The 57,671-nt window shown below is 70.1% G+C and carries 44 protein-coding genes and 1 tRNA gene (1 of these 45 running past the window's edge); 19 read left to right on the top strand and 26 right to left on the bottom strand.

Annotation, left to right across the window (positions count from 1 at the left end; translation table 11 throughout):
• Nucleotides 1–613, top strand: partial view of an AraC family ligand binding domain-containing protein gene (locus AC3WSN_RS18330; RefSeq protein WP_492539866.1) — the 3' portion only. It extends 185 nt beyond the left edge of the window; only the last 613 of its 798 coding nucleotides appear in the window; its start codon lies off the left edge, out of view; it ends in the stop codon at nucleotides 611–613.
• A gap of 180 nt (nucleotides 614–793) precedes the next feature.
• Entirely contained in the window at nucleotides 794–1,405 is a 612-nt protein-coding gene (locus AC3WSN_RS18325; RefSeq protein WP_492539864.1) for an NIPSNAP family protein, read from the top strand.
• Nucleotides 1,406–1,414: 9 nt separating this feature from the next.
• Here AC3WSN_RS18325 and AC3WSN_RS18320 read toward each other — a convergent pair whose 3' ends face one another.
• From AC3WSN_RS18320 to AC3WSN_RS18280, 9 genes are all read right to left on the bottom strand, one after another.
• Entirely contained in the window at nucleotides 1,415–2,521 is a 1,107-nt protein-coding gene (locus tag AC3WSN_RS18320; RefSeq protein WP_238196776.1) for a microcin C ABC transporter permease YejB, read from the bottom strand.
• Between the two features lie 4 nt (nucleotides 2,522–2,525).
• Complete coding sequence (locus AC3WSN_RS18315) at nucleotides 2,526–4,388, bottom strand: extracellular solute-binding protein (protein WP_492539862.1); 1,863 nt, start codon at nucleotides 4,386–4,388, stop codon at nucleotides 2,526–2,528.
• Nucleotides 4,385–6,298, bottom strand: coding sequence for an extracellular solute-binding protein (locus AC3WSN_RS18310; RefSeq protein ID WP_492539860.1), 1,914 nt, complete (start codon nucleotides 6,296–6,298; stop codon nucleotides 4,385–4,387). The genes AC3WSN_RS18315 and AC3WSN_RS18310 overlap by 4 nt, the downstream gene beginning before the upstream one ends.
• Before the next feature lie 144 nt (nucleotides 6,299–6,442).
• Nucleotides 6,443–8,527 (bottom strand): hypothetical protein, encoded by a 2,085-nt coding sequence (locus tag AC3WSN_RS18305; protein ID WP_492539858.1) that lies wholly within the window; start codon nucleotides 8,525–8,527, stop codon nucleotides 6,443–6,445.
• Nucleotides 8,528–8,741: 214 nt separating this feature from the next.
• A complete protein-coding gene (locus AC3WSN_RS18300; protein ID WP_492539856.1) occupies nucleotides 8,742–11,561 on the bottom strand; it encodes a DUF4159 domain-containing protein in 2,820 nt (939 codons plus the stop codon).
• A gap of 7 nt (nucleotides 11,562–11,568) precedes the next feature.
• The gene (locus AC3WSN_RS18295; RefSeq protein ID WP_492539854.1) at nucleotides 11,569–12,480 is read right to left on the bottom strand and encodes a DUF58 domain-containing protein; all 912 of its coding nucleotides are present in this window, start codon (nucleotides 12,478–12,480) and stop codon (nucleotides 11,569–11,571) included.
• 2 nt (nucleotides 12,481–12,482) lie between these two features.
• Nucleotides 12,483–13,487 carry an AAA family ATPase gene (locus tag AC3WSN_RS18290; protein WP_238196857.1) on the bottom strand — a complete coding sequence of 335 codons (1,005 nt, stop codon included), beginning with the start codon at nucleotides 13,485–13,487 and terminating at the stop codon, nucleotides 12,483–12,485.
• A gap of 255 nt (nucleotides 13,488–13,742) precedes the next feature.
• Nucleotides 13,743–14,495 carry a type I methionyl aminopeptidase gene (gene map / locus AC3WSN_RS18285; RefSeq protein ID WP_492539852.1) on the bottom strand — a complete coding sequence of 251 codons (753 nt, stop codon included), beginning with the start codon at nucleotides 14,493–14,495 and terminating at the stop codon, nucleotides 13,743–13,745.
• Between the two features lie 191 nt (nucleotides 14,496–14,686).
• Nucleotides 14,687–15,235 (bottom strand): formaldehyde-activating enzyme, encoded by a 549-nt coding sequence (locus AC3WSN_RS18280; protein WP_111473287.1) that lies wholly within the window; start codon nucleotides 15,233–15,235, stop codon nucleotides 14,687–14,689.
• A 388-nt stretch (nucleotides 15,236–15,623) separates the two neighbouring features.
• On the opposite strand from AC3WSN_RS18280, the gene AC3WSN_RS18275 reads away from it, so the two are divergent.
• From AC3WSN_RS18275 to AC3WSN_RS18265, 3 genes are all read left to right on the top strand, one after another.
• A complete protein-coding gene (locus AC3WSN_RS18275) occupies nucleotides 15,624–18,749 on the top strand; it encodes a rhamnan synthesis F family protein (protein ID WP_492539850.1) in 3,126 nt (1,041 codons plus the stop codon).
• Between the two features lie 38 nt (nucleotides 18,750–18,787).
• On the top strand, nucleotides 18,788–20,350 hold the full coding sequence (locus AC3WSN_RS18270; protein ID WP_492539848.1) for a glycosyltransferase family 2 protein: 1,563 nt from the start codon (nucleotides 18,788–18,790) through the stop codon (nucleotides 20,348–20,350).
• Nucleotides 20,351–20,577: 227 nt separating this feature from the next.
• A complete protein-coding gene (locus AC3WSN_RS18265; protein ID WP_373622806.1) occupies nucleotides 20,578–21,087 on the top strand; it encodes a cupin domain-containing protein in 510 nt (169 codons plus the stop codon).
• A 60-nt stretch (nucleotides 21,088–21,147) separates the two neighbouring features.
• Here the strand turns inward: AC3WSN_RS18265 and AC3WSN_RS18260 are convergent, their stop codons facing one another.
• Nucleotides 21,148–22,413 carry an FAD-dependent monooxygenase gene (locus AC3WSN_RS18260; RefSeq protein WP_492539845.1) on the bottom strand — a complete coding sequence of 422 codons (1,266 nt, stop codon included), beginning with the start codon at nucleotides 22,411–22,413 and terminating at the stop codon, nucleotides 21,148–21,150.
• 101 nt (nucleotides 22,414–22,514) lie between these two features.
• Here AC3WSN_RS18260 and tesB point away from each other — a divergent pair, with 101 nt between their 5' ends.
• From tesB to AC3WSN_RS18245, 3 genes are all read left to right on the top strand, one after another.
• Nucleotides 22,515–23,414, top strand: a complete 900-nt coding sequence (tesB, locus tag AC3WSN_RS18255) for an acyl-CoA thioesterase II (RefSeq protein ID WP_492539843.1) — start codon at nucleotides 22,515–22,517, stop codon at nucleotides 23,412–23,414.
• Nucleotides 23,415–23,714: 300 nt separating this feature from the next.
• Nucleotides 23,715–24,053 carry a P-II family nitrogen regulator gene (locus AC3WSN_RS18250; protein ID WP_010683623.1) on the top strand — a complete coding sequence of 113 codons (339 nt, stop codon included), beginning with the start codon at nucleotides 23,715–23,717 and terminating at the stop codon, nucleotides 24,051–24,053.
• Nucleotides 24,054–24,148: 95 nt separating this feature from the next.
• Nucleotides 24,149–25,648 carry an ammonium transporter gene (locus tag AC3WSN_RS18245; RefSeq protein ID WP_091778367.1) on the top strand — a complete coding sequence of 500 codons (1,500 nt, stop codon included), beginning with the start codon at nucleotides 24,149–24,151 and terminating at the stop codon, nucleotides 25,646–25,648.
• A 148-nt stretch (nucleotides 25,649–25,796) separates the two neighbouring features.
• Here AC3WSN_RS18245 and AC3WSN_RS18240 read toward each other — a convergent pair whose 3' ends face one another.
• Nucleotides 25,797–26,966 carry a phosphoserine transaminase gene (locus AC3WSN_RS18240; protein ID WP_492539840.1) on the bottom strand — a complete coding sequence of 390 codons (1,170 nt, stop codon included), beginning with the start codon at nucleotides 26,964–26,966 and terminating at the stop codon, nucleotides 25,797–25,799.
• 214 nt (nucleotides 26,967–27,180) lie between these two features.
• On the opposite strand from AC3WSN_RS18240, the gene AC3WSN_RS18235 reads away from it, so the two are divergent.
• The gene (locus tag AC3WSN_RS18235) at nucleotides 27,181–27,360 is read left to right on the top strand and encodes a hypothetical protein (RefSeq protein WP_192707907.1); all 180 of its coding nucleotides are present in this window, start codon (nucleotides 27,181–27,183) and stop codon (nucleotides 27,358–27,360) included.
• Here AC3WSN_RS18235 and trmD read toward each other — a convergent pair whose 3' ends face one another.
• Nucleotides 27,361–28,077, bottom strand: a complete 717-nt coding sequence (gene trmD / locus AC3WSN_RS18230) for a tRNA (guanosine(37)-N1)-methyltransferase TrmD (protein ID WP_492539838.1) — start codon at nucleotides 28,075–28,077, stop codon at nucleotides 27,361–27,363. It lies immediately after the preceding gene.
• A 75-nt stretch (nucleotides 28,078–28,152) separates the two neighbouring features.
• Between trmD and AC3WSN_RS18225 the strand changes: the two genes are divergently transcribed.
• The gene (locus AC3WSN_RS18225; RefSeq protein ID WP_492543150.1) at nucleotides 28,153–28,884 is read left to right on the top strand and encodes a class I SAM-dependent methyltransferase; all 732 of its coding nucleotides are present in this window, start codon (nucleotides 28,153–28,155) and stop codon (nucleotides 28,882–28,884) included.
• A 126-nt stretch (nucleotides 28,885–29,010) separates the two neighbouring features.
• Here the strand turns inward: AC3WSN_RS18225 and AC3WSN_RS18220 are convergent, their stop codons facing one another.
• Nucleotides 29,011–30,537, bottom strand: a complete 1,527-nt coding sequence (locus tag AC3WSN_RS18220) for a Do family serine endopeptidase (RefSeq protein WP_492539836.1) — start codon at nucleotides 30,535–30,537, stop codon at nucleotides 29,011–29,013.
• A gap of 285 nt (nucleotides 30,538–30,822) precedes the next feature.
• On the opposite strand from AC3WSN_RS18220, the gene AC3WSN_RS18215 reads away from it, so the two are divergent.
• Nucleotides 30,823–31,188, top strand: coding sequence for a hypothetical protein (locus AC3WSN_RS18215; RefSeq protein ID WP_492539834.1), 366 nt, complete (start codon nucleotides 30,823–30,825; stop codon nucleotides 31,186–31,188).
• A gap of 3 nt (nucleotides 31,189–31,191) precedes the next feature.
• On the opposite strand, the gene AC3WSN_RS18210 is transcribed toward AC3WSN_RS18215, so the two are convergent.
• The 5 genes from AC3WSN_RS18210 to AC3WSN_RS18190 form a co-directional block, all read right to left on the bottom strand.
• Entirely contained in the window at nucleotides 31,192–33,909 is a 2,718-nt protein-coding gene (locus AC3WSN_RS18210; protein WP_492539832.1) for a valine--tRNA ligase, read from the bottom strand.
• A 331-nt stretch (nucleotides 33,910–34,240) separates the two neighbouring features.
• A complete protein-coding gene (locus AC3WSN_RS18205) occupies nucleotides 34,241–34,822 on the bottom strand; it encodes a PopZ family protein (RefSeq protein ID WP_492539830.1) in 582 nt (193 codons plus the stop codon).
• Between the two features lie 122 nt (nucleotides 34,823–34,944).
• Nucleotides 34,945–36,567, bottom strand: a complete 1,623-nt coding sequence (locus AC3WSN_RS18200; RefSeq protein ID WP_192707912.1) for a TolC family outer membrane protein — start codon at nucleotides 36,565–36,567, stop codon at nucleotides 34,945–34,947.
• Between the two features lie 415 nt (nucleotides 36,568–36,982).
• On the bottom strand, nucleotides 36,983–37,789 hold the full coding sequence (locus AC3WSN_RS18195; RefSeq protein ID WP_492539827.1) for a collagen-like protein: 807 nt from the start codon (nucleotides 37,787–37,789) through the stop codon (nucleotides 36,983–36,985).
• Nucleotides 37,790–38,073: 284 nt separating this feature from the next.
• A complete protein-coding gene (locus AC3WSN_RS18190) occupies nucleotides 38,074–40,026 on the bottom strand; it encodes a putative bifunctional diguanylate cyclase/phosphodiesterase (protein WP_492539825.1) in 1,953 nt (650 codons plus the stop codon).
• Between the two features lie 268 nt (nucleotides 40,027–40,294).
• Between AC3WSN_RS18190 and AC3WSN_RS18185 the strand changes: the two genes are divergently transcribed.
• Both AC3WSN_RS18185 and AC3WSN_RS18180 read left to right on the top strand, forming a co-directional pair.
• Complete coding sequence (locus AC3WSN_RS18185; protein WP_492539823.1) at nucleotides 40,295–41,362, top strand: spore photoproduct lyase family protein; 1,068 nt, start codon at nucleotides 40,295–40,297, stop codon at nucleotides 41,360–41,362.
• A 50-nt stretch (nucleotides 41,363–41,412) separates the two neighbouring features.
• Complete coding sequence (locus AC3WSN_RS18180; protein WP_192707915.1) at nucleotides 41,413–41,871, top strand: nucleoside deaminase; 459 nt, start codon at nucleotides 41,413–41,415, stop codon at nucleotides 41,869–41,871.
• 4 nt (nucleotides 41,872–41,875) lie between these two features.
• Here the strand turns inward: AC3WSN_RS18180 and AC3WSN_RS18175 are convergent, their stop codons facing one another.
• From AC3WSN_RS18175 to AC3WSN_RS18140, 8 genes are all read right to left on the bottom strand, one after another.
• On the bottom strand, nucleotides 41,876–42,199 hold the full coding sequence (locus AC3WSN_RS18175) for an ETC complex I subunit (RefSeq protein ID WP_492539821.1): 324 nt from the start codon (nucleotides 42,197–42,199) through the stop codon (nucleotides 41,876–41,878).
• A 13-nt stretch (nucleotides 42,200–42,212) separates the two neighbouring features.
• Nucleotides 42,213–42,289 (bottom strand) — tRNA-Pro (locus tag AC3WSN_RS18170).
• Between the two features lie 74 nt (nucleotides 42,290–42,363).
• Nucleotides 42,364–42,663, bottom strand: coding sequence for a hypothetical protein (locus AC3WSN_RS18165; RefSeq protein ID WP_492539819.1), 300 nt, complete (start codon nucleotides 42,661–42,663; stop codon nucleotides 42,364–42,366).
• A gap of 4 nt (nucleotides 42,664–42,667) precedes the next feature.
• Entirely contained in the window at nucleotides 42,668–43,999 is a 1,332-nt protein-coding gene (locus AC3WSN_RS18160; RefSeq protein WP_492539817.1) for a UDP-glucose dehydrogenase family protein, read from the bottom strand.
• A gap of 63 nt (nucleotides 44,000–44,062) precedes the next feature.
• Nucleotides 44,063–45,334: an O-antigen ligase family protein gene (locus AC3WSN_RS18155; RefSeq protein ID WP_492539815.1), complete on the bottom strand. Its 1,272-nt coding sequence runs from the start codon at nucleotides 45,332–45,334 to the stop codon at nucleotides 44,063–44,065.
• Nucleotides 45,331–46,809 (bottom strand): polysaccharide biosynthesis/export family protein, encoded by a 1,479-nt coding sequence (locus tag AC3WSN_RS18150; RefSeq protein ID WP_492539813.1) that lies wholly within the window; start codon nucleotides 46,807–46,809, stop codon nucleotides 45,331–45,333. Before AC3WSN_RS18150 ends, AC3WSN_RS18155 begins: the two co-directional genes overlap by 4 nt.
• A 59-nt stretch (nucleotides 46,810–46,868) precedes the next feature.
• Entirely contained in the window at nucleotides 46,869–48,044 is a 1,176-nt protein-coding gene (locus AC3WSN_RS18145; protein WP_492539811.1) for an acyltransferase family protein, read from the bottom strand.
• Nucleotides 48,041–50,428: a Wzz/FepE/Etk N-terminal domain-containing protein gene (locus tag AC3WSN_RS18140; protein ID WP_492539809.1), complete on the bottom strand. Its 2,388-nt coding sequence runs from the start codon at nucleotides 50,426–50,428 to the stop codon at nucleotides 48,041–48,043. Before AC3WSN_RS18140 ends, AC3WSN_RS18145 begins: the two co-directional genes overlap by 4 nt.
• Before the next feature lie 237 nt (nucleotides 50,429–50,665).
• On the opposite strand from AC3WSN_RS18140, the gene AC3WSN_RS18135 reads away from it, so the two are divergent.
• The 6 genes from AC3WSN_RS18135 to AC3WSN_RS18110 all read left to right on the top strand — a co-directional run bounded on the left by AC3WSN_RS18135 (nucleotide 50,666) and on the right by AC3WSN_RS18110 (nucleotide 57,581).
• Nucleotides 50,666–52,180, top strand: coding sequence for a UbiA family prenyltransferase (locus AC3WSN_RS18135; RefSeq protein ID WP_209578364.1), 1,515 nt, complete (start codon nucleotides 50,666–50,668; stop codon nucleotides 52,178–52,180).
• Nucleotides 52,181–52,235: 55 nt separating this feature from the next.
• The gene (locus AC3WSN_RS18130) at nucleotides 52,236–53,558 is read left to right on the top strand and encodes an FAD-binding protein (RefSeq protein WP_492539807.1); all 1,323 of its coding nucleotides are present in this window, start codon (nucleotides 52,236–52,238) and stop codon (nucleotides 53,556–53,558) included.
• Nucleotides 53,559–53,625: 67 nt separating this feature from the next.
• Nucleotides 53,626–54,369: an SDR family oxidoreductase gene (locus AC3WSN_RS18125; RefSeq protein WP_192707925.1), complete on the top strand. Its 744-nt coding sequence runs from the start codon at nucleotides 53,626–53,628 to the stop codon at nucleotides 54,367–54,369.
• A complete protein-coding gene (locus AC3WSN_RS18120; RefSeq protein WP_492539805.1) occupies nucleotides 54,369–55,724 on the top strand; it encodes a hypothetical protein in 1,356 nt (451 codons plus the stop codon). Before AC3WSN_RS18125 ends, AC3WSN_RS18120 begins: the two co-directional genes overlap by 1 nt.
• Nucleotides 55,721–57,043, top strand: coding sequence for an acyltransferase family protein (locus AC3WSN_RS18115; protein ID WP_492539803.1), 1,323 nt, complete (start codon nucleotides 55,721–55,723; stop codon nucleotides 57,041–57,043). The genes AC3WSN_RS18120 and AC3WSN_RS18115 overlap by 4 nt, the downstream gene beginning before the upstream one ends.
• 97 nt (nucleotides 57,044–57,140) lie before the next feature.
• Nucleotides 57,141–57,581 (top strand): GtrA family protein, encoded by a 441-nt coding sequence (locus AC3WSN_RS18110; RefSeq protein WP_492539801.1) that lies wholly within the window; start codon nucleotides 57,141–57,143, stop codon nucleotides 57,579–57,581.
• The last annotated feature ends 90 nt before the right edge of the window (nucleotides 57,582–57,671 follow it).

Here is a 57,671-nt window from a genome sequence, read left to right as displayed (position 1 = left end):
GATGGCGTCGGCCGAGGACGGCACCTGGGTCGTGCCCGAGGGGCATGCCCTGTGGATCCCGCCGCGCCTGCCGCACGCGGTGGCGACCCACGGCGCGGTTGCGATGTGCTCGGCCTATCTCGATCCGGCCGCCGTCACGGGCTTTCCGGCAGGCTGCCGGGTGATCGCGGTCTCGCCGCTCCTGGCCGCGGCGCTGACGGCCCTGGCGGCGGAGCCGGTGCTGTACGAGGAGGACGGGCGCGGCGGCCATCTCGCCGCCCTGGTGCTCGACGAGATCGGCCGGGCGCCCGCGACGCCGCTCGTCCTGCCGCTGCCCCGCGATCCGCGCCTGCGCCGGGTCTGTTTCGGGCTGATCGAGGATCCGGCCTCGGAGGCGGATCTCGACGCCTGGGCGGACCGCGCTGGGGCGAGCCGGCGCACGCTGACCCGCGGCTTCCGGGCGGAGACGGGCCTGAGCTTCGGCGACTGGCGTGCGCGCGCCCGGGTGATCCGCGCCCTGGCGCTGGAGGCCGAGGGGCGCTCGCCCCGGGCCGTGGCGGCGGCGGTGGGCTACCGGAGCGCCCAGGCGCTGCGCCTGACTGTGGCGCGGGTTCTGGATGGGCCCGGCACGTGATGTGACCTCACTTCGTCCGTCAGATGTTACGATCTTGGCCGTCGAAGCCCCGGCGCTGTCTTTGCGAGCGAAGCGAAGCAATCCAGGGCGGCGCCACGTCTCCCGATATCGCGCCGCCCTGGGTGACGTCGCGTCGCGCGCCGTGACGGAGCGGGCGCCCATAGAAGGCGGAATCAGTCCATGCTCTACGAACTCGCGACCCTGTCCTGTCCGCTTCTCGCCGCCGGAGCTGTCTGCGAACGGGCGCGGGCCTGGGTCGCCGAGGCGGAGGCCGGGACGCTGCTCGGCTGCTGGCGGACCGAGATCGGCACCCTCGGGCAGGTTCTCGTCCTGCGCGGCTTCGACACGCCCGAGGCGATGACGGCGGAGCGGCGGCGCGCCCTGATGAGCGCGGCGCCGTTCAACGCCGGCGATCTGCTCACGGCGCTGACCCTAGACAGCTACGCGCCGTTCCCGTTCCTGCCGCCGCTGCGGACCGGATCGCGCGGCGGCGTCTACGAGGTTCGCACCTACCGGCTGAAGCCCGGCGGCTTGGCGCCGACGCTGGCGGCCTGGGAGGCGGCGATCGCGCCGGCCCGGACCTATACCGAACACCTCGTCACCAACCTCTACGCCCTCGACGGCCCTCCGCGGATCACGCACATCTGGGCCTTCTCCAGCCTTGAGGAGCGCGCGACCCTGCGCGCGGCCGCCTACGCCTCCGGCGTCTGGCCGCCCAAGGGCGGGCCGGACCAGATCGCGGAGGCGACCTCGACCATCGCGCTGCCGGATCCGGGCTCGCCGCTGTCGTGATCTCCGGCCTCAGGTCGCCCGCGCCGAGAAGTCGATCCGCGGGTCGATCCAGACGTAGATCAGGTCGGAGAGCAGGTTCACCGCGAGCCCGAGCAGCGAGAAGATGTAGAGGGTAGCGAACACCACCGGGTAATCCCGCCCGACGATCGCCCGGAACGACAGTTCCCCGAGGCCGTCGAGGGAGAAGATCGTCTCGATCAGCAGAGAACCGGTGAAGAAGGCCGAGATGAAGGCCCCGGGAAAGCCCGCGATCACGATCAGCATGGCGTTGCGGAAGACGTGGCCGTAGAGCACGCGCCGCTCGGACAGGCCCTTCATCCGAGCGGTCAGCACGTACTGCTTGCGGATCTCGTCGAGGAACGAGTTCTTGGTGAGCAGGGTCGAGGTCGCGAAGGCGCCGATGACGAGCGCGGTCAGCGGCAGCACCATGTGCCACGCGTAGTCGGTGACCTTGTGCCAGGTGGAGAATCCCTCCCAGCCCTCGCTGGTCAGGCCGCGCAACGGGAACCACTGGTAGAACGAGCCGCCGGCGAACAGGATGATCAGCATCAGCCCGAACATGAAGCCCGGAATCGCGTAGCCGATGATCACCACGAAGGAGGTCCAGCGGTCGAAGCGCTCGCCGTCCTTCACGGCCTTGCGGATGCCGAGCGGGATCGAGATCGCGTAGGACAGGAGCGTCATCCACAGGCCCAGCGAGATCGAGACCGGCAGGCGCTCCTTGATCAGCTGGATGACGGTGACGTCGCGGAAGTAGCTGCGGCCGAAATCGAAGCGGACGTAGTCCCAGAGCATCTTGGCGAAGCGCTCCGGCGCCGGCCTGTCGAAGCCGAACTGCTTCTCCAGCTTGGCGATGAACTCCGGGCTCAACCCTTGCGCGCCGCGGTAGCGGGAACTCGCCTCGCCGCCGCCACCGGAGGGTCGTGCGGCGCCGCCGAGATCGCCGGAGCCGCCGGTCACGCGCGACATCGCGCCGTCGCGCTGGCCCTGGAGCTGGGACAGCACCCGCTCCACCGGCCCGCCGGGGGCGAACTGCACGATGGTGAAGGTGATCAGCATGATCCCCAGCAGGGTCGGGATCATCAGGCCGATGCGGCGCAGGATGTAAGCGAGCATGGCGTTACTCCCGCCCAATCCGCTTGGCCTTTTCGGCGTCAAACCACCACGTGCCGGGGGCGCCGAGATCGTATTTCGGCGGGTTGGCCGGGCGGCCGTAGATGTCCCACAACGCGAGGCGGTGGGTCGAGCCGTACCACATCGGCACCCAGTAGCGCCCGGCCCGGAGCACCCGGTCGAGGGCCCGGCAGGCCGTGGTGAGCTCCGCCCGCGACTTGGCGTCGGCGATCGCGGTCAGGAGCGTATCGATCGCCGGATCCATGATCCCCGACAGGTTGTTCGATCCCGCGGTTCTGGCCGCCCGGGAGCCGTAAGTCTCGCGCAGCTCCGCGCCCGGCGTCATGCCGCTGGCATAACGGCGGGCGGTGAGATCGAAATCGAAGTCCTTGAGCCGGGCTTGGTACTGCGCGGGATCGACGGTGCGGAGGCTCGCCTTGATCCCCAGGAGTCCAAGATTGCGGATGAAGGGCTGCGTGACCGCCTGGAAGACCGGATCCTCGTCCAGGAATTCGAGGGTCAGCGGCTGCCCGCCGGGCAGCAGAAGGCTTCCCCCCTGCCGCGTGCAGCCGGCCTCCCGCAGCAGCGCGTCGGCGCGCTTGAGCAGGGCCCGGTCCTGGCCGGACCCGTCCGAGACCGGCGGCGTCCAGGCCTCGCCGAACACCTCCGGCGGCAGATCCTTGAGCGGCTCCAGCAGGGCGAGTTCCTCGGCCGAGGGCTTGCCGGTCGCCTTGAGATCGGAATTCTCGAAGAACGAGGCCGTGCGCGTGTAGGCGCCGTACATCAGGTTGCGGTTCGACCATTCGAAGTCGAAGCACAGGCCGATCGCCTCGCGCACGCGGGGATCGCGGAAGGCCGCCCGGCGGGTGTTGATCCACCAGCCCTGGGTGCCGCTCGGCCGCGCATCCGGCACCGTCTCGCGGACGACGCGCCCCTCGGCCAGGGCCGGAAAGTCGTAGCCGGTGGCCCAGACCCGGGCGGTGAATTCCTCCCGGAACGTGAAGGCGCCGCTCTTGAACGCCTCGAACGCCACGGTCCGGTCGCGGAAATACTCGTAGCGGATCATGTCGAAGTTGTTCTGGCCGACATTCACCGGCAGGTCGGCCGCCCAGTAATCCGGCACCCGCTCCAGCCCGATCGAACGGCCGGGATCGACCGCGCCGACCCGGTAGGGGCCGGAACCCAGAGGTGGTTCCAGGGTCGAGGCCTCGAAGTCGCGGCCGCCGTAATAGGCCGCCGAGAAAATCGGCAGCTGCGCCACGAACAGCGGCAGGTCGCGGGCGCGGCCGGCTTCGAAGGTCACGACCAGCCGATCCTCACCCTCGGCCCGCGCGTCGCTCATGGCGCGGATGACCTCGGCGATCTCGGGATGACCCTTGTCGCGCAGGAGCTTCAGGCTGAAGGCGGCGTCCTGCGCGGTGAGCCGCGAGCCGTCGTGGAACCGCGCCTGCGGGCGCAGCGAGAACGTGTAGGTCAGCCCGTCCGGACTGATCGCGACGGAGCGGGCCAGCAGCCCGTAGACCGCGTCCGGCTCGTCGAGGGCGCGGATCATCAGGCTGTCGAAGGTCAGGTTCATCCCGGCGGCACCCTCGCCGCGCAGCACGTAGATGTTGAGCGTGTTGAAGGTGTTGAGCGCCTGGTTCCCGGTCGACGAGGAGAGCTGGCCCGAGAAGCGGCCGCCCCGCGGCGCCATCGGGTTCACGTAGGCGAAGTGCTCGAAGTCCGGGCCGTATTTCAGTTCGCCGAAACTGGAAAGGCCGTGGCGCTCCGCGTCGGCCGCCCAGGTCCCGCCCGACGGCCGGATCGCCGCCAGGGCACCGGCCCCCAGGACCAGGCTCCGGCGGGTCGGCGTCCACGGGGCGCCCGTCAACGCGGGGCCCCGGTCTTCGCGGCCCGCGCCTCGTCGTACCACCACGTCGTCGGGAAGCCAGAGCTGGCGTAGAGCGGCAGGATCGCCGGATGGCCGAACCGGTTCCAGCGCAGGGTCCTCTGCTGGTTCGAGGACCATTGCGGCACGACGTAATCGTGGGCGAGCAGCACCCGGTCGAGGGCGCGGGTGGCCGCGATGACGGCGGGCCGGTCCTTGGCGAAGATCACCTTCTCGATCAGTGCGTCGATGCCGGGATCCTTGATGCCGATCAGGTTGCGCGAGCCCGGCTTGTCGGCGGCCGCCGAGCCCCAGTACTCGCGTTGCTCATTGCCCGGCGAGAGCGACTCGCCCCAGTTCGACGTGGTGACGTCGAAGTCGAAGTTGCGGATGCGGTTCTGGTACTGGGCCTGATCGATCACCCGCAGCGTCGCGTCGATGCCGATGAGCTTCAGCTGCGCCGAGAACGGGAGGATCACCCGCTCGAAGGTGTTCTGGAACTCCAGGAACTCGACGGTCAGCGGCTCGCCCGTGGCCTTGTTGACCATCTTGCCGCCGCGCAGCTCGTAGCCCGCCTCGCGCAGGAGGCCGACGGCCTCGCGCAGGTTCTTGCGCACGGCCTCGGGGCTGTCGTTGACCGGATTGGTGTACGGCGTGGTGAAGACGGATGGAGGGACCTTGTCCTTGACGCTCTCGAGGACCGCCTTCTCGTCGCCCTCCGGCAGGCCCGAGGAGGCCAGCTCCGAGCCGAAGAAGTAGGAGTTGATCCTGTTGTAGAGGCCGTAGAACAGGGCCTTGTTCATCTCCTCGTAGTTCAACGCGAGGTTGAAGGCCCGGCGCACGCGCGGGTCCTTGAACTTGTCCTTGCGGGTGTTGAACACGAAGGCCTGCATGATGCCCATGCCGCGGTCGGGGAACGCCTCCTTGATCAGGCGCCCTTCCTTCACGGCCGGGAAATCGTCGTAGGCCGTGGCCCAGTTCCGGGCGATGTTCTCGACGCGGAAGTCGTAGAGGTCGCCCTTCAGCGCCTCGACCAGCACGGTGCCGTCGCGGAAATACTCGTAGCGTTCCGTGTCGAAGTTGTAGCGCCCGGCATTCACCGGCAGGTCCTTGCCCCAATAGTCGGGCACGCGGGTGTAGGTCGCGGTCCGGCCGGGCTCGAACTTCGCGAGCCGGTACGGGCCGGAACCGAGCGGCGGCTCCAGGGTGGTCTCGGTGACGCTGCGTTGCTTGCCGTTGGCGTCCTTAGCGGTCCACCAGTGCTTGGGCAGGACGCGCAGCTGCCCGATCACCTGCGGCAGCTCGCGGTTGCCGGTCTCGGTGAAGGTGAAGGTCACCTCGCGCGGCCCGGTCGCCTCGGCCTTCGCGACCGTCTGGTAATAGGCGCCGTAGAACGGGCTGTTGGCCTTCAGCACGTCGAAGGACCAGACCACGTCCTCGGGGGTGATCGGCTTGCCGTCGTGCCAGCGGGCGTTCTCGCGCAGCCGGTACGAGACCGAGCCGAGATCGGGGGCGATCCGGACCGCCTCGGCGAGCAGGCCGTAGGAGGTGAACGGCTCGTCCGACGACTCGGTCATCAGCGGATCGTAGATCTGCTGGACGCCGCCTTCGAGATCGCCCTTCAGGCCGGCGACGACGATGTTGAAGTTGTCGAACCCGCCCTGCGCGCCGAAGCGGACCATTCCGCCCTTGGGGGCGGCCGGTTCGGCGTAGTCGAAATGCTTGAAGTCGGGGCCGTATTTCGGCTGGCCCATCAGCGTGATCGCGTGGGTCCACTGGCCGTTCGCGGCGGGCAGGGTGGCCGGCGTCGACGGCATCGCGGCCGGTTCCTGCGCGTGCGCCGGGGCGAGCTGGAGGCAGGCGACGAGGAGCGTCGCGGCGAGAAGGCGTCCGGTCGCGGTCTGCGCTGTCACGGGCAGGCTGTCTCCGTTGCGTCGAGCCCGCGCGGGGCGCGGGCGTTCAGTCAGGGTCATAGGCCGGGCGTGCCCCGGGCGTCGAGCGCGCTCACACACACGCCATGGCGCCAAGCCAGGCGCGCCGAGCGCGAACGGATGTCCTCACGCCGCCCGGCCTCGTCGGCCCTCGACCAGCCACATGGCGAGCAGGGCCGCGGCAAGCGCGGCGAGCGCCGCCAGACCCAGCGCCAGCGGGTAGACCTCGACGCCGCGGATGTTGGCGCTGTCGCTCGGCCGGAAGCCGATCCAGTCGCCGCCGGCCAGGCGGCCGCCGCGCACCACCGCGAGACGCGGCACCTGGATGCCGCCGCCGGCCTCGGCGATCCGGCGGACCGAGCCGCCCGACCCGTCGGCCACGGCCTTCAGGCGCTCGGTGTCGCTGAAGACGTCGGCGAGCTCGCGGGGATTGGCGGGTCCGACGCTGACGAAGGCGACGAGGTTGCCCGAGCGCAGGGTGTGCAGCCCGAGCGTCTCGGCGTCGAAGGTGGCGGTGAACAGGCCGGGCTCGCCGGGCTTCAGCGTCAGCGTCGCCACCTTGCCGGTCGGTCCGGTGACGGTGACGGGCTCGGTCTGGTCCGCCATGGTCTGCCGCTCGACCCGCACCTCGCGACCGCGGCCGGTGGTCTGAGCGCGCAGGGCCTCCTCCTCCAGGGCCGGCTCCTTCATCAGCCAGTGGCCGAGGCGGCGCAGCAGGTCGAGATAGGGACCGCCTTCCTGGTAGCCCCGGGCCCAGAGCCAGGCATGATCGGACAGGAGCAGGGCGACCCGGCCCTTGTCCTCGCGCGACAGGGCGAGCAGCGGCAGCCCCTCGGCGCCCGACAGGATCGGCTGGATGCCGGGGCGGGTCCGGGCCTCGATGATGCGCAGCCAGTCGCCCCAGGCGGGCGGGTTGGCGTCCGAGCCCGGCAGGGCGCGGGTGACCGGATGCCGCTGGCCGATCTGGGTCGGCGCCGCCTTGTAGGGCTTCTCGACGACGCGCCCGTCCGGATCGCCGGGCAGGATGCCGGCGAGGCGCGTGCGGGCGAGGCTCGCGGGGCCGGCGAATTCGGGGCCGGCCGCGATCAGCAGGGCGCCGCCCTCGCGGACATAGCGGACGATGTTGTCGAAATAGGCCTGCGGCAGCACGCTCTGGTTGGCGTAGCGGTCGAAGATGATCAGGTCGAAATCCTTGATCTTCTGGACGAACAGCTCGCGCGTCGGGAAGGCGATCAGGGAGAGTTCCGAGATGGGCGTGCCGTCCTGCTTCTCCGGCGGGCGCAGGATGGTGAAGTGGACGAGGTCGACGTTGGCGTCGGACTTCAGCAGGTTGCGCCACGTCCGCTCGCCCTGGTGGGGCTCGCCGGAGACCAGCAGCACCCGGAGCTTCTCGCGGATGCCCTCGATCGGCAGAACCGCGCGGTTGTTGACCGTCGTGAGCTCGCCCGGCAGCGGCTCGACCTCGATCTCCACCACGTTCGGGCCGCCATGCTCGATGCGGGTGGTCAGCGCGAACGGCTTGTCGGTCGCCACATCCCGCCGGCCGATCTCCTCGCCGTCGCGGCGCACCGTCACGACCGCGTGGCCGGTGCCGCCGCGCTCCATCACCTCGGCGCGGATCGTCAGGTCCTTGCCGACGATGCCGAAGCGGGGCGCTTCCAGGAGCTTGATCTGACGGTCGCGCTCGTCCGGATGGCCGGTGACGAGGACGTGGAGCGGCGCCTTGATGCCGAGCTGGGCGAGCGACGCCGGGACGTCGTGGACCACGCCGTCCGTGAGCATCACGATTCCGGCGAGCCGCTCCGGCGGCACATCGGCGAGCGCCTGGCCCAGAGCGGTGAACAGCTTGGTGCCGTCATCGCCGTCCTTGGCGTCGGGCACGTCGATGAAGCGCGGCTCGATATTGGCGAGGGCGCCGAAGCGGCGCTGCAGCTCGGCGCGGACCGTGTCGGTCATTTGCGGGCGGTCGCCGAGGGCTTGCGATCCGGACCGGTCGACCACGATGGCCGCCACGTCCTTCACGGGCTCGCGGTCCTCGCGCACCAGGGCCGGGTTGGTGAGGGCCGCCAGGACCAGCGCGAGGACCAGGACTCGCAGCAGCGCGGTCCGGCCGCGCGCCAGCACGGCGAACACCGCCAGGACGGCGACGATGGCGCCGAGGACGGCGATGGCCGGCCAGGGCAGGAGGGGGGTGAAGCTGAGGCTCAACATGACGATCCGGCCTCCGGGACCTGTGCATTCCGAGCGGCCGTGGGCCGATCAGCCCCTCTCATCCTGAGGGGCCGCGCCAGCGGCCGCGAAGGCGGGCTCCAGGGAGCGCGGCGCCCTCTGGAGGGCTCCTTCGAGGCGTCCGCCGCGCACCCGCACCTCAGGATGAGGCCGGCTGACGGGACCACGTGTTCCCTGCGGGCGCGGTTCAAACCCATCACTGACCCAGCCGCTCCAGCAGCGCGGGCACGTGGACCTGATCCGCCTTGTAGTTGCCGGTCAGCGTGTACATCACGATGTTGACGCCGCCGCGGAACGCCATCTCGCGCTGGCGCTGGTCGCCGCCCACCACCGGGTAGAGCGGCTCGCCCCGGCGGCCCACCGCCCAGGCGGCGGCGAGATCGTTGCCGGTGATGATGATCGGGCTGACGCCGTCGCCCGCCCGCGCCGGTCGGCGCTCGGCGCCCTCGGCGGCGGGCGGCAGGGCTTCCACCCAGGTCTGGCCGGTAGCGTAGCGGCCCGGGAAGCTGTCCACGAGGTAGAACGCCTTGGTCAGCACGTGGTCGAGGGGCACCGGCTCCAGCTCCGGCACCTCGAGCGTCGCCAGCATCTTGCGCAGATAGGCGGCCTCCGGTGAGGGTGGCCCGCCCGGGCGGGCAGTGAGCGCGTCGCGGGTGTCGAACAGGACCGTGCCGCCGTTGCGCATAAACGCGTCGATCTTGCGGATCGCGGCTTCCGAGGGTTGCGGCCGGCCGGGCGCGATCGGCCAGTAGATCAGCGGATAGAAGGCCAGCTCGTCCTTGGCCGGGTCGATCCCGGCCGGCTCGCCGGGCTCCAGGGCGGTGCGGGAGGCCAGCATCTGGGTCAGGCCGGTGAGCCCGGTCCGGCTCGCCTCGTCCACGGCGGCATCGCCCGTGATCACGTAGGCGAGGCGCGTGACCAGCGCCGACTCGATGCCGTTCGGCCGGTTGGCCGGTGGTTCCTCGGCGCGCACCGGCTGTCCGGGCAGCGCCGCGAATACCAGCAGGCCCGCCAGTGCCACGACCGCGGGCCGCCCGCGCAGGCGGGCCGCCAGCCCAGCACGGCGCAGGAAGCCGCCGAGCCACAGGCCCGCCAGGGTGTCGAGGGCGAGCAGAAGCAGCGCGAGGGTGAACAGGCTCGGACGCAGGTCCAGGGCCTCGGCCCCGGCGAGCGATCCGGTGCGGGCGCTCGCGAGAGCGGCCGTGTCCAGGGGCTTCAGCCGGTCGTCCGGTTTCAGGGCGTTCACGCTGATGCCTCCGTCCGGCGGGCCGTAGAAGCCCGGCGGGTGTTCGGAATTGGCCCGGTCGGCGTAGTCGGCCGCCACCGCGGTGGCCGAGGCGGGGGGCGAGCCGAGCGCCCCGAACCCGTCCAGCGTCACCCGCGGGGCGAGGACCGGGGCGGCCGCTCGCGCGGCCTCTCCCTGGACCGGCGCCGAGGCGCCGGCCAGCGCCACGACGCGCCGGAGCATGTCGATGAACAGCCCGGAGAGCGGCAGGTTCGACCACGTCGTGTCGGCGGTGACGTGGAACAGCACGATCGTGCCCTGGCCGCGCTTCTGCGCGGTCACGATCGGGGTGCCGTCCTGGAGCGATGCCCAGGTCCGGTTCGGCAGGTCGCCATCCGGCTCGGCCAGGATCTGCCGGCGCACGCCGATATCGGCCGGCGGCGTCAGGCCCGCGAACGGGCTCTCGGGCGGGAAGGGGGCCAGGGTCTTGGGGCTGTCCCAGGAGAGCGTCCCGCCGAGCGTCCGGCCGCCGCGGCGCAGGCGCACCGGCACCAGCGAATCGTTGCCGGCGGCGAGCCGCGGGCCGGCGAAGCGCAGAAGCAGGCCGCCCTCCTTCACGAAGCTCTCGATCCGGGCGGTGGTCTTCTCGTCCAGCGCGCCGACATCGGCCAGCACCAGAACCGAGACCTGATTGTCGAGGAGCTGGTTGATCGAGTCCGCCGTGCCCTTGGCGCCGCGCGGCTCCTGCACGTCCGCGAAGGGCTGGAGTGCGCGGGCGAGGTAGTAGGTCGGCGCCAGCAGGGGCTGGGCTTGGTCGAGGGTGCCGCCGAAGACCAGGCCGACCCGGCGCCGCTTGCCGCGCTCGTCCTGCAGCACCACGGCGCCGGCCGAGCGCTCGCCCGCGATCTCCAGCCGGCTGATGCTGTTGCGCAGCTCCACGGGCATCTCGAAGGTCGCGTCCGCTTCGGTGGCATCGGCCGCGAAGGCGAAGTCGCGCTCGGCGAGCGGCAGGCCCTTCTGGTCCAGCGCCCGGATCACGCCGGAATCGCGCCCGTTCGGCACGGCCCGCAGGGCGTGGGTGACGAGCTTGCCGGCATTCTCGGTGGCGATGAGGGCCAAAGCCGGCGGCCTGTCGGCGCGCAGGATGGTGAGCGCGGCGCCGCTGCCGCCGACGAGGTCGGCGAGGCCCTTGGCGAAGCGCTCGTCGCTGGCGCCGGCGACACCGTCGCTGATCCAGACGAGTCCGGCCCCCTGGTTCTTCTCCAGGAAGGCGCCGATGGTGGCGAGATGCGCGTCCCGGGCGGGCAGGATCGGACGCGGCGCGAGGGCGCGCAGCCGCTCAAGCGCGGCGGCCGGCGTCTTCGCCTCGAAGGCTGCGGGCGCATCCGCCAGCCCGATCACCGCCACAGGCCGGCCGTCGCGGGCGGCGCCCTCCACGGCGTCGGTGGCGACGCGGAGCCGGTCGCGCCAGTCGTGGGCGGCGGGAAAGCCGTTGTCGAGGAGCACGAGGAGGGCCGTGCGGCCGCCCCCAGCCCCGACGCCCCCGGCGTTCCAGACCGGGCCGGCGACCGCCAGGATCAGGGCGGCGGCGATCAGCAACCGGAGGATCAGCAGCCAGGGCGGCGTCCGGGCCGGCGTCTGCCGCTGCGGGATCAGGTCCGCGACGAGCTTGAGCGGCGGGAAGTTGATCCGCCGCGGGCGCGGCGGGGTCACCCGCAACAGGAACCACAGGGCGGGAAGGCCGATCAGGGCGGCGAGCGCCAGAGGCGCCGCGAAGGTCAGACCCAGCATGCCGGCCTCACTCCGTGCCGCGGGCGGCGATCAGCGTGGCGAGCCGGAGGGCCGCCTCGCTCGCCGGCCGGTCGGTGCGGTGGATCGTCAGAGTCCAGCCCTGGCTGCGGGTAATGGCGGCCAACGCGGCCCGGTGCTCGGCGATCCGGGCGCGGTAGCGCGCGCCCCAGGCGTCGGCGTCGCCGATATCGAGGCTGAGGCTGCCTTCGAGATCATGCAGCACGGCCTGCCCGGTGAACGGAAAGGTCTCCTCGATCGGATCGACGATCACCAGGAGATGGCCGCGGCTGCCGCGGCCGGCGAGGCTCTGCACGGAGGCGGCGATCCGGTCCGGCGCGGTCAGGAAGTCGCCGATCAGCACCACCTCGTCGAAGCGGGCGGGGCTCGCCCGGGGCGGCAGGTCCTCGGTCAGGCCGGCCTTGTCCGCCACCAGCGCCTGCGCCAGCCGCTCGACGATCCCGCGGGACGCGGTCGCCCGGGTCAGCCCGAGAAGGCCCACGCGCTCACCGCCTTCCACGAAGGCGTCGGCGAGCCCCAGCCCCAGGATGAGGGCGCGCTCGACCTTCGGGGCCGACGCCAGGTCCGAGGAGAAGCCCATGGAGGCCGAGCGGTCGATCCACAGCCAGATGTTGTGAGCGGCCTCCCATTCGCGCTCGCGCACGTAGAGCCGGTCGTCCCGGGCCGAGCGGCGCCAGTCGACCCGGGCGGCGGCCTCGCCGGTGACGAAGGGTCGGAACTGCCAGAAGCTCTCGCCCGGCCCGGCGCGGCGGCGGCCGTGCAGGCCGTGGGCCAGCAGGCTCGACACGCGGCGCGCCTCCAGGACGAGGCGGGGCATCTTGTCGGAGAGGGCGGTCGCGCCCTCGCTCTCGCGCCGGCCGGGGATGCGCCTGCCGGCGTCGAGGGCGTTCGTCGCGACCAAGATCAGAGCTTCTCCGCGAGCTTGGCGATCAGGCCCTCGATGGTCTCGCCGTCGGCCCGGGCGGTGTAGCTCAGCGCCATGCGGTGCTTGAGCACCGGCTCGGCCAGCGCCTTCACGTCGGCCACGGACGGCGCGACCCGGCCCTCGATCAGCGCCCGGGCGCGGGCGGCGAGCGTGAGCGCCTGGCTGGCGCGGGGGCCGGGGCCCCAGAGGAGCTTGTCCTTCACGATCGCGTCGCCGCTGTCGGGTCTCGCCGCACGGACGAGGTCGAGGATCGCCTCGACCACGGCCTCGCCCACCGGCAGCCGGCGCACGAGGCGCTGGGCGGTGAGCAACTGCTCGGTGGACATCACCGCGCGCGGGCGCGCCTCGTCGACGCCGGTGGTCTCGATCAGGATCCGGCGCTCGGCGGCGCGGTCGGGGTAGCCGACGTCGATCTCCAGGAGGAAGCGGTCGAGCTGCGCCTCGGGCAGCGGGTAGGTGCCCTCCTGCTCGATCGGGTTCTGGGTCGCCAGGACGTGGAACGGCCGGGGCAGGTCGTGGCGGGCGCCCGCCACCGAGACGTGGCCCTCCTGCATGGCCTGGAGCAGGGCCGACTGCGTGCGCGGGCTCGCCCGGTTGATCTCGTCGGCCATCAGGAGCTGGGTGAAGACCGGTCCCTGCACGAACCGGAAGGCGCGGCGGCGGTCGGCATCCTCCTCCAGGATCTCGGTGCCGAGGATGTCGGACGGCATCAGGTCCGGGGTGAACTGCACGCGCCGCGCGTCGAGGCCGAGCACGGTGCCGAGCGTCTCCACGAGCTTGGTCTTGGCGAGGCCCGGCAGGCCGACCAGCAGGCCGTGGCCGCCCGCCAGGATGGTCACAAGGGCGAGATCGACGACCTTCTCCTGCCCGAAGATCACCCCGTGGATCGCCTCCCGCGCCGCGCCGACGGCGGCGAGACAGCTCTCCGCGGTGGCCACGATGCCGTCGTCGAGGGTGGTGGCCGGGCTGATCCCCTGCGTCATGCCGTCATCCATCTCCTGCTCGGGGCCCCGCGGGACCCCGCCGGTCATTCCGACAAGTGTGGGGCTTCTGATACCGGGCTGGCAAGGTCGGGATCGCCGCACGCCGAATCGCGGCCGAAGCTGGCGCATGGCGCCGCGGCCCTGTTCCGGACCGCGCCGCTCACCGGCGACGGCGATGAGGCCGGGCGTGGGGCGCCTCGCCCGCTGCTCCGTGGCCCAAGGATCGACGGCGCCACCTCGGGACCGGCCGGGCCCCTATTGTCCCGGCATCGTCAGGACCAGCGGACCGCTGCGCGTGGCGACGACGGTGTGCTCGTACTGGACCGTCGGCGCCCTCGGCCGGCTGTAGAGGGTCCAAGGATCGTCGCCGTCCTCGGCGAACTCGGCGCCCAGAGACAGGAACGGCTCGACGGTGAACACCAGCCCCTCCGTCATGATCCGGCGCTCGGAGGCGTCGGGCCAGGTCGCGATCTCCGTCGGCTCCTCGTGGAGCGACAGGCCGACGCCGTGGCTGGCGAGGTTGCGCACCAGCGTGTAGCCGTTCTTGCGCGCAAAATCGCCGACCGCCCGGCCGATCCCCGCCAGCGGCTTGCCGGTGCCGACCTGGCGCAGGCCCGCCCACATCGCCCGGCGCCCGTCCCGGCAGAGCCGCTCGACCCTGCGGGTCACCGGCGGAACGGCGAAGGACGCGCCCGTATCGGCGAAGTAGCCGTCCTTCTCGGCGGAGACATCGATGTTGACCAGGTCGCCCGGCTCGATCCGGCGGTCGCCCGGGATGCCGTGCGCGATCCGCTCGTTGATGCTGATGCAGGTCGCGCCGGGGAAGCCGTAGACCATCTCGGGCGCCGGGCGGGCTCCGGCGGCCTCCATGTATGCGCGTCCGATCCGGTCGAGCTCGCGCTCGGTGATGCCGGGCTCGATGGCCTTGCCCATGATCTCCAGCGCCTCGGCGACGATGCGCCCGATCCGCTTCAGTCCGGCCAGATCATCCTCGCTGGATACGGTCACGGCGTCTCCCTTCGCAAAGCCTCACGCGGCCGAGATCCCGGCGCACCGGAACGGCCGCGTCCCGTGGGCGCGCCCAGGTCCGCGCCCCGCTCGGGTGTTCGGACACCGGACAGACGCGCGCCAGCCCGGCCGGCCGGAGCAGGGTCGGGCCGTAGGCGCGGATCCCGCTCCGGCACGGGCCGGGGAAGCGCTCAGATTTTCCCTTCGAGGCCCATTGTGTAGTACTTGTGGACGATCTTCTCCTGGTTCTCCAAGAGCCAGTCGATCGACGGCTCGTTGGTCATCGCCTTGCGGATCGCCTCGGTCATGCCCTTGCGCTGGATCTCGAACAGCGCCTTGTGGTCGACCGTCTGGGCCTCGATCACGCCGGGGCTCAGCCAGACCGAGCAGATGATGCCGAGATCGTTGGCCTTCTCCTTCGGGATGTAGCCCGCCCGCACGGCGTCGAGCACGCCGTTGGCGATGGCGAACTGCACCGTGCCCATCAGGATCGACGTGTACTTGCTCTCGGTCACGCTGACCTTGGAGACGCACAGGGTCACCGGGCGGACCATGATGTCGGTGTTGAGCAGCGCGAAGACGCGGCTGTGGCCCACCACCTGGTCGCCGGTCAGCGTCGCCAGGGCCGTGCCGACCGGCCCGTCGAGCTCGCCGATGATGACTTCCGGCTCGGACGCGGTGTTGGGCGGGCCGCCCGCCACCAGGGCTTCGCCGGCGCGGAGGATGATGCGTTCACTCATGACGGTAGGCTCCATCGGTTGGGGCACGAAGGGGAGGGCGTGTCCGGCGGCGTCCCGGCGGGCAGCCCGTCCTCGGGGGTGAGATCAGCCACCGGGCTGCTCTGCTTGCAGGTACGCTGTGCAGTCGCGCTGCGTTGCCGTGAGCGCGCCTCGTATACGAACGCGAGGCCGCCCGGATAGGCGACGCGCGGATTTTCCCGGGATCGTGCCGCGCCTCCGGCCTCGGCCCGGCGCAGCGCCCGGGTCTTGGCGCGGGCGGGCTGGACCATTAGGAAGGCGCCTGAGCCGGCGCCGGTCGTGCCCGCGACTGCCGGCCGAACCCCTTGATGTCTCTCGCGGATCGCGGCGTGGGCAGCTTTGCGGGCTTCCCGCGTATCCGGACCATGTCATGCGCCTTCGAGATGTGTTCGCTGCCGGGTCGTCCGAGAAGGCCGGCCTCGCCAGGGCCGCGCAATCCCTCGCACGGCCGCTCACCCGTCGCCTGAAGCGGGACCGCCGCAGCGGGCCGCGGCAGGCCGACCTCGTCCGGGCCGTGAAGGAATCGGGCCTGTTCGACGCGGCCTGGTACGCGCGGCGCTACCCGGATGTCGCCACCGAGGGGATCGATCCCGCGACCCATTACGCCGTCCACGGCGGACGCGAAGGCCGCTGGCCGCACCCACTGTTCCACGGCGACCTGTACCTCGCGGCGAACCCGACCCTGCGCGCCGAGGGCATCAACCCGCTCCTGCACTACGTCGAGCGCGGCGCGGCGGCCGGGCAGGCGCCGAACCCGCTGTTCGATCCCGACTGGTACGCCGAGCGGTATCTCGGCGGCCGGGCGGCGCGCGCGCGCGCCCTGTTCCATTTCCTGGAGAGCGGTGAGACCGACCCGTCGCCCGCCTTCGACACGGCGTGGTACCGCGCCCGCTATCCCGATGCCCGGCGCGAGCCGATCAACGCCCTCGTCCACTACATCACGGTCGGGAAGCAGCAGGGCTACCTGCGCAATGCCGAGGAACTCGCCAGCCTATCCCGCCACGTCGAGCTGATCCGGCGATCCGGGCTGTTCGACGCCGCGTATTACCGCGATCGCTGTCCCGAGGCCGAGACCAGCGGCCTCGAGCCGCTGGAGCATTACGTGATGGCCGGCGGCTACCGCCGTCACGCGCCGCACCCGCTGTTCGATCCGGACTGGTACGCCGCCCAGGCGCCCGAGATCGTACCGGAGAGCCTCAATCCGCTGGTCCATTTCCTGGAGCACGGTGCCGCCGACGGGCACGATCCGGGCCCGTGGTTCGACACGCGCTGGTACCGCGCGGCCTACCTCGCCGACGATGCGGCGACGAACCCGCTCGCCCATTTCCTCGCGGATGGCGGCCGCACTACCAGCCCGTCGCCCCGCTTCGACGCGCCCTGGTACCTCACGGAATACCCGGAGGCCGCGGCGCGCGGACTGAACCCGCTGGTTCACTACATCCAGTACGGCATCGGCCAGGGGAAGCGGACCCGCTGCGTCGCGGGCACCGCGGGATCCGGGGATCCGGCCCAGGCGCCGCTCGTCTGCCTGAAGCGCGAACCGCGCCGGCATGCCCGCACCGCCCTGTTCATCACGCATTCCGGCAACGGCCGCATCAAGGGCCATGTCGAGCCGTACCTGCGCGCCTTCATCGAGAACGACGCCGACGTGGTGCTGATCGTCGCGGCCGACCAGCGCAAGACGGTCGTGCCGCAGGCGCTGATCGACCTGTGCGCCTCGGTCTACGTGCGCGAGAACGGCGGCTTTGACTTCGCCGCCTGGGCGCATGTGCTGGCCGAGGACGGCGAGCTGCTGGACGCGGACACGCTCTACCTGGTCAACGACAGCCTCGTCGGTCCCCTCGACCGCGACGCCTTCGCCGGCATCCTGGCCCGGATCGATGGCTGCTCGGAGGAGGTCGTCGGCCTGCTCGACAACTTCTACTACAGTGACCACCTGCAGAGCTTCTTCCTGGCGCTGAAGCGGCGCTGCCTGTCATGCTACGGCTTCAACCAGTACATGCAGGCGATCCGGAGCTGGCCGGACAAGAACGTCGTCATCACCGAGTACGAGTTGACCTTCTCGGCCCGGATGCGCGCGGCGGGCATGAACACGCGGGCCCTGTTCTCCACCCGCAACCGGCACACGACCCTGGTGAACGATCCGCGCAACAACCGCGCTCTGTTCGACTGGGAGAACCTGCTGGGGCAGGGCTTCCCGTTCGTGAAGCGCTCGCTTCTCGGCGAGCACGCGGCGCTCGGCGGAAAGCCGTTGCGTAAGGCGCTCGAGGAATCGAGCTTCGACCTCGATCGCCTGGAGCCGACCTATGCCACGCCGGGTGCCAGGGTCTGGGCAGACCTGGCGCGGCCGACGCGCGCCGCCGGACTGCCGCGCGTCACCTTCGTGAGCCCGACCAATTACGCCAACGGTCTCGGCGTCGCGGGCCGCGGCTACGCCCGGGCGATCCACCGGACGCCCTGGCAGGTGAACCTGCACCCGCTCGAAGTCCCGTTCCACGTCCACGCGCGCGTCGCGCCGGGCTGGCAGGCCGAGACCTTCGCGGGACCGGCCGACGTCGCCGTGGTCCATCTCAACGGCGAAACCTGGACCTCGCTAATGAGCCCGCGCCAGCAGGCGATCGTCGCGCAGGCGCGCCGGAAGGTTGGGCTGTTCGTCTGGGAGACCTCCTACGTCCCGGAGGACTGGCTTCGGACCGTCGACAGCCTCGACGCGATCTGGACCCCGACCGAGTTCTGCGCCGACATCTTCCGGTCGATCACCGACATCCCGGTCGAGATCGTGCCGCACGTCGTCGAGAACGAGCCCGGGGAGCCCGCGAGCGCCGCGGCCAAGGCCCGCCTGCGGGCGAGCTTCTCGATCGACCCGGCCAAGCGGCTGATCCTCTACGCCTTCGACGGCTCGAGCTATCTCGCCCGCAAGAACCCGCACGCGCTGATCCGGGCCTTCCGCGCCGCCGGTCTCGCGAAGAGCGGCTGGCAGCTCGTGCTGAAGACCAAGCACGTCTTCGACCTTCCCGGCGAAGGCAGGCGGCTCCTCGAGCTCGTGGGCAAGGGCGGAGACGTGGTCGTGATCGATCAGCCGCTCTCGGCGCGGGAGCTCGCGATCCTGTTCGAGACCTGTGACGTCTATGCCTCCTCGCACTCCTCGGAGGGCTTCGGCCTGACGATCGCGGAGGCCATGGAGATGGGCAAGGTGGTGGTCGCCACCGATTTCGGCGGCAGCCGCGACTTCCTCGACGCGACCTGCGGTTTCCCGGTCCGGGCCGACATCGTCGCCCTTGAGGATTCGTACGGCCCTTATCTCAAAGGCTCGACCTGGGGACGCGTCGACGAGGACGATCTCGCGCGGGCCCTGAACGCCGCTGCGGCTGCGGTGACGAGCGGCGAGGCGCAGCGGATCGGCGCGGCGGCCAAGGCCCGGATCCGGGAGCGCCTGTCGGCCGCCGCCGTCGCCGCCGCAATGGAGGCGAGCCTCGCCCGCCTCTTGGCCGAATGACCGCCGGACATCCGGCCCCCTCGCTGAGACCGATCACGATGCGCAGCCATTCGGCCCCCTCGCCCGCCTGGGAGGCGATCGCCTGGGGGGCGCCCGCCGGCCCCAAGGCGGCCGGGCCCAACGCGAACACGCCGGTCGTGCCGATCCTCCTCGACGCGGACCTTCAGCCGTTCGACAGGCGCCCGCTCGCCGCGGACTCGATCGAGCGGGCGGACGGCGCGGTGTTCCTGGTGGCGCCGGCGACCGCCACACCCTGCCCGGATGTGCTCGAGCGGATCCGCGCGGCCCTGTCGGCGCGGCCCGACATCGGCATCTTCTACGGGGATGACGCCGTCGTCGACGCTGAGGGCTTGGTCACGAGCGTCCACTGCAAGCCGGCCTTCAATCCGGGCCTGCTGATGGCGGATGACTATATCGGCTTCCCCCTGGTCATCCGCGCCTCGGTGCTCGCCGCCGTGACGCCCACCTTCGGCCGGCGCGAGGGGAACGCCGCGTGGTTCGCCTTCTGCCTGGACGCGCTCTCGGCCGGGATCGGCCTCGACCGCATCCCGCACACGCTGCTCGCCTCGCCCCTCGCTCGGCCGAAGGCCGGGCGCAAGGCCCGCGCCCGTGTCCTGGAGCGGTGGTTCCGCGCCACTGGCCAGCCGCTCACGACGGCGGCCGGGCTCACGCCGGACACACTGGAGATCCGGCGGACGCTGGCCGATCCGCCCCCCGTGACTCTGGTGATCCCGACCGCGCAGAGCCGGCCCAAGGACGGCGACGGCGTTCCCACCGACCGGCCGCACATCGTCCAGCTCCTGGACAGCCTCGCGCGCAGCACCTACCCGGCCAACCGGATCACCGTGCTGATCGGCGACGACCGCGAGGATGACGCGATCTATCGGGGACGCGCCGACCGTTTCACGGTCAAGCGCATCGACACGCGTCGTCCCGCGGGCGAGCCGTTCAACTATGCCGCCAAGATGAACCGGCTGTGGCGCGCCGCCGAAACCGACCTGATCATCCTGATGAACGACGACCTCGTCGTCCGCCGCCGCGGATGGATCGAGGCCTTGCTGACCTTCGCTATGGACCAGGGCGTCGGCGGGGTCGGCGGACGGCTGCTGTTCCCGGACGGGACGATCCAGCACGCCGGCATGACCGGCGGCATCTTCGGCGTCTTCGCTCATCCCTGGTATAAGCGGCCGGCGGCGGAGCGGACCTACGCGGACTGGGCGCTCACCCAGCGCGACTGCTCGGCCGTGACCGGGGCGCTGTTCGCCACCCGCAAGGCCGTGCTGGAGGCCGTCAACGGCTTCGACGAGGGCTTCGCCCTCGACTTCAACGACGTCGATCTCTGCCTGAAGCTGCGCCTGCTCGGCTATCGCATCGTCTACACGCCGTTCGCCGAGATGGCGCACCATGAGAGCGCGTCGCGGACGACCAACTTCGCCCCCGGCTCGCAGACAGCGCGCTTCCTGCGCCGCTGGCACGATGTGCTGGCGGAAGATCCCTCCTACAGCCCGCAGCTGCGCACCGACACCGACGTGGTCGCCCCGCGGGCCGACGCAACCCGCTGGATCACGGAGCGCGGGACCGGAGCGGCCGCCGGGCGCTGACCCGCTCGCGCCGGCGACGGGATCCGCCGGTGCGCAACGGAGGCTGCGAACTCTCGCGGACATCCGGAGCATCGCGAGGTCTGAACGAGCGCGATCGTCGGGAGGTGGAATTAAGGCAAACACGCAAAGATTGCATGGATGCGCCGTTTCAGGCTGTCCGGCCACTATTCGATGGGAGATGAAGCACGGACACTGCTGTCATCGTTCAAGGATGTCTTGAGCGCGGCGTGCCGGAGCTGACCGTGAAGAAGATCGCCCTCGTCGCCGTCCTCCTGCTGGCAGCCGGTGCCTATGCGGAGATCCGGCTCCACGAGCAGGGGCGTCCCGTCTCCGGGACCACGATCAAGCCCGGGATCGCCGCCTTCAGCCCTGCTCCGATCCCGGCCGACTGGGTCGTCTCAGGTAGTCCCGTCACCGAAGTGGCAGAGGTCTCGCAGACCCACGACGGGAGCGCGCATGTCTATCTCTGGCGCACCACCGCGAGCGCGTTCCGCTGGACCCACCACGCCGACGAGATCATCACCATCCTCGATGGTGACGTCTTCATCACCGGCGCGGATGGCGAGCGCCGGCATCTCACAGCGGGCGATGTGGCGCATTTCCCGATCGGGTCCGTCCAGCTCTGGGAGGTCCCCAAGAACCTCCTGAAGTCGGCGATCCTCAAGCACCAGAGCCCCACTTTGGTCGAGGCCTCGATGCGCTGGATGCGCCGGGCCCGCGCCCTCGTCGCCGGCTGAGAGCCTGAGCGGGTCTGCCCGCAGCCGTCGTGGTGCGATGATGCGCTGATCCGGGAAGCCCTACAGCGCCTCCCCCCGCATCAGCCGCGGCCGCGACCCCCGCGAGGCGGCCGCCTCGCCGATGAAGAAGCGCTTGAGGCCGGGCAGCCGGTCCACGATCCCGAGGCCCAGGTCGCGGGCGAGCCGGAGCGGCAGTGCGTCGTTCGAGAACAGACGGTTCAGCCCGTCCGTCGCCGCCGCCATGGCGAAGCTGTCGAACCGGCGCGCACGCTCGTAGGCGCGCAGGACGTCCGGGCTGCCCGGGTCGAGGCCGAGGCGCAGCGCGCCCGTCATCGCCTCGGCCAAGGCTGCCGCGTCGGCGAGGCCGAGATTGAGGCCCTGGCCGGCGATCGGGTGGATGACGTGGGCGGCATCCCCCAGCAGGGCGAGCCGCTCGGCGCGGAACGCCCGGGCGATGCCGAAGGCCAGCGGGTGCCGGCTCGGGCCATGTTCCAGCGCGAGGGCGCCGAGGTCCAGGGTGAACCGGCGCTCGATCTCGGCCAGCACCTCGTCGGGCGCCCCGGAGAGCAGGGCCTCGGCCGTGTCCGACCGCTCGGTCCAGACGATGGAGGAGCGATGGCCCAGGGCGCCGCCGTCGCGCAGCGGCAGGATCGCGAAGGGGCCGGCAGGCAGGAAATGCTCGAAGGCGCGGCCCGCATGCGGCCGGGCATGGCCGATGGTCGCCACGATCCCGACCTGCGGGTAGGACCAGCCGACCCAGCCGATCCGTGCGGCCTCGCGCAGGCGCGAGCGCGCGCCATCGGCGGCCACCAGCAGGTCGCCGCGCAGGCTGTCGCCGGTCGTCAGCACCGCGCGGATCGTGGCGCCCTCCGGCGCGGCCCGCACCACACCCGCCGTCACGAAGGACACGCCCGCCGCCCGGCAGGCCTCCACCAGCGCCGCAGCCAGGGGTTCGGCCTCGACCATGTGGGCGAAGGGTTCGTCGGCCGCGCGGGGCTCCTCGTCCTCGCGCCCGAAGGTGAGGAAGACGGGCCGGACCGGATCGGCGAGACGGCTGTCACTGATCACCATCTCGGTGATCGGCTCGGACGCCTCCGCGACGCGGGGCCACAGACCGAGCTGCCCCAGCATCCGGCGCCCGCCGGCCGCGACGGCGTAGGCGCGGCCGCGGTGCCGCGCGGGATCCGCGGCGCCCGGGTCGATCACCGTCACGGCGAGCGCCGGGCCGTGGGCCTGCTTGAGGGCCAGCGCCAAGGCGAGGCTCGGCAGGCCGCCGCCGGCGATCAGGAGGCTGCGGCTGCCGGGGCGGGGCATCTCGGCCGTCATGTGGCAGATCTCCGGTGTGTCGCGCGCGTGCGGGACGCGTGGATTGGTTCGTCCGAAAAGCCTATGTCGCACGCGGGCAACGAACGGAAACCCCGCGGGCCATGACCGACGCCAATACCGACGCGATGACGGACGCCGTCGCCGAGCTGATCGCCATCCTCGACCTGGAGCGGCTGGAGGTCGATCTCTTCCGGGGTCAGAACCCCAAGACGGGCTGGCGCCGGGTCTTCGGCGGTCAGGTCGTCGCACAGGCCCTGGTCGCCGCGACCCGGACGGTGCCGGACGACCGCCCGGCCCACTCGCTGCACGCGTATTTTATGCTCCCGGGCGATCCCCGGACCCCCATCGACTACGAGGTCGAGCGTATCCGGGACGGCCGGAGCTTCACCACGCGCCGGGTCAAGGCGATCCAGCACGGGCGTGCGATCTTCGCCACGACGGTCTCCTACCAGGTCGCCGAGGAGGGCCTCACGCACCAGCCCGCGATGCCGGCGGTGGCGGGGCCGGAGGGTCTCCTCGACGGCAAGGCGCTGGCGGAGGCGGGCGGGACCGGCATGCCGGAGGCCATCGCCGCCTATTTCGGCCGCGAGCGCCCGATCGACCTGCGCCCGGTCGACCTCAACCGCTACATCCCCGCTCACGCGGGCGGACGGCCTCCCGAGCCCGTCTTCAATGTCTGGCTGCGCGCAGCCTCGGCGCTTCCGGACGATCCGGCCCTGCACCGGGCGGTGCTGGCCTACGCCTCCGACATGACCCTGCTCGACGTCTCGCTGATCCCGCACGGGCGCTCGGTGTTCGACCCCGCCATCCAGGCGGCGAGCCTCGACCACGCGCTCTGGTTCCACCGACCCGTGAAGATCGACGAGTGGCTCCTCTACGCGCAGGACAGCCCGGTTGCCGGGGGCGCCCGCGGCTTCGCCCGCGGGCAGATCTTCGACCGGGCCGGCAACCTCGTGGCCTCGGTCGCGCAGGAGGGACTCGTCCGCCGAATCGGGGATTAAAACACGTTCTGACGCGTGTGTTGCTGGCCTGCAACGCGGTCCGGTGCATCGATCTGGGCAGTTTGCCCATCGACTGAGCGGCATCTCCCGCCACGTTGCCTCGGATCTGACCGTTGCGGGCTAATCCGTGGGCAGAAGCGCGATCCGGGAAAATGTTCCCGGTCCAGCCTCTCTGGCATAGTCCTTGAATAGCGGCCTTCGACCGCTGGCCATCCCGAGCCTGCGGACGATCCGGGCCGGGTCGTCCTGCAAGTCGGGCGACGGCAACGGTTCCCAAGGATTGCGAAGGGGGCGTCGCCCATGAAAATCGTGATGGCCATCATCAAGCCGTTCAAGCTCGAGGAGGTCCGCGATGCGCTGACCGGTATCGGCGTGCACGGCCTGACGGTGACGGAGGTGAAGGGTTACGGCCGGCAGAAGGGCCATACCGAGATCTACCGCGGCGCCGAGTACGCGGTGAGCTTCCTGCCCAAGCTGAAGATCGAGGTTGCCGTCGCCTCCGACCTGACGTCGAGCGTGATCGACGCCATCGCGGGCGCGGCCCGGACCGGCCAGATCGGTGACGGCAAGATCTTCGTGATGCCGCTGGAGAAGGCGGTGCGCATCCGGACCGGCGAGACCGACGCCGACGCCCTCTGACCGGACGCCGTCCGAGTCCACGCCCGGCGCGCCGGGCCCGCAGAGCTTCATGCCTTTCTGACACAACGCGAATTCCGACCGGGAGCCACGTGCCCATGAAACTTCGTCATGCCCTCATGCTCGGCTTGGGAGGGGCGGCGATCGCCGCCCTCCTGATCGAGCCGTCTCTCGCGCAGACGCCGACGCCGGAGGCGGCCTCGCCGCCGCCGTCCCCGATCCCCAACAAGGGCGACACGGCCTGGATGATGATCTCGTCGGCCCTGGTGCTGATGATGTCGGTCCCGGGCCTCGCGCTGTTCTACGGCGGCCTCGTCCGCACCAAGAACATGCTGTCGGTGCTGACCCAGGTCTTCGCGATCGTGTCGATCGTCGGCCTGCTCTGGGTGTTCTACGGCTACAGCCTCGCCTTCACCAACGGCGGCGGCCTCAACGACTTCGTCGGCGGATTCTCGAAGGCCTTCCTGAAGGGCATCGACGCCAACTCCACCGTGGCGACCTTCTCGAACGGCGTCGTGATCCCCGAATACGCCTATCTGTGCTTCCAGATGACGTTCGCGATGATCACCCCCGCGCTGATCGTCGGCGCCTTCGCCGAGCGGATGAAGTTCTCGGCTCTGGTGGTGTTCACGATCCTCTGGGTCACGGTCATCTACTTCCCGATGGCCCACATGGTCTGGTACTGGGGCGGCCCGGACGCCGTCGGCAATGCCGCCAAGGCGCTGGCCGCCGCCACCGACGACGCCTCGAAGGCGACCGCCCAGGCGGCGCTGGACGCGGTCAACAAGGATGCCGGCTTCCTCTTTCAGAAGGGCGCCCTCGACTTCGCCGGCGGCACCGTGGTCCATATCAACGCGGGCATCGCCGGCTTCGTCGGCTGCCTGATCATGGGCAAGCGCATCGGCTACGGCCGCGACCTGCTCGCCCCGCACTCCCTGACCATGACGATGATCGGCGCCTCGCTGCTGTGGGTCGGCTGGTTCGGCTTCAACGCCGGCTCGAACCTCGAGTCCAACGGCACCGCCGCCCTCGCCATGCTCAACACCTTCGTGGCGACCTGCGGGGCCGCGGTGGCGTGGCTGTTCGCCGAGTGGGCTCTCAAGGGCAAGCCGTCGCTGCTCGGCATGCTGTCGGGCGCGGTCGCCGGCCTCGTCGCCGTCACCCCGGCCTCCGGCTTCGCCGGCCCGATGGGCTCGATCGTGCTCGGCCTCGTCGCCGGCGTGGTCTGCTTCGTGATGTGCTCCACCGTGAAGAACGCGCTGGGCTACGACGACTCGCTGGACGTGTTCGGCGTCCACTGCATCGGCGGCATCCTGGGCGCGCTGGCGACCGGCATCCTGGTCGACCCGAACCTCGGCGGTGTCGGCATCCCCGACTACACCTCGAAGCCAGGCGAGCTGGCGGTCGGTGCCTACGACATGATGAGCCAGCTCATCATCCAGGCGGAGGCGGTCGGCCTGACGCTCCTGTGGTCGGGCATCGGCTCGGCGATCCTCTACAAGCTCGTCGATGTAACGATCGGCCTGCGGGTGACGCAGGAGGAGGAGCGCGAGGGTCTCGACATCGCCGATCACGGCGAGCGCGCCTACAATTACTGAGACGGGCGGCGCGGCCCCGCGGGGCCGCGTCCATGCAAAAGAAAACCCCGGCTCCGAAAGGGCCGGGGTTTTTACGTCAGGCCGTCATCGCTTTGCTCCGCTCGCGATGACGATACGGGGTGGCGACCGGGCATCGCCCGCAAAGCGTTTACGCCGCCTGCGTCAGCGCCGCCTTCTCCTCGGCAAAAGCCCAGTCGAGCCAGGGCGTCAGCGCTTCCAGATCCGAGGTCTCGACCGTGGCGCCGCACCAGATCCGAAGGCCCGCCGGGGCGTCGCGGTAGGCGCCGATGTCGAGGGCCACACCCTCTCGCTCGAGGCGCTCGACAATCCCCGCCGCGAAGGCCGAGACCGCCGCGTCGCCCCGGGCGAGCACGTCCGGATCGGCGACCACGAGGCAGACGCCGGTGTTCGAGTAGGTGGCGGGATCGACCGCGAGGGGCGCGATCCAGGGCGTGCGCGCGACCCAGTCGTAGATCACCTTGGCATTCGCATCCGCCCGCGCGTGGAGCGCCGGCAGGCCGCCGATCCGCTCGGCCCAGCCCAGCGTGTCGAGGTAATCCTCCACCGCCAACATGGAGGGCGTGTTGATCGTGTCGCCCTTGAAGATGCCCTCGATCAGCGTGCCGTCCTTGGTGAGGCGGAAGACCTTCGGCAGCGGCCAGGGCGGCGTGTGGCTCTCCAGCCGCGCCACGGCGCGTGGCGAGAGGATCAGCATGCCGTGCGCCGCTTCGCCGCCCATCACCTTCTGCCAGGAGAAGGTCACGACATCGAGCTTGTCCCAGGGCAGGGGCTGCGCGAAAGCGGCCGAGGTGGCGTCGCAGATCGTCAGACCCGCGCGGTCCGCCGCGATCCAATCGCCGTTCGGCACCTTCACGCCGGCCGCTGTCCCGTTCCAGGTGAAGACCACGTCGCTGTTCTTGGTGTCGATCGCCCCGAGGTCCGGCAGGGTTCCGTAGGGCGTCTGGTGGATGCGGGGCGCGATCTTGAGCTGCTTGAGCGCGTCCGTGACCCACTCCTTGCCGAACGCCTCCCAAGCGGCGACCTCGACGGGCTTCGGCCCCAGCATCGTCCACATCGCCATCTCGACGGCGCCGGTATCGGAGGCGGGCACGATGCCAATCCGATAATCGGCGGGCACCTGCAGGACCGTCCGCGTCAGGTCGATCGCCCGGCCGAGCTTGGCCTTGCCGATCGGGGAGCGGTGCGACCGACCCAGAGCGGCATCGACCAGGGCGGCCGGGGTCCAGCCCGGACGCTTGGCGCAGGGGCCGGAGGAGAAATGGGGCACGCGCGGTCGCTGCGCGGGGCGGCTGGTCATGACGAATCCATCCTTGCAGAGGGGCGCGCCTCGGCGGGGAAGCGTTCCCGATCCCGCGCATGCGCCGAAACCGGCCGGCTTGCAAGCGCCTGTCCGGCAAGCAGTCTTCGCCGTCTGGCCCCCCCCGGGACAGCCTGCTCGGGGCGGCGGAACCGTCGATTAATCCTGGGCCGTTAGCCTTAATGCTGTGCCGCGTTGCGTTTGAGGTACGCTGATGTCTATCCACAGCGCCGCGATATTGGCGGTCTGGTCTGTTCTGCTTGTGGTTATTGGGGCCTTAACGGCCCATGTCGCGCTCCCGAGCCGCCTCCGGCGGCCCATGGCGCAGCCGCTGCGCCTCGACCCGATGGATTACGAGAGCGACGGCCCGGTGATCGACCTGGAGGCGGCCTGATCAGGACCGGGTGCGGGTGCCTGACCCAGGCAGATCCGGGCGGCGTTCGGCCGTGATGCGCTCGGCCTCTGCCCGCCGCCAGCGGGCGATGGCCGCGTGATTGCCGCCGGAGAGCACATCGGGGATCGCGCGACCCTCCCAGTCGCGCGGCCGCGTGTAGTGCGGGTATTCGAGGAGACCGCCCTCGAAGCTTTCTTCGTCGCCCGACTCGCTCTTGCCCATCACGCCGGGCAGCAGCCGCACGCAGGCATCGAGCACCACCAGGGCGGCGATCTCGCCGCCGGAGAGCACGTAGTCGCCAATCGAGACCTCCTCCAGGCCGCGCCCGGCGATCACCCGCTCGTCGACCCCCTCGAAGCGTCCGCAGACGATCAGCGCCCCCGGACCTGCGGCGAGCGCCCGCACCCGCGCCTGGGTGAGCGGCCGTCCGCGCGGCGACATCAGCAGGCGCGGGCGCGGATCGTCCGTCCCGGTCGCGGCGTCGATGGCGGCGCCGAGCACGTCACAGCGCAGCACCATTCCAGCGCCACCGCCCGCCGGCGTGTCGTCCACGGAGCGATGGCGGCCGAGGCCGTGCTCGCGAATGTTGCGCGCCTCCAGGCTCCAGTCGCCCCGCGCCAGAGCGTCGCCCGAGAGCGACACGCCGAGCGGGCCCGGGAACATCTCCGGGTAGAGGGTCAGGATCGTGGCCCGCCAGGGCGTGTCCGCGCGCGTCATGGCGCTTGATGGCGCGCAGGGTGCGGCACGGTCAACGTCCGCGGCACCACCGAGGCGCTCCGCGTGTTGTCGGCCATGATCCGCACCTCGGCCCTCCGCTTGGCCCTCCTCTCCGTCGCCCTGACCGGTCCGGCGCTCGCCGCCGAGCCGCTGGCACCCGCCGGGGCACCCGCGAGCGCCTTCCGCAAGCCCGACCGGCCCGTGGCCGAGATCGTCGCACCGCGCTGGTCCTCGGAGGCAGAGCGCGACAAGGCCGGCGAGTTCGCCGAGGTCGCCAAGGGCATGGGCATCGCGCCCGGCCAGACCGTGGCCGATATCGGCGCCGGCAGCGGCTACTACGTGGTCCGCCTGAGCCCGCTTGTCGGTCCAGGCGGCCGGGTGCTGGCCGAGGACGTGACCCCGGATTACCTGGCAGCCTTGGAAAAGCGCGTGCGTGGCCTCGGCAACGTCACCGTGGTGCGGGGCGAGCCGCATGATCCGCGCCTGCCCCCGGAATCCGTGGACGCGGCGATCCTCGTGCACATGTACCACGAGATCACCCAGCCCTTCGGCCTGCTGTACAACCTCGCTCCGGCGATGCGTCCGGGCGGGCGCGTCGGCATCGTTGACGCGGACGACATTCCCTCCCGGCACGGCACCCCGCCGGCCCTCCTGCGCTGCGAGCTGGCCGCGGCCGGCTACCGGGAGACCGGCTTCCAGCCCTTGAAGGGCGGCGCCTATCTCGCCGTCTTCGCGGCACCCGCACCGGACGCGCGCCCGAAGCCGGACTCGATACGCCCCTGCCGGGACGCCGCGACCGCGCGATAGCGTCTCTCCGGCGTCGCGCTGCAAACCCGGACCGACGAAAACGGCGCCGGCCTGCTCGGCCGGCGCCAGTCGGAGGTCACCACGAGACGGCGCGGGGGAGGGCCCCCGCGCCGGGACAGACCGGCCTCAGCCGGCGTTCTTGCTGAGCGAGACCGCGACGAACCGGGTCTGCCCCTTGCCGCTCTTCACCCGCATCAGCACGGCCTTGCGCCCGCTGGATTCCGCCGCCCGGATCTGCGCGGCCACGTCCGCCGGACGGGACACGCTCTGGCCGCCGACGTCGAGGATCACGTCGCCGGTCTCGATGCCCTTGGCGGCCGCCGGCCCGTCCGGATCGACCTGCACCACCGCGACGCCCTGGTCGGAAAGGCCGACCTCGCCGGCCGGCGCGAGCTGGAGACCGAGCCGGGGCTGGCCGTTACCGGTATCGTCATCGCGACTCGCGACCTTGGTGCCGTCGGTCGGCATGGTGCCCAGCGTCACCGTGGCGACATCCGACTTGCCGCCGCGCAGGTAGCTGAGCTCGACCTTGGCGCCGGGCTTCATGCCGGCGATCTTGCGCGACAGCTCGCGGGCGCTGTCCACCCCGTCGCCGTTGACCTTCTCGATCACGTCGCCCGACTTGAGGCCGGCCTTCGCCGCCGGGGTTCCGCTCTCGGCGTGGTCGACCAGGGCGCCCTTGGCCTTGTCGAGGCCGAGACCCTCGGCGATGTCCTGCGTCACCGGCTGGATCTGGACGCCGAGATAGCCGCGGGCGACCTTGCCGTCGGTGCGGAGCTGCTCGACCACCGCCTGCACGGTCTCGGCCGGGATCGCGAAGGCGAGGCCGACGCTGCCGCCCGACGGAGACGCGATCGCGGTGTTCACGCCGACCACCTCGCCGTTGACGTTGAAGGTCGGGCCGCCGGAATTGCCCTTGTTGATCGGGGCGTCGATCTGCAGGAAGTCGTCGTAGGGGCCGGCGCCGATGTCGCGGCCGCGGGCCGAGACGATGCCGGCGGTGACGGTGCCGCCGAGGCCGAACGGGTTGCCGATCGCCACGACCCAATCGCCGACCTGCGGCGCGGTCTTGCCGAACTGCACGTAGGGAAAGTTCGAGCCCTCGTTGATCTTCAGCAGCGCGACGTCGGTCTTCGAATCCTTGCCGATGACCTTCGCGTCGAGCGTCCGGCCGTCGTCCAGGGTCACCTGCACGGTCTTGGCATGGTCGACCACGTGGTTGTTGGTCACCACGTAGCCGTCGGCCGAGATGATGAAGCCGGAGCCGACCGCGCCGCGCGGGCCCTGGTGCTGCGGCTGCATCCCGCCCGGACCGTTTTGGCCGAAGCGCTTGAAGAACTCGCGCAGCTGCGGCGGTACGTTCTGGAGGTTGCGGCCCTGGCCCGGACCGTCATCGTCGTCGCTGCTCGCCGAATCGTCGAGCTTCACCTTCACCGAGACGACGCCCGGCTTCACCTTGTTGACGATGCCGGCGAAGGAGCCTGGCGGGTGCTCGGGGGCCTCGATCGGCGATTTCGGAAGGGCCTGCGCGTAGGCCGGGGTGGCGGACGGCAGGTAGCCGCTGCCGAGGGCGCCGCCGGCGATCAGAGCGGCGGCGGCCACGGAGGCGAGGGCGCGGCGCGAGGTGCGGCCGGAAGGACGGGTCTCGGTCATGGGGGTCTGAAACCTCTCGGGACTGATCGGGACGACGCCGGCTGGCGCGGCGGTCGATGGGATCTGTCTAGAGGGCGGCCCCTGACCCGGGCGTGGCGGTCACATTACGGTTTCGACAGGTGCGGAGGCGGCTCGCCACGACGCCGTGCGGCGTGGGAAACGCCCCTGGCTTGTGCCGCTTGTCACCGCGCTTCCTCAGGGTCGATCCATAATCCTACCGCGTTCGGCAGCGGCCGATACTTTCGGATCCGCGGGATGCCAGCGTACAGCCGGAGGGATACAATCATGGGGACGCTGTTCGCGGCCGCCGTGTTCTTCGGATCGACTGTCGGAGCGATGGCTGTCGAGTCGGACACGGATTACCGCGACTGTTTCGACGGCACACCCGCCTTCGCGGTGCCGGTCGCGCGCAGCAATACCAAGACGACCGACGGCGTCGATACGCGCCGCCACGATGCGGGTCGTGACGCCCGGACGTCAGCCAACCTGAAGCCCGGGTACTGGAATCAGGCCGGCGGGTATGTTCCGCCGGACTACACCACGCATCCACGTGTTGCGTCACAGAATGACTTCCGGAGACCCAGCGCCATGTCGTCCGGCAGTTGGGGGGCGCCGAAGGCGTTCACCGGCGCCCTCGGCACCCGCCGGTAACGCTCAGTCCCCGCTCAGACGCGCCAGCGCCTCCTCGATCTTCACGAGCCGCGCCGCCTCGCTCTCCCGGCGCTCGCGGTTCTCCTCGATGATCTCTTCCGGTGCGCGGGCGACGAAATCGGCGTTGCCGAGCTTGGCGTCGATCTTCTTGATCTCGCCCTCCGCCTTGCCCTGCTCCTTCTTCAGGCGCGCGACCTCGGCGGCGAGATCGACGACGCCTTCCAGCGGCAGGGCGGCGACGCTGCCGCGCACCAGAAGCTGAACCGAGTTCTTCGGCGGCGTGTCCGCGAAGGTGATCTCCGACAGGCGGCCGAGGCGCAGCAGCGTGTCGCGCCAGGCCTCGACCCGCGCCCGGATCTCCGGGGCGGCGCCGACCATCACGAGCGGGATCTGCGCGCCGGCCGGCACATTGGTCTCGGACCGGGCCGAGCGGATCTGGCTGACGAGATCGACCACGAAGCCGACCTCAGCCTCCGCGGCCGCATCGGCGAGGCCGCCGAGGTCCGGCCAGGACGACAGGGTCAGGAGGCCGCGCTCCGGCAGGGCGGCACCCTTGATCGCCCAGAGCTCCTCGGTGAGGAACGGCATGAACGGGTGCAGGAGCTTGGCGACCTGATCGATCAGGAACGCCACGCTCGCCTGCGTCTCGGCCCGGATCGCGGGATCGACATTCTCGCCCTGGAGCACGGGCTTGGCGAGTTCGAGGTACCAGTCGCAGAAGATGTTCCAGACGAAGCGGTACGCGGCGCCCGCCGCGTCGTTGAAGCGGAAGGCGTCCAGCGCCGCCGTCACCTCATCGACCGCGCGGGCGGCCTCGGTCAGCGCCCAGCGGTTGATCGCACCGGTGGCGGAGCGCGGGTCGAAGGCCGGATCCAGGCCGCAGCCGTTCAGCTCGGCGAAGCGGGCGGCGTTCCAGAGCTTGGTCGCGAAGTTGCGGTAGCTCTGGACGCGGTCGGTGGACAGCTTGATGTCGCGGCCCTGGACCGCCAGCGCGCAGAGGGTGAAGCGCAGGACGTCGGCGCCGACCTGATCGATCAGCTGCAGGGGATCGACGACGTTGCCCTTCGACTTCGACATCTTCGCGCCCGACGCGTCCCGCACGAGGGTGTGCAGGTAGACCGTGTCGAACGGCGCCCGGTCGGTGAGGTGCAGGCCCATCATCATCATCCGGGCGACCCAGAAGAACAGGATGTCCTTGCCGGTCACCAGGGTGTTGGTCGGGTAGAAGCGCGTCAGCTCCGGGGTCGAATCCGGCCAGCCGAGCGTCGAGAACGGCCAGAGGGCCGACGAGAACCACGTGTCGAGGACGTCCTCGTCGCGGGTCAGCGCCACGGATCGGCCGTGCTTGGCCGCAGCCGCGGCCAGCGCCTCGACCTCGCTCTCGGCGACGAAGATGCCGCCCTCTTCGTCGTACCAGACCGGGATCTGGTGGCCCCACCAGAGCTGGCGCGAGACGCACCAGGGCTCGATGTTGGTGAGCCACTGGAAGAACGTCTTCTCGTAATTCTCGGGGACGAACTTGGTCTGTCCGTCGCGCACCGCCTGCAGAGCGCGTTCGGCCAGCGGCTTGACGTTCACGTACCATTGGTCGGTCAGGTACGGCTCGATGACGACGCCCGAGCGGTCGCCGTGCGGGACCGCATGGGTGTTCGGCTCGATCATGCGGAGGCGCTCGCGCGCCTCCATCAGGGCGACGACCTCCTTGCGCGCCTGCGCCCGGTCGAGGCCGTGGAGCGCCAGGGCCTCCGGCTCGGGCGAGGTCCCGTCGAGGAAGGCCGCGTTGCCGTCGAGCAGCATCCGGCCCTCGGGATCGAGCACGTTGATCAGGCCGAGCCCGTGGCGCCGCCCGACCTCGAAGTCGTTGAAGTCGTGGGCCGGGGTGATCTTGACCGCGCCGGTGCCCTTCTCGGGATCGGAATACTCATCGGCGACGATCGGGATCAGACGGCCGACCAGCGGCAGGCGCACGCGCTTGCCGACGAGCGCCCGGTAGCGCTCGTCCTCGGGATGGACCGCGATGCCGGTATCGCCCAGCATCGTCTCGGGGCGGGTCGTCGCCACCGTGATGATCTCGCCGGTCTCACGGCCGGCCTCGTCCACGACCGGGTAGTCGAAGTGCCAGAGATGGCCCTTGGTCTCGATCTGCTGGACCTCCAGGTCCGAGATCGCGGTCTGGAATTTCGGGTCCCAGTTCACCAGCCGCTTGTCGCGGTAGATCAGGCCCTGGCGGTGCAGGTCGACGAAGGTCTTGAGCACGGCCCGGCTCAGGCCCTCGTCCATGGTGAAGCGCTCCCGCGACCAGTCGCAGGAGGCACCGAGACGCTTGAGCTGGTTGACGATGGCGCCGCCGGATTCCGCCTTCCAGGCCCAGACCTTCTCGACGAAGGCCGCGCGGCCGATCTCGCGGCGGCCGGGCTCCCGGGCCTCGGCCATGCGCCGCTCGACCACCATCTGCGTCGCGATCCCGGCGTGATCGGTCCCGGGCTGCCACAGCACGTCCTTGCCGCGCATGCGCTCGAAGCGGCAGAGCACGTCCTGCAGGGTGTTGTTGAGGGCGTGGCCCATGTGCAGCGAGCCCGTCACGTTCGGCGGCGGGATCACGATGCAGTACGGCGGGGCTCCGGCGCGCTCGGGCCGGCCGGCGCGGAAGGCGTCCGCCTCGACCCAGGCTGCGGAGATCCGCGCCTCGACGGAGGCGGGCTCGAAGGTCTTGTCCATCATCGCGGGTACGGGCGGGCGCTTGTCCAAACGGGGTCGGACCCGCTTTCGACCGTCACGCCGCTCCCGTCAACACGCGGCCCGGCCGCCCCTGGGCTCGGCGACGCGTGTGGCATCGAGGAGGTGCCGCGCTCCCGACGACGAGCCCGTCATTCCGGGACTGCGCAGCGGGGCCCGGAACCCAGACCCTCATCGGGGGCCCGTGCTTGGCGCCTCGGCGGCTCTCGATCCCGGGCTCCGCCATGCGGACCCGGGATGACGGTGGGGATGCGATTTCGGTCGGCCGATCGGCTCAGGTGCTAGCCGATCCCGCCCCGCAATCGCGGTGTGAGACTCAGCGACCGCGCGAGACCCGCTCGATCTCGGCCCGCACGAGACGCTCGACCACGGCCGGCAGGTTGTCGTCGAGCCAGGATTTCAGCATCGGCCGGAGCATCTCCTTGACGAGATCCTCCAGCGTCCGGGCGTTCTGCGTCAGCACCGTGTGGGCCAGCAGGTTGAACGCGCCGCTGACGCTGGCGTCGGTGGCCGGCGAGACGAGGGCCTCGGGCTCCGGCTCCGGCCGTGCCGCCTGGAACACCGGCTGCGGCGGCGGCGGGGGTGCCGGGGGCTCCGGGATCGGCTCCGGCTCCGGGGCCACCGGCTCGTCGAAATCGATCGCGTCGAAATCGATCATCGCCGGTTCGGGCTCCGGCGCGACGGCGCGCGGACGGACGACCGGTTCAGCGACCTCCGCGAGATCGAGGACGTCGTCGGGCTCGGGCGCCGGGGCGACCTCGGCCGGCTTGGTCGCCTGATCGTCGGCGATGATCCTCCGGATCGACGCCAGGATCTCTTCCATCGAAGGCTCGTGCGCCTTGTCGGCAGCCTTGTCCTGGAAATTCGTGTCCGGGATCTTGGGGCTTGCTGCACTCATCGGCAGGCGCACTCGGGCATGGGAGACTGGAAAGCGGCCCGAACGGGCCGGTGTTCAATCAGTATTCCATGCCATTTCGTTGCGGCAAGCGCGCCAGCACCACACTCCCCGTGGAAAAGACCTCAGCGCCCATCCGGCGTGCGCAGGCCGAACCACAGATCCTTGACCTGATCGTAGTGGACCTTGGCGCTGTAGTACTCGACCGGCAGGGCGGTGAACCGGGCCGTGAGCTGTCCGATCGCCTGAACCACCCCGTAGGAGAAGATCACGCGATCGCGCTGGGCGACGATCAGGTTCACGCGCGAGGTGAGGAGCTCCTGCTGCGCGTTGAGCACGTCGAGGGTCGTCCGCTGGCCGACGCGCGCTTCCTCGCGCACGCCGTTCAGCGCCACCTCGTTGGCCTGGACCTGGGCCTGCGCCGCGATGACCTGCGCCTTCGCGGCCTCGAGCCGGCCCCAGAAATCGACGATCTGCGCCCGGACCTGGTCGCGCGCCTGGTCGACCTGAATGCGGTTCTGGCCGACCGTCTCCTTGGCCTGGCGGATCGACGCGTAGACCTGGCCGCCCTCGTAGATCGGGATATTCACCCGCCCGCCCACGAATCCGATGAAGAAGCTCTGGTTCGGGCCGCTCTGATCGTAGCTCTGGGTCAGCGAGCCCTGCAGGCTGACGCTCGGCGCGAGCTGCCCCTCCAGTACCTTGACCTGTGCTTCGGCCGCATCGACGGCGTGGATTGCCGACACGATCTGCGGATGATCACGCAGGCCGATGGCGATGGCCGCGTCCAGACTTGGCGGGACGAACCGGTCGAGCGGCCGGCCCGGTGCCAGCTGGCGCGGCTCCACGCCGATGTTCTGCCGATAGATGCCGATGCTGGTGCGCAGGGCTGATTCGGCGGCGCTGACCTGCGAGCGCGCGCCGGCGAGGCGGGCCTCCGCCTGCGCGACGTCGGTCCGCGTGACTTCGCCCACGTTGAACCGGTCGCGGGTCTGGCGAAGCTGCTCTTCCAGAACCTCGACGTTGTTCCGATTGAGCTCCAGCGTGGCCGTGTTGCTCAGCACGTTCATGTAGGACTGAACGGCGTTGTAGAGGACCGTCAGCTCCGTGAAGCGCAGGATCTCGCGCTGGCTGTAGACGGTCGACTCGGCGCGCCGCGTCTGGTTGTCGGTCTGGAAGCCGTTGAACAGAGTCTGCGAGACGGTCAGGCCCGCGCTGGCCGGCAGATAGGTCTGCCCGACCGTCCGCCGCGACGTGATGGTCTGGGCGACCGCCTCGGTCGAGGCCGTCGATCCGATCGACTGACCGGGCTGACTGGCTGCATTCGACGTCGCGCCGGAGGTCAGGCCCGCACCGGCACCGCCGGCGCCGACCCCCGTGCTGGTCCCGAGCCCGGAGCCGAGCCCGGTCGTGGTGCCGAGGGTGGAGCCAGCCCCGGCCGTGCCCCCCAGAAGAGATCCGGCGCTGGACGTCCCCGCTGCCGTTGCCGCGGCCGTCGCCGAGCCGCCGGCCGAGGAGACGGCGCTGGCGCTGGTGGTCTGCAGGTACTGAACGCCGATCGAGGCGCCGACATTGACCTGCGGCCGGTAGCCGGACTGCGCGATCGCGACGTTCTCGTCGATCGCGCGCACGCCGGCACGGCTCGCGTTGAGGCTCGGGTTGCCCTGATAGGCCTTCGCGAGTGCGCTCTCCAACGTCTCGGCGGTGGCCGGAGCCGTTGCCAAGATCGCGAGCCCGGACGCCACCATTCCGACCCCGCGGAATGGTGGGCGACTCGCTGGCGGACGTCGTTTCACGATGAACAAGCCCTTCCGGCCTCTTCCGATCCGGATGTCTGCGACGAAAACAGCCAAGGTATGGCGTTCCGTTGGGATCCGATTAAGCCCACCCCACCGTCACGCTTAACGCAAATCGAGCGTCTTGGCTCGCGTCGGCTGCCCCATGGCCTCGGAAAGTGTGCGGTTGGGGCATTAAGGTGACAGGTCCCCGACGGGGCGCCACGCCGCCCTTTTGCGGCAGCGAGCGACCCCACGAAAACGCCTTTTCGGTGGCGATGCGCGGCGTCACAGGCTGCGCCGTGCGATGGCGGACGGGGTTGGCGCGCATTCGGATGCGCGACGCTCCGGCACCCGCACGAATCCGCAAGCGGCATCGATGCGCGGCTCAATAGCGATCCTCGGCGGGCACCCCGGCGCCCGGCTCGGCCTCGGGAGCTTCGCTCGGGCGCGCCGATTCGCGCGCCGGGCGGGGTCTCGCCGCCCGCGCCGGCGTCGGGGGCACCTTCGGCTTCGCGATCGTCCCGGGCGGTCCCATCTTTCCGGGCGGCCCCGGCGGTCCCGGCGGTCCGTGCGGCCCCGGCGGCCCTTGCGGGCCGCGGGCACCGGGCGCGCCTGCCGGACCCGCCGGGCCGATCTCGCCCGCCGGTCCGGGATCGCCGGACGGACCAGCCGGACCGACCGCGCCGACCGGGCCGGGGGCGCCTGCCGGACCCGCCGGACCCGCCGGACCGATCCCCCCGGCAGGGCCCGCCGGTCCGGGATCGCCGCGCGCACCCTCGGCCCCGGGCGGTCCGGGAGGACCCATGGCGCCCGGCTCGCCTCTGGGGCCGGCCTCTCCTCGCTCCCCGCGCGGCCCCGCCGGGCCGACGAGGCCGGCCGCCTGCGGCCCAATCTGGCCACAGCCGGCGACGACGACGCCGCGGGACTGCCGCGGGGTGCGCAGCGTCGCGATGCAAGTGGCGGGATGGTAGACGATTCGGAACTCGAAGTAGCCGCGGCTGTCTGTTCGCTGCGGAAACCCGTCGTCCAGAGTAATCTCTGTGTCGGGATCGTCGGCATACCCGATGATCCAGAGGTCCCCACCGGTAATCTTCGCGGCTTCGATGCGCATCTCGGCCTGCGCTGGGACAGGACAGGCGGCCGATGCGATCATCAGGGAATAAAGGGCGCGGCGCGTGCGCAAGGCGCGCATGACGAGTCCTGCAATCGGTCCGGCAGTCGCACTACCGTCGGGCTTGATTAAGCAGTCCCTTGCGGACGAAATGCAATGTGAAAAAAGCGCATCTCGCGGCTTATAGATACATATTCGATATTCGGCTGGGCGATTAGCCCTATTCATGATGCGAACACATCGAGGGTGTGTGCCGCACGCCCGAGGCGCGGATGGCAACGCCGCCGCGATGCCGACGGACGGGACAGGCGGCCAACCCGGCCCTCGGCCTGGTCTCGATCGGTCTCGGCGCGATCGGGCGGCGTTCAGGCCGCCTCTGTCTGTGCGATGAGCAGCGTGTTCTCCAAGGCGTGCACCGGCATCGGTCGGCCGAGGTGATAGCCTTGGAGGAACGGGCAACCCATCGCCTGCAGGATGTGGAGGTCCTCGGCCGATTCGACGCCCTCGGCGACGACCTCGAGCCCGAGCAGCCGGCCGAGTCCGAGCACGGCGAGCACCAGACCGTGCTTGTCCTCGCAGGTCCCGAGCCCGGTGACGAAGCTCCGGTCGATCTTGATCCGGTCGGCCCGGAGCTGGCGCAGGGACGAGAGCGACGAGTAGCCGATGCCGAAATCGTCCAGGGCCACCCGGATACCGGCCCGTGACAGGGCCTGCAGCTTGCCCTGGACCGCCCCGATATCGAGCGCCGTCTCCTCGGTAATCTCGATCTCCAGCATGGCGGGCGGCAGGTCGAGCAGGCTCAGCCGGCCGATGACGATCTCGTCCACCGGAACCTGCGCCATCTCCCGGGGTGAGACGTTCATCGCCACGCGGACGGTGCCCAGTCCCCGGCTGCGCAGGATCTGCATCATCGCGCAGACCTGCTCGAGGATGGCGCGGAGCAGCGATTCGGTCAGGCCGACCGACGCGGCCGCGGCGATCAGGTCCGGCGGCGCGATCCAGCCGAGCCGGGGATGCTGCCAGCGCACCAGGGCTTCCAAACCCACGAGCGTACGAGCGTCCAGGGCGTAGATCGGCTGGAACCACACCTCCAGGGCGTTCTCGGCCAGCGCCTGAGAGAGGTCGCGCTCCAAGTCGCGTCGCATCTGCAGGCGGTCGCGCAAGCCGGCATCGAAGGTGCGGAACTGGCTCTGACCGGACGCCTTCGCGGCATACAGCGCCTCGTCGGCGCAGCTCAGCATCTCCGTCAGGCTCGGCTCGGGTCCGGCATGGATGCCGATGCTGACCCCGAGTCGGCCCGCATCGAAGCCGGCAAACGGCAGGCCGACCGCCGCGATGAGGCGCTCCGCCAGCACGTCGTGGGACGTCCCGGACGCGGCGTGATCGTACAGCACCGCGAACTCGTCGCCGCCGAGGCGGGCGGCGAGGGCTGTTTCCGGCGCTGCGGCGCGCAACCGACGGGCGACCTCGATCAGCACATGGTCGCCGGCCTTGTGCCCGTAGACGTCGTTGACGAACTTGAAGCCGTCGAGGTCGAGCAGCAGCAGGCTCTGCGCGCCGGCCGCGAGCCGGTCTTCCGCCTGCTGGATAAAGCCCGCCCGGTTCAGCAGGCCGGTGAGGTCGTCGTGGGTGGCGCGCCAACGCATCTCATCGACGAGGGCGCTCGCGCTCGCATGGGCCTCGGCGCGCGAGCGCGCCAGCGCGGTGGCCTCGTTCTTGAGCCGGCTCGCTGCGCGGAACCCGGCCTCGCTGCGGAAGGCGGTGTGGGTCAGGGCGAGGAAATACAGCAGCACGCAGGCCGCCAGGCAGGTCCGGTCGAAACCCCCGGCGATGAGGAGGCAGCCGGTCACCGACAGCAGCGGGAGCAGGATGAAGCTGACCGGGATGCGGGCGAAAGCCGTCCCGTGGGTCACGGCCCCGGCCGTGACGCCGCAGGTCACGCCGAGATAGAACAGCGCCTGCGCGGAGGTGTAGCCCTCGCAGAGCAGGGGCTGGCACGCCCAGACCGAGCCGGACAGGAACGCCGCGGCGATGTTGGCGTGCAGATGCCGATCGATCGAGTGCGCGGCCGCCTCGGCCATCCGTGGCGGCATGTCGGCCGTCAGGGACAAACCGAGGCAGGGCGCACGGCAGAGCGCGATGCGCAGCAGGTTGACCCCGGTCGAGGCCGCATACCAGAGGGCTCCGGCAAAGCCGTGATCGCTTCGGTACGCGACCAGCAGGCTCGCCAGCCCGAGCAGCATGTTGACGGGGATCGCCGTCAGGACGCTGCCGCGCATGGCTTCGAGCTGGTCCCGACGGATCAGCACGTCGCGCATCCATCCCGCAGGTCCGACGCCCTCGCCGGGGCCGGATGTCTCCGGACCGGATCTCTTCTGGTCCTGAACGATCATCGCACGTCCACTGAGAGGCGCGTGAGGATCGCCAGGGAATCGTAAGATATCGTTGAAGATCGGCCGAGAAACAGAGATCTTCCTGATCTGCACCGGTCTTGCGGTTGATTGAGGCGTCAGGCCGCAAGCCATTTCAGTCCGGCTGCCGAACACCATATCGATCCACGGGCCATTTCTGGCTCCCGGACCCGTCATGGCACTGACCCGCGATCTCCTCGACATCCGGACGATCTACCACGAGCCCGCGGTCGATGCGTTTCCCGTCGGGCAGCAGATCCTCGCGCGCTATCCCGCGGCGGAGCGCATCGTGGTGCCGTCCCACTGGAACATCCCGGACCTGCACGGCAATGCCGGGTCCGTGGAGGATTGGGTTCGCATCAAGCGCTCGACGCTCGTGCTCGGCGTGAAGAAGAGCCTGACGATGCGCCCGAACGGACGCAGCGCCCATTTCATCGCGCCCTCCACCTCCAACGGCTGCGCCATGGCCTGCGCGTATTGCTACGTGCCGCGCCGCAAGGGCTTCTCGAACCCGATCTCCCTGTTCGTGAACGTCGAGCAGGCCTGCGCGGCGATCACCCGGCATGCCAAGCGGCAGGGTCCCCTGCCTGAGCCCGACGCGATCGATCCGGAGTACTGGGTCTACGACATCGGCGAGAACGGCGACCTCTCGGTCGACGCCGCCGTCAGCAGCGGCGTGCGCAGCATGGTCGAGCTGTTCCGCGCCCTGCCGAACGCGAAAGCCTCGTTCGCCACCAAGGCGGTGAATCGCGAGCTTCTGGACTACGATCCGCAAGGCAAGACGCGGATCCGCTTCTCGCTCATGCCGGCGAAGATCGCCAAGATCGTCGACGTGCGCACCGCCCCCATCCCGGAGCGGATCGCCGCCATCGATGACTTCGTCGCCGCCGGCTACGAGGTTCATGCCAATTTCTCGCCCGTGATCCTCCACGAGGGCTGGGAGGCCGATTGGCGGGCGCTGTTCGCCGAGATCGACGCAACGCTATCGGACGCCGCCAAGGCGCAGCTCAAATGCGAGATCATCATGCTGACCCACAACGCGGATCTGCACGCCGTGAACCTGGGCTGGCATCCCCGCGCCGAGGATCTGCTCTGGCGGCCGGATATCCAGGAGGCGAAGGTCTCCGAGGGCGGCGGCACGAACCTGCGCTACCGGGCCGGCTGGAAGGGCCAATGGCTCGCCCGGTTCAAGGCCCTGCTCGCCGAGACCATGCCGTACTGCACGGTGCGCTACGCGTTCTGAACTCCGGGGCCGCGCGCGGCGTTGGAGCGCCGGCGAAGGAGTTCGGATCCATGTCCACGCACGAGGCCTATATCCGCGAGGCGGTGGCGCTCGCCGAGTCGAATGTCGCGGCCGGGGGCTCACCCTACGGGGCGGTGATCGTGCGCGACGGTGCCGTGCTCGTGCGCGCGGCCAACACCGTGCACGCGACCAACGACCCGAGCGCCCATGCCGAGATGGTGGCGTTGCGCGAGGCGAGCCAGATCCTGGGCCGTCGCGACCTGTCCGATTGCGTGATGTACGCGAGCGGCCGCCCGTGCCCGATGTGCCATGCCGCGATGCGGCTCGCCGGCTTCAAGCAGGGCTATTTCGCCTTCTCGGCCGAGGAGGCCGAGCAATACGGAGCCGGCAGCGCCACGATCTACGCCGAACTGTGCCAGCCCCTCGATGCGCAGCCGATGCGGCTGAGCCAGATCCGACCGGCCGGCGACGCGCCCTATGCCGCGTGGCGGGCGCGCCGGGAAACCTGACGCGTCAGTGCGTCCAGGGCGCCGTGCGGTTGAATTTGAAGTTGTCGGAGTAGGACAGGCCCTTGCGCAGGGCCGACTTTGCCGGCTGCTCGACCCGGTAGGCGATGCCCTCGCGCTTCGCGTAGGCCACGGCCTCCTCCTCGGTGTCGAACTCCAGCCGCACCTGCTGCATCATGTCGGAGGATCCGTTCCAACCCATGAGCGGGTCGATCTCGCGCGGGCTGGTCCGGTCGAACTCTAGGATCCACTGCTTGGTCCGGGCGAGGCCCGACTGCGTGGCATCCCGAGATGGACGGAAGATCCGGGCGCTCGGCATCTGACGCGACATGCTCCTGAACGAATGGTCGGGGCGATAGGATTCGAACCTACGACCCCCTGGTCCCAAACCAGGTGCGCTACCAGACTGCGCCACACCCCGACACCCCGGCGAGGGGTTCAGATCCCTAGCGTCTCGGCCGCCGGCCCGCAAGGCGGCCGAGACCGTCCGGCGCGTCAACCGGGCCGCCGCTCCGGAGGTGGAGGCCACGACGCGACCCGATCGGGCAGACCCGGCCCTTGATTGCCGGGCAGACGCCGAACGCCCTCGAGTCCCGGCCGCACGTCCCAGCGGGCCAGCGCCATGCCGATCACGATGAGCGCGACACCGATGAGGAAGAGCCAGCCGGCCACCCCGCGCCGCAGCGCCGCGCCGGTCGGCGGGACGCCTGCGGCATCGCGCCATCCCGTCCACCGGGCGCGGCGCTGCGCCCGGGCGGTCCGCCCCTCGACGACCGTCGCGGCCGGCTCCGGCACAGTCCTACGCCTTGTCCGCCTGGGACGGGCCGGGATCGGTCCCGATGCCCCGGTACGAGAAGCCCTTCGCGCGGACATCCTGAGAGCGGTAGATGTTGCGCAGATCGACCATGACCGGCGCGTTCATGATCCGGGCGAGGCGACCGAGATCCAGCGCCCGGAAGGCGTTCCACTCGGTGACGATGACCAGGGCGTCGGCGCCCTCGGCGCAGGCATACGCATCCTCGGCGTAGGTCACCTCCGGCATCAGCGTGCGGGCGTGGGCCATGCCCTCCGGATCGTAGGCCACGATCCGCGCGCCGGCATCCTGCAGCCCGGCCACGATCGCCAGCGAGGGCGCGTCGCGCATGTCGTCGGTGTCGGGCTTGAACGTCAGCCCGAGCAGCGCCACCGTCTTGCCCCGCACCGAGCCGCCGCAGGCCTTGATCACCTTGCGGGCCATGGCGCGCTTCCTCTGGTCGTTGACCGCCACCACGGTCTCGACCAGCCGCAGCGGCGTGCCGGCATCCTGGGCGGTCTTGACCAGCGCCAGCGTGTCCTTGGGAAAGCACGAGCCGCCATAGCCCGGCCCGGCATGCAGGAACTTCGGGCCGATGCGCTTGTCGAGGCCGATGCCGCGCGCGACCTGCTGGACGTCGGCCCCGACCGCCTCGCACAGGTCGGCGACCTCGTTGATGAAGGTGATCTTGGCGGCCAGGAACGCGTTGGCGGCGTACTTGGTCAGCTCGGCGGTGCGCCGGTCGGTGACCAGGATCGGCGCCTGGTTGAGGTAGAGCGGCCGGTAGACCTCGCGCATCACCGCCTCGGCGCGGGCGTCCTGGGTGCCGACCACGATCCGGTCGGGCCGCTTGAAGTCGGCGATCGCCGCGCCCTCGCGCAGGAACTCGGGGTTCGACGCCACCGAGACCTCCGCGGCCGGGTTGGCCTCCCGGATGATCCGCTCGACCTCGTCGCCCGTCCCCACCGGCACCGTCGACTTGGTGCAGACCACCGTATAGCCGCGCAGCGCCGGGGCGATTTCCCGGGCGACCGCGTGGACGAAGCTCAGGTCGGCGAAGCCGTCGCCGCGGCGCGAGGGCGTGCCCACCGCGATGAACACCGCATCGGCGTCCGAGGCCGCGGCGGCCAGGTCGGTGGTGAAGATCAGCCGCTCCTGCCGCACGTTCTCGGCGACCAGCGCGTCGAGGCCCGGCTCGTAGATCGGCATGCGGCCGGCCTTGAGCGCGGCGATCTTGTCGGCATCCTTGTCGACGCAGACGACGCTATGGCCGAAATCCGCGAAGCACGCGCCGGAGACGAGCCCGACATAGCCTGAGCCGACGATCGTGATCTTCATCTGGATCTCCTTGGTTGAAACCGGGTCTGGGCGACGGGTTGGCGGCGCGGCGTCTTGATCCGATCAGGCGGGCAAGGCGACGAGCGCGCGACGGGATACCGGCCGGGTGTGCGCCTGGGCCCGCGCCGCGATCCCCGGCATGAGGTCGGGCAGGAGCGCGACGAGCATGATCAGCGCGAACATTTCGACGCCCGACCCTTCGGACCACATGTAGGCCGCGATCGGGACCAGGATGATGAGCATGCAGCGCGGGTAGGTGGTCTGCCCGTTCAGGCGGTACAGGGTGATACTGTCCATCGCCGTCAGATAGAGTGTTCTCAGCATCGGTATCAGCATAAATGTCATGCCGAAGATGCCGTGCTCGGCCAGTACTCTCCAGAATTCGTTGTGCGCCACACCGGTGAGGAACTTCGGATAGTTCGAGAAATGGCTTCGCGCATAATTCACAGTCGATTCCATCCCGGAGCCGAAGATCGGATTGTCGTGGAACAGCTGGGTCGCGACCTGGATGCCGAGCTTCCGCTGGGCATCGCTCAGGGAGGCGGGGATCCCGCCCTGGAGGATGTAGAGCGGATCGTTGCGCGGATCCGAGCCCGCGAAGATGCTCTCGATGCGGCGGAAGACGTAGCCATCGAGGACGATATCGCCGGCGATGACGACGACGAGGCCGGCGACGACCGCCAGCGCGAAGCCGCGCAGGCTGTTCAGGTCGAGGTAGACGGCCAGGCTGATCAGGAAGAAGGCCGGAAGCGCCTTGCGCTCGCCCGACATCAGGATGAGCACGCACAGGAGCGCCCAGATCGCGGCCGTGAGCGCGTTGCGCGGGAGAACCTTGAGCACGATCCCGACGCCGACGCAGGCCGGCAGGAAGATGAACAGTGACTTCGGGTCCCCGAGCCGCTTCCAATCGGTCAGATAGCCGTTCGCCACGTGCCACACGACGTTGACGGCGACGATGCAGGCCATGACGGCGAGGGCGAGGACGTAGTGCCGGCGCGTGAGCGCGGCGGGGTTCACGTTCAGCAGCACGACCCCGAACGACACGAGGATCATGACCTGGATCGCCCGGCGCAGGCCATAGAGGAAGTCGTTCTCCAGGCAGCTCGGCACCGTGCAGACAAGATAGAAGACGATCATCAGGAGCAGGCCCGTGCTGATCTTGAAGTCCGCCAGGCTCTTGCTCGCGAGGCAGGGCACCGTGATCAGCATGATCAGGATGTCGAACGGCTTCAGGCTGCCCAGCGGCGTGTTGGCCGTGAGCCCGCTGAAAAGCCCGGCGAGCGCCAGCACGAGACCGGCCGCCACGGCGCGCTCCGTCAGGGACGGTGCCGTCACCGGGCGGCTCCGCTGCCGGCGCCGCGCTCGCCCGCCGGCTTGCGGTCCGGGCTCGCCCGGACGGGCGACCGGCCCGGTTCGTTGACGGCCACGGTGGCGCCGCGCGTGCCGTCCCTTTGGTCCACGACCGCCGCGGGCTGATCGGCCTGCGAAGTCGGCTTGTCATTGGAGAAGTTCGTCTGAGGGGGAAGGGGCGGGACCAGCTCGGCTTCCAGCGTCACCTCCAGCACATCGCCGGGCAGGAGTTCGGTATCGTCCCGGGCCGGGCGGCGCACCCGCCCCGTCGCACTGCGCCGCGAGATCTTGAGATCGGGCTCCCCGCCCTTGCCGCGGACGAGCTGCGACTTGACGAGGCCGGTATAGACCAGCTTGTCCCCGACGGCCTCCAGCTTGTTGCGCAGAGCCGCGATCTTGGAGACCGCGTTCTGGAGATCCTGGGTCAGTTCGATCTGGCGCTTGTCGGACGTCCGCTGGAGGTTGCGCCGGGCGTCCTCGCGGTCCTTCTTCACCTGCTCGATCTGGTTTTGCGTCTGGAGTGAGCGCGTGGAGGAGAGCAGCATGGAGCGCCGTGCATCGGTCAGCCGGGTGATCGGCACCGCTCCGCGCTGGAACAGCTCGCGGATCCGCTCGTAATCCGAGGCGTCGAGGTCCGCTCCCTCCTTCTCGTTCTTCTGCTGCTCCGTCAGGACCGCGAGGTTGTTGTCGGACTGCGCGATGGCGCGCTCGAAGAAGTCGCGCTCCTTCTGGTAGTCGGCGTTGCGGGCCTTCATCTGGTCCGCCTCGAGGCGGATGATCTGCTGCACGGCTGCGGGACGCAGCGGGGTGCCGCGGACGTCGAAACTGCCCAGATCGGCCTGCCCCTTCAACTCGGCCTCCAGGCGCGCGATGCGGCTCTGCTCGCGCACCAGATCCATCCAGAGCGTGTCGTAGTCGCTCTTCATGTCGGCGGTATCGAGGAACGGATTGCTGAGCCGGAACCGCATGATGTCGTAGCCGCCGGCCAGGGTGATGGCCTGGCCCACCAGGATGCCCGGGCGGAACGGGATCTCGCCGGGACGCGCCACGTCGCCGCTGATGTAGATCGGGCGATACTCCGCGATCGTGACAGTCACATCGTCAGGCTCGATCGTCTGCACCGTGTCCCGTCCGTCGAGCGTGCGCTGCTTGAGCACCTTCCGCGACAGCGCCGTGCAGATCTGCCCGCGCAGCTCCTGCAGGGTCAGGCCCGCCGCCGGGACTGATCCCGCCAGATTGAGCTGGATGTCGCCGTCGAGCCCGACCACCACGCGTTGTTTCAGGTCGGCCGTGCCGACGACGTTGATCTCCAGAACGTCACCGGGCTCCATCCGGTGGGCCGCCGCGTTGACGCCCGGCCGCGTCGGCGCGGCCGCGGGGTCGGCAGCGCTCTGCCCGGAAACCAACAGGGTCGCGAGCACAACCGTCAGGCCGAGCCGTCTCGCACTGCGCTGTCGCATGCTTGCTGTCCTCGTCTGGAGTGCGGCGTCCGCCGCGATGTGTCCGGGCATCGTCGCTCTCATCGACCGGCCGGCGTGTCGGACGCGCGGGCGCGGATCGGCACGGCCGCGCCGACCCGCGGCGCCGACAGCCGCCGCAGGTCCGGGGCGCCCTGCGGAAACAGCAGGCGCCGCAGCCGGGGGAAGCCGGCCAGGAGGCGGGCCATCGCGAAGGCGAGCGCCAGGGTGAGCGCGAACAGCACCAGCCCCATGCCGATATCGCCGGCGGCAATCCCGAGCTTCCGGCTCACGGCGAGCAGCCCGATGTAGATCGGCTGGTGGAACAGGTAGATCTCGAGGGAGTGCCGGCCGAGATCCGAGAAGATGACCTGCATCGCCGCGAGCCCGCACAGGGTCAGGCCCGAGAACAGGACGATCAGCTGCGCGGCATCCGCCGCGAGCAGCCGGACCGGTTCGGCGATCGAGGGGACTTCCAGCTTGCCCAGCGAGAACAGCGGCGCCGAGGGCGACGCGCCGAAGACGGCTCCCGCATGGCGGTAGAGCACGGCGAGGAGGATCGCGACGAGCAGCGCCGGCCCGACCTGCCGGAGGGGTATGCGGAACCCGCCGCTCTGAAGCGCGTGCGCGACGAGACCGGGAAAGAGCATATAGGCGACGATCGGCCAGCCGAGCGGCGTGACCTGGAGCCAGGCCTGGGGCAGCAGCCCGACGCACAGGTGCGCGGCGAATGCCAGGACAAGCAGCAGGCGCAGGGACGGCATCGCCGCGGCGCCGAGAAGCTTCAGGGCGAAGCGCAAGCCGATCAGGGCCGGCAGGAACCAGAGGATCTGCAGGCCGGTGACCTGCTCGAACGCCGGCGCGCTCATCGCCAAGGCGGCGTAGGGGACGGCGAGGACGGCCTCGCCCGGGCTTCGGCCGCTGAAGAGGGCGAACAGGCCCGCGTAGAGGGTGCAGAAGACCACCATCGGCCAGCCGTAGCGGACCAGGCCGTCGGCCCAGCCGAGGCGGCTCCATTCGCTCCGTGGCCGGAGGAACGGCAGCAGCAGGAACATCGCCACGTGGATCAGGTAGAGGCCGCCCCGCGCCTCGCCGGCGACGGCCTCGAAGGTATGGTTGTGCCCGGCCACGATGAGCGCGATGAAAAGACCCTTGAAGGCGTCGAGCCGCGCTGCATCGGACGACCGGTCGCCGTATGGGCTGGCCGCCGGACGCTGTGAGACGGGCGACGGGGTCATGAGGCCTCGCCGCCGTGCCGGGTGGTACTGGCCTGCGCGGGCGGGGCCTGTCCGGCACCGCCGCGCTGCTCGCGACGCCGCGGCGCCGACCGGCCGTGGCGCAGCGAGGCGAGCATCCGCGGGATCGCGTTGCGCCATGTCGGGACAGCCTGGGCCGCAAGCTCAGCCTGGGAAGGCTGCAGGTAGGTGCCGTATCGGCTGCCGCGATTCGCGTCGATCTGCTTGAGGAAGCGGGGGTCGATGCGGTTGAGGACGACACCCAGGAGCTTGTCGCGGATGACGCGATTCGCGGCGAGTTCGGTGCGGATCACGTCCTGTGTCGTCTGCCCCCATTCTGCGACCAGGACGAACCGATCGATCAGCCGGTTGGCCGCGCGCACGTCGACCACCGGCACGAGCGGCGGAAGGTCGATCAGGACGTAGTCGAACGCCTCGCGCGTCCAGGACAGCACCTGCGCCAGGCCCGAGGCTGGGATCAGCTCGGCCATGTGCCGGCCGCCCTCGTAGGCGCCGACCGGAAGGAAATGCATCCCCGTGTCGGGGCACTGCCAGAGCACGTCCGAGACGGGCACCTCGCCCCGGAGCACCTCGACCAGGGCCGGGGCGCCGGCCTCGCTGACGCCGAGGGTGAGCGCACGGCGGCGCAGATCGCCGTCGATCAGCAGGACGCGATGTCCGCCATGGGCGATCAGCCGCGCGAGGTTGAGCGCGATCGTGCTCTTGCCCTCGCCGGGGAGCGTGGAGGTAATGCCGATGATCTGTGCCTGGTCGCCGGATTCCACGTCGATCGCGACCCGGATCGAGCGCAGCGTCTCGGTGAACAGCGAGGTCGGCTCGATCACCGAGTAGCGCTCGATCAGCGTGGTGCAGCGGATCTGGCGCTCGCCCGTGCAGGTCACCGCCGGCAGGGGCAGGGTCTTCCCGGCCGGGATTTCGGTCAGCAGGCCGAGGCACTCGGCCCCGGTGGCGGCCTCGATCTGATCCGGACGGCGGACCACCCGGTCCGTGGCCTCCCGCAGGAAGGCGACGCCGAAACCCGCCATCAGGCCGAGCACGCCCGACACGGCCAGGACGATCATGGTCCGCGGCTCGGATTTGCCGGAGGGGGGAAAGGCGGCCGTGATGATCCGGGCGTCGGTGGTCGGCAGCAGCGCCTGCTGGCTGGCCTCCATGAACTTCGTCAGCATGCTGTCGTAGAGGCCCTTGTAGCTCTGGGCCGAGCTCTCTAGCTCCCGCAACCCGACCGCCTTGAGGTCCGTGTCGGCCGACACCTTGAGCATGTGGCCCAGATTGGTCTGGATCGCCTCCTCGCGCGCCTTCGCCACCTCGAACTCGCCGCGATAGACCTCGGCGAGCCGCCGGAGCTCGTCCTCGAAGGCGCGCTGGGCCTGCTTGAGCGACGTACGCAGGCTCTCGGACGCGGAATTGTCGCGGCCGAAGCGCCGGGACCAATCCTGCTCGCGCGCCGTCAGGTCGACGATCTGCTGGCGCAGGCGGCCGAGGACATCGCTCTTCAGGCTGTCGATCGTCGTGGCGTCGGGCATCCCGTCCTTGAGCGCCCGTTGCGCCCATTCGAGCCGCACATGCGTCTCGGCGGTCAGACCGCGCGCAGTGGTGAGCTGCGTGCTGAGTTCGGCGAGCTGCTGATCGCTGATCAGGCTGCGCCCGATCGTGACCAGATTGTTGTCCGCCTTGAACGACTGGACCGCCCGGTCCGCCGCGAAGGTCTGCTCGCGCAGTTCCGAGATCCGATCCTGGAGCCAGACGGTGGCTCGCCGCGTCGTCTCGCGCTTGGCGTCGAGCTCGCCCGCGATGTAGCCGGCCGCCACGCCATTGGCGATGCGCGCCGCGAGCTGCGGCGTCCGCGCGGAGAAGCTGATCTCGATGACGTAGGTGATGCCGAGGCGGTTGATCTTCAGGTTGTTCCCGAAGCGGCTCAGGGCTTCGCGGACGCGATCCTCCGCGGTGGGAGTCGAATCCTTGCCGAGCAGGCGCGCGAGTCGCGCCGTGATCATGCTGCCGAGACCCGAGGATTTCGGCATGAAGTCGGGATCGTCGAGGAGCTTGAGATCGCGGATCACCGATCGCGCCAAGTTCTCGGAGCGGATCACCTCGACTTGGCTCTCCACCGAGGCGGCGTCGAAAGTGTCGCTTGAGACGACCGATTGCTGCGGCGAGAACAGCTGCGCCCGCCGCGTGTCAATGAGCATCCGCGCGGTGGATTGGTAGACCGGCGCGGCAAGCAAGGCGTAGGCGGCACCGGCGCCCGTGCAGACGATGATTGCCAGCGCGAGAACTCGCCAGTGTCGCCGAAGAATCCGGGACAGTTCGAGCAGGTTGAACTGCCGGGCTGAGAGTTCAACCGGCTCTACGTGCATGGCCATCAGGGATTCTCTGGGCACGCTTGCTCGTGGAACACCGCTTTAAGGAGCGGGGCGCGAACATTCCGCGGCTCGGAAGTGCACGTTTGCAAGTTAGGCTGTGCAGTGCGGCGGCGTGTTGACAAAAGTCATGTGGCGACGCCGAGGCCCAGCTATTCAGTGACGGAAGAGATGGCTCAAAGCAGTCGAGAGGCTGTTTTTCCTCTTCTTGTCAGCATCGTAGCGTGGAGATCCGGCAACGTGAGTAGTTTGCCCTCACTGCTCGACGACGTCGATGCCATCATCGAGCTCCCGCGCGGGCCCGCCGCGGCCGCCGACAGCGCGGCTTTTTCCGGCGTCGCCCCGACCGAGATCCCTCTCGTGGTCGATCTCGACGGAACCCTGATCCACTCGGATCTGCTCGTCGAGTCCTTCCTCGCCCTTGCGGCGAGCCGGCCGCTGCGGGCGGCCTCCGCGCTCCTGAGCCTGCGCAGCGGCAAGGGTGCCCTCAAGGCACGCCTCGTCGACGAGTTGCGGCTCGACATCGGGGGCATTCCCCTGAACGAGGCCGTGGTCGCGCGGATCCGCGCGGAGAAGGCCGCGGGCCGACAGATCTATCTCGCCTCCGCCTCGGACATCCGCCTCGTCGAGGCGATGAGCGCCCGGGTCGGGCTGTTCGACGGCGTGCTCGGGTCCTCGGGAGGCGTGAACCTTTCGGGGCGCGCCAAGGCCGATGCCCTGTGTCGCCGCTTCGGTGAGCGGCGCTTCGACTACATCGGAGGCTCGAGCGTCGATCTCCACGTCTGGGGCCGGTGCCGGAAGGCTCTGATGGCCGGGGGGACCGACCGGCTGTTCCGCAAGCTGAAGATGCTCAGCCCGGATGCCGTGTCCCTCGACGCGGGTACGACGCCGTGGCGCGATTATTTGCGCGCCCTGCGCCCGCACCAGTGGCTCAAGAACATCCTCGTCTTCGCCCCCGCGCTGGCCGCCCATGCCGGATGGCCCACGCTGATGCTCTGCGTGCTGGCGTTCTGGAGCTTCAGCTTCTGCGCCTCCGCCGTCTATGTCCTGAACGACCTCCTCGATCTGCGGTCGGATCGGGCGCATCCCCGGAAGTGCCGTCGCCCGTTCGCCTCCGGGCGCGTCCCCCTCGTCCACGGGGCCGCCATGATCCCGGCGCTCCTGACGGCCTCCGTCCTGCTGGCGGCGGCGCTGCCGCCGGAGTTCCTGCTGGTCCTCGGCGGCTACTTCATGCTGACGACGGTCTACTCCCTCTACCTCAAGCGGAAGATGGTGGCGGATGTCGTCGCCCTGGCGGTCCTCTACGCCTGTCGCCTGGTCGGTGGCGCCGCCGCCGTCGGTCTGACGCTGTCGCATTGGCTCCAGGCGCTGTCGATCTTCCTGTTCCTGTGCCTCGCTCTCGTGAAGCGCTGCGCGGAGCTGGTCGATCGCGTGCAGGCCGGCAAGGGCGACCCGGCGGGCCGCGGCTACAAGCTGGATGATCTGCCCTCCCTCGAATCGATGGCCGCGGCGAGCGGTTACCTCACCGCCCTGGTCATGGCCCTCTACCTCAACAGCGACGCCGTCTCGGCGCTGTACCGCCACCCCGAGCGCATGTGGCTGATCTGCCTCGCGCTCCTGTTCTGGGTGAGCCGGATGATCCTGAAGACGCGCCGGGGCGAGATGGACGACGACCCGATCGTGTTCGCCCTGAAGGACAGGGTCAGCTTGGTGACGGGCGTCGCCTGCGCGGTGATCATCGCGGCGAGCATCTGAGCCCCATGCGGATCCGTGCGACGACCGAGCCCGAAGCAGGTCAGGGACCCTTGTGATGATGCTGTCCGGCTGGGGCAACTACCCGCGCGTGGACTGCGCCGTCCTGCGTCCTCGGGATACCGAACAGGTCATGGACACGATCGGCGCGCGCTCGACCCTGATCGCCCGCGGCGCGGGCCGGTCCTACGGCGACGCCGCGCTCAACCGCGCCGCCACCGTGGTGGTCACGCGGCTGAACCGCATCGCCTCCTTCGATCCGAGTTCCGGCGTGGTCACCTGCGAGGCCGGCACGACGCTGGACGAGCTGATCGAGGTGTTCCTGCCCCGAGGCTGGTTCCCCTGGGTCACGCCCGGCACGCGCTTCGTCACCGTGGGAGGCGCCATCGCCAGCGACGTTCACGGCAAGAATCATCACTGCGACGGGACTTTTGGCCGTCACGTGATCTCCATCGACCTCGCCCTGGCCGACGGCTCGGTGGTGCGCTGCAGCGACAATGAGAACCCCGACCTCTTCGCCGCGACGCAAGGGGGCATGGGCCTCACCGGCGTGATCCTGCGCGCCACCTTCCGGCTCCGGCCGGTGGAGACCGACCTCGTCGTCCAGGACACGACACGGACGCAAAACCTGTCGGAGACGCTGCACGCGCTGGAGGACGCCTCCGAGTCGACCTACTCGGTCGCCTGGATCGACTGCCTCGCTCGCGGGCCCGCCCTCGGCCGCGGCGTCGTCTACCGGGGCGAGCACGCCACCCTGGGCGACCTGCCGCCGGATCGCGGCGGCCGCGCCTACTGCACGGCGCCCGTCCGGAGCCGGACGCTCCCGGCCTCGCCCCCGAGCTTCGCCCTGAACCGCTACAGCATGGGCGCGCTCAATGCGGTCTACTACCGGCGCGCGAAGACGGGTCGCGCCCTGGTCTCGTACCAGACGTTCTTCTACCCGCTCGACGCGCTCCTGCACTGGAACCGGATCTACGGGCGGCAGGGGTTCGTGCAGCACCAATGCGTGCTGCCTCTGGCCTCCTGCACCGAGGCCCTGCGCGAACTGCTCACGATGATCGCCGCCCGCGGCACCGGCTCGTTCCTGGCGGTGCTGAAGTTGTGCGGGCAGGAGGCGCGCGGGCCGCTCTCGTTCCCGCTCCGGGGCTACACCCTGGCGCTGGATTTCCAGGCGACGGCCGGCAATTTCAGCCTGCTTACCGAGCTCGACGAGGTCGTGGCGGCCCATGGCGGGCGCCTCTACCTGGCCAAGGACGCCCGCGGCGGGGCCGGGCTCCTGCGCGACGGCTACCCGCGCCTCGATGAATTCTCCCGCACGCGCGACCGCTACGACCCGCGGCAGCGGTTTCGATCCGTTCAGTCAGAGAGGCTCGGGCTATGACACCGATGATCGCCGACCTTGCTCCGCCCGATACCGGGTCTCAACGCCAGCATCCGGGAGCACCGGCATGAGCGCGGACCTGTCCCCGGTCCTGATCGTCGGCGCGACCTCCGATATCGGTCTCGCCCTGGCGCACGAATACGCCAAGCGCGGCGCGGCCCTGATCCTGGCGGCGCGCCAGCCCGACCGGCTCGACGCCGACCTCCTCGATCTTCAGAACCGCTACGGCGTGAGCGCGCGATCCATCGCCCTCGATCTCCTGGACGCAGACAGCCGCGCGCGGTTCCTCGACGCGCTGCCGGTCGTGCCCGCGACCGTGATCTCGGTGGCGGGGCTGCTCGGCGAGCAGGAGCGCTCGGAGAGCGACGCGGCGCTCGCCGAGGCCGTGATGACGACGAATTACGTGGCCCCGGCGCTCATCCTCTCGGCCCTGGCCAACCGGATGCTGGGGCGGGGATCCGGCACGATCATCGGCGTCAGCTCCGTCGCCGGGGATCGCGGGCGCGCCTCCAACTACCTGTACGGCTCGGCCAAGGCCGGGTTCAGCGCGTTCCTATCGGGCCTGCGCGCCCGGCTGCGGGCGCGCGGCATCCACGTGCTGACGGTGAAGCCGGGCTTCGTCGATACCCGGATGACGAGCGGCATGAAGCTGCCAGCGGTGCTCACGGCCTCGCCCGCGCAGGTCGCCCAGGAGATCGTCCGCGCCCATCTCGGTCGCCGCTCGGTGATCTACACCCTCGGACGCTGGCGCTGGATCATGCTGCCGATCCGCCTGCTGCCCGAACCCCTCTTCATGCGGCTGAAGTTCTGATGGGCGCCTCGTCGACACTTCCGGTCCCCGAAATGGCCCGCGCCGGGCGTGGATGGCGCGAGGCGGACTTGGTCCTGCTCGGGCTGATCTTCTCGGCCGCCCTCGCGCTCCTCGCACGGGACGGGATCCTGTCGAGTGCGGTGACCTACTCGGACGAGACCGAGCATCTGCGCCGGACGATGATCTTCGCCCGGATCTGGCGGGGCGAATTGGGCTCCGACCTGATCGCTTCCGCCTATGGCGGCGGCATCTGGCCGCCGCTCTACCCGGCCCTGATGGGCGCCCTCGAAGCCGCGACCGGCCTCGGCGTGCCCGGGCTGCGGCTGGTCAACGTCGCCTTGGTGTTCTCGGGCTTCGCATTCTTCACGCGGAGCATCGACGATCTGCGCTTGCGGCTGCTCTCGCTCGTCGTGCCGGCCTGCTTCCTGGTGGGGACCACGACCTATTTCCAGATCCGGCCGGAGAACCTGGCGATCCTTCTGGTCGGCCTCGCGTGCCACACACTCGTGCGCGGGCGCCTGTTCGATTCCGCCAGACCCGATCCGGCGCCGCCGCTGCGCTACGCGGCACTCGGTGCGATCACCGGTCTGACCTGCCTCACACACGCCGTCTTCGCGCTCTGTGCCGCGTACCTGTCGGTGCTCGCATTCCTCGATCTCCGCCGGCGCTGGATGTTCGTCGCCGCCTTCCTGGCCGTCGCGGGGCCCTATTTCGTCGTCCAGAACAGCCTGCACACCGGCGTGGTGTTGTTCGCCACGACCGCCGAGGAGAATCTTGCCCGCAACAACAATCCGTACCTGAACAGCCATCCCCGCGGGGTCGCCGACGACCTGCTCTTCGCCGAGATGGAGCGCCGGTACGCCGCCGGGGACCGGGTCGCCTATCCGAAGCCGCGCGTGGTGCCCGACAACCGCTACGAGCAGTGGCTGCACGACGAGAACAAGCGTCGGATCTTCAAGGCGATTGCCCTCGACGAGATCCAGGCGGACCCGGCGGGCGCGCTCAAGCGCCTGGGCGAGCGCGTCGTCGGTCTGCTGTCCGGCGACGCCTGCCTGGATGATGGCCGCTACGGGTGCTTGGTCTCCGCCGGCGTCGATCGTGCGGCCTACGCGGTGTTGGTAGCCCTGGGGCTCGCCGGCATGTTCGCCGCCGGCCGGACCGAGCTGCGCCGCCCCGGCGCGCTCTCGTTCCTCGCTTTGTGCGGCGTGCTCCTCATTCCGATGGTGCTGACACAGGGACTCGTTCGACACTTCGTGATCGTGCTGCTCATCGGCGCCTATGGCGGCCTCATGCGGCTGGGCGAGAGCGGACGCGCACGCCCAGCCGCGCTCGGCGACGGGAGGCCCGGCGCGTGACGCAAACATGGTCTGACGACCCGGGCGTCGGCCAGCGAGAGGCCGCCACACGACAGCCCGGCGCGCAGAACGGTCTCACCGCGCCTCGTCCGGATCAACGTGTCGACGCCGGTGCCGATCTGCGTTTCGCGGCCCTGGACGGCTGGAGAGGCACGGCCGCCCTCGTGGTCTGCCTGTATCACCTGAGCGTCCTCGGCACGTTCTACGACGTCTCCCTTGTTCGAAACGGGGGATATTTCGTCGAGTTCTTCTTCGTGCTCAGCGGCTTCGTGCTCGCGCACGCCTATGCAAGCTCGCTCCGTGACCGGATCTCGCTGGCGGCGTTCATCGTCCGGCGCGTCGGTCGCCTCTGGCCCCTCCACGCGTTCACGCTGGGCCTCCTCGTCGCCTACGAGGTCATCAAATGGTCGGCGCTTCGCTTCGCCGATCTGCGCGCCGGTGCAGGCGCCTTCGTCGGCGAAACCGGATTGCACGCGCTGATCCTGAACACGTTCCTGCTCCACGGTCTTGGCACCTTCCCGATGCCAACCTGGAATGTGCCGAGCTGGAGCATCAGCGCCGAGTTCTTCACGTATCTGCTGTTCGGCTGGATCTGCTTCCGGGTCTACGGCCGCCTGAGCCTTGTGGCTCTCGCCATCGCGCTGACCGCCGGTGGGGTCGCGGCCTTCCTCCTGCAGGTGCAGGGCGCCGCGTGGCTGCGGGCCGCCTTTCCGATCTGCGTCTGCAACTTCTTCCTCGGCGTCGCCGCGTACGGCGCGTTCCGTTACATTCGCAGCCGTGTCCGCCTGCCCTGGGCCTATCTCGAGATCGTCGCGCTCCTCCTGATCGGTCTCGCCTTCGAGTTTGCGTGGCTGCACGAACTGGTCATCGTTCTTCCCATGCTGTTTGCCGGCACCATCATCGTCTTCGCCTTCGAAGAGGGCCAGGTCTCGCGCGTGCTCTGCACGGGGGGCTTCCAATACCTCGGGAAGATTTCCTACTCGATCTACCTGGTTCATTTCGTGATCATCACCGGCATCAACGGTGGATCGCGGGTCCTTGAACAAATTCTGCATCGAAAGTTGCGCATCGGCATGGACGTCGCGGGTCGTCCCGTCGATGTGCTGGCCGTCGGGCCACTCTGGATGGGTGATCTCGTCGCGCTCTGTTACATCGCCGCCGTCATCGGCGTCGCCACCGGGACGTATCACTTCGTGGAGCGACCCTGGCAGAAGCGGTTCGACGCCTGGGCTTTTCGGATGCCGCGGTCGCGGCGCCTGACCGCCTTTGTCGGCCATGGCCGCCCTCGGCGCGCTGAAGATGCCCGTTCCTACCTGTGATCGGGCATCCGGCCCGTCTCGCCCTGATGCCGGACGCCGCCAGCGCCCGCGGAGTTCGGACGCGCCGCGCACCTTGAGAGCCGGAGAGGAAATGCAGATGCCCCTCGATCGCATATCCCTGATGCTGCGCTACGCGGGGTTCGCGCTGCTCTCGATCGCGATCAACTGGCTGATGCAATTCTGCATGCTCCGGACGGTGCCGGGAGCCGGGGCCATCTATGTGGCGCTGATCGCCGGAACGGGGGCGGGATTCGGCGCAAAGTACCTGCTCGACCGGAACTACATCTTCTATCACACCTCGTCCGGTGCGGCGCAGGAGATCTGGGTCATGGCCCTTTATCTGGGGACCAGCGTGCTCATGACGGGCCTGTACCTGACGTCGCAGGGCCTTGTATATTATAAGTACGGCGAGTGCGCGCTTTACTACGTTACAGGTACTCTGGTGCTGATCTGCGGGTATACAACGAAATTCATCCTCGACGGATATTTCGTTTTCAAACCGACATTGAGGAGCAGCGCGTCGGGCGCGCCGATCTGAAGTAACGAAAGTGAGGTTTGGCCCAACACTCAGCGAAGCGGGCGCCGCCTTCCACTCAATGAACCGAGAGGGACGCGGAACGCCGTCCTG

The sequence above is a fragment of the Methylobacterium sp. FW102-HT35C08 genome (assembly GCF_058790235.1).
Note: the sequence above shows the minus strand (reverse complement) of the source record. Positions and strands in the feature narration are given on the sequence as shown.

Bases quoted from the DNA above. Each gene is read 5' to 3' on its own strand.
- AC3WSN_RS18260 (WP_492539845.1), bottom strand. From the start codon at position 22,413: ATGACGGCCGAGATGCCCCGCCCCGGCAGCCGCAGCCTCCTGATCGCC.
- tesB (WP_492539843.1), top strand. From the start codon at position 22,515: ATGACCGACGCCAATACCGACGCGATGACGGACGCCGTCGCCGAGCTG.
- AC3WSN_RS18290 (WP_238196857.1), bottom strand. From the start codon at position 13,487: ATGACGCAGGGGATCAGCCCGGCCACCACCCTCGACGACGGCATCGTG.
- AC3WSN_RS18145 (WP_492539811.1), bottom strand. From the start codon at position 48,044: ATGACCCCGTCGCCCGTCTCACAGCGTCCGGCGGCCAGCCCATACGGC.
- AC3WSN_RS18305 (WP_492539858.1), bottom strand. From the start codon at position 8,527: ATGTTGAGCCTCAGCTTCACCCCCCTCCTGCCCTGGCCGGCCATCGCC.
- AC3WSN_RS18225 (WP_492543150.1), top strand. From the start codon at position 28,153: ATGATCCGCACCTCGGCCCTCCGCTTGGCCCTCCTCTCCGTCGCCCTG.
- AC3WSN_RS18160 (WP_492539817.1), bottom strand. From the start codon at position 43,999: ATGAAGATCACGATCGTCGGCTCAGGCTATGTCGGGCTCGTCTCCGGC.
- AC3WSN_RS18240 (WP_492539840.1), bottom strand. From the start codon at position 26,966: ATGACCAGCCGCCCCGCGCAGCGACCGCGCGTGCCCCATTTCTCCTCC.
- AC3WSN_RS18245 (WP_091778367.1), top strand. From the start codon at position 24,149: ATGAAACTTCGTCATGCCCTCATGCTCGGCTTGGGAGGGGCGGCGATC.
- AC3WSN_RS18180 (WP_192707915.1), top strand. From the start codon at position 41,413: ATGTCCACGCACGAGGCCTATATCCGCGAGGCGGTGGCGCTCGCCGAG.
- AC3WSN_RS18120 (WP_492539805.1), top strand. From the start codon at position 54,369: ATGGGCGCCTCGTCGACACTTCCGGTCCCCGAAATGGCCCGCGCCGGG.
- AC3WSN_RS18280 (WP_111473287.1), bottom strand. From the start codon at position 15,235: ATGAGTGAACGCATCATCCTCCGCGCCGGCGAAGCCCTGGTGGCGGGC.
- AC3WSN_RS18205 (WP_492539830.1), bottom strand. From the start codon at position 34,822: ATGAGTGCAGCAAGCCCCAAGATCCCGGACACGAATTTCCAGGACAAG.
- AC3WSN_RS18235 (WP_192707907.1), top strand. From the start codon at position 27,181: ATGTCTATCCACAGCGCCGCGATATTGGCGGTCTGGTCTGTTCTGCTT.
- AC3WSN_RS18150 (WP_492539813.1), bottom strand. From the start codon at position 46,809: ATGCGACAGCGCAGTGCGAGACGGCTCGGCCTGACGGTTGTGCTCGCG.
- AC3WSN_RS18220 (WP_492539836.1), bottom strand. From the start codon at position 30,537: ATGACCGAGACCCGTCCTTCCGGCCGCACCTCGCGCCGCGCCCTCGCC.
- AC3WSN_RS18210 (WP_492539832.1), bottom strand. From the start codon at position 33,909: ATGATGGACAAGACCTTCGAGCCCGCCTCCGTCGAGGCGCGGATCTCC.
- AC3WSN_RS18190 (WP_492539825.1), bottom strand. From the start codon at position 40,026: ATGCGCGACGTGCTGATCCGTCGGGACCAGCTCGAAGCCATGCGCGGC.
- trmD (WP_492539838.1), bottom strand. From the start codon at position 28,077: ATGACGCGCGCGGACACGCCCTGGCGGGCCACGATCCTGACCCTCTAC.
- AC3WSN_RS18110 (WP_492539801.1), top strand. From the start codon at position 57,141: ATGCCCCTCGATCGCATATCCCTGATGCTGCGCTACGCGGGGTTCGCG.
- AC3WSN_RS18325 (WP_492539864.1), top strand. From the start codon at position 794: ATGCTCTACGAACTCGCGACCCTGTCCTGTCCGCTTCTCGCCGCCGGA.
- AC3WSN_RS18250 (WP_010683623.1), top strand. From the start codon at position 23,715: ATGAAAATCGTGATGGCCATCATCAAGCCGTTCAAGCTCGAGGAGGTC.
- AC3WSN_RS18270 (WP_492539848.1), top strand. From the start codon at position 18,788: ATGCGCAGCCATTCGGCCCCCTCGCCCGCCTGGGAGGCGATCGCCTGG.
- AC3WSN_RS18215 (WP_492539834.1), top strand. From the start codon at position 30,823: ATGGGGACGCTGTTCGCGGCCGCCGTGTTCTTCGGATCGACTGTCGGA.
- AC3WSN_RS18125 (WP_192707925.1), top strand. From the start codon at position 53,626: ATGAGCGCGGACCTGTCCCCGGTCCTGATCGTCGGCGCGACCTCCGAT.
- AC3WSN_RS18195 (WP_492539827.1), bottom strand. From the start codon at position 37,789: ATGCGCGCCTTGCGCACGCGCCGCGCCCTTTATTCCCTGATGATCGCA.
- AC3WSN_RS18320 (WP_238196776.1), bottom strand. From the start codon at position 2,521: ATGCTCGCTTACATCCTGCGCCGCATCGGCCTGATGATCCCGACCCTG.
- AC3WSN_RS18185 (WP_492539823.1), top strand. From the start codon at position 40,295: ATGGCACTGACCCGCGATCTCCTCGACATCCGGACGATCTACCACGAG.
- AC3WSN_RS18130 (WP_492539807.1), top strand. From the start codon at position 52,236: ATGATGCTGTCCGGCTGGGGCAACTACCCGCGCGTGGACTGCGCCGTC.
- AC3WSN_RS18140 (WP_492539809.1), bottom strand. From the start codon at position 50,428: ATGGCCATGCACGTAGAGCCGGTTGAACTCTCAGCCCGGCAGTTCAAC.
- AC3WSN_RS18175 (WP_492539821.1), bottom strand. From the start codon at position 42,199: ATGTCGCGTCAGATGCCGAGCGCCCGGATCTTCCGTCCATCTCGGGAT.
- AC3WSN_RS18300 (WP_492539856.1), bottom strand. From the start codon at position 11,561: ATGCTGGGTCTGACCTTCGCGGCGCCTCTGGCGCTCGCCGCCCTGATC.
- AC3WSN_RS18200 (WP_192707912.1), bottom strand. From the start codon at position 36,567: ATGGTGGCGTCCGGGCTCGCGATCTTGGCAACGGCTCCGGCCACCGCC.
- AC3WSN_RS18275 (WP_492539850.1), top strand. From the start codon at position 15,624: ATGCGCCTTCGAGATGTGTTCGCTGCCGGGTCGTCCGAGAAGGCCGGC.